Origin of the sequence: Bradyrhizobium sp. 1, from assembly GCF_023073315.1 — a bacterium.
GTDB lineage: Bacteria > Pseudomonadota > Alphaproteobacteria > Rhizobiales > Xanthobacteraceae > Bradyrhizobium.
Map to the genome: position 1 here is coordinate 16,146 of NZ_JADPJH010000011.1, position 56,830 is coordinate 72,975.

The 56,830-nt window shown below is 64.4% G+C and carries 52 protein-coding genes (1 of these 52 running past the window's edge); 24 read left to right on the forward strand and 28 right to left on the reverse strand.

What is annotated here, in order from left to right:
• Positions 1-58: 58 nt before the first annotated feature.
• The 3 genes from IVB29_RS05470 to IVB29_RS05480 are packed head-to-tail and all read right to left on the reverse strand — an operon-like array spanning position 59 to position 2,208.
• Positions 59-433 (reverse strand): DUF6285 domain-containing protein, encoded by a 375-nt coding sequence (locus IVB29_RS05470; protein WP_247502379.1) that lies wholly within the window; start codon positions 431-433, stop codon positions 59-61.
• A 3-nt stretch (positions 434-436) separates the two neighbouring features.
• A complete protein-coding gene (locus tag IVB29_RS05475; RefSeq protein ID WP_247502380.1) occupies positions 437-1,423 on the reverse strand; it encodes a phosphotransferase family protein in 987 nt (328 codons plus the stop codon).
• Positions 1,420-2,208 (reverse strand): enoyl-CoA hydratase/isomerase, encoded by a 789-nt coding sequence (locus tag IVB29_RS05480; RefSeq protein ID WP_247502381.1) that lies wholly within the window; start codon positions 2,206-2,208, stop codon positions 1,420-1,422. Before IVB29_RS05480 ends, IVB29_RS05475 begins: the two co-directional genes overlap by 4 nt.
• A gap of 179 nt (positions 2,209-2,387) precedes the next feature.
• Between IVB29_RS05480 and IVB29_RS05485 the strand changes: the two genes are divergently transcribed.
• Positions 2,388-3,167 carry an SDR family oxidoreductase gene (locus tag IVB29_RS05485; RefSeq protein WP_247502382.1) on the forward strand — a complete coding sequence of 260 codons (780 nt, stop codon included), beginning with the start codon at positions 2,388-2,390 and terminating at the stop codon, positions 3,165-3,167.
• Positions 3,168-3,276: 109 nt separating this feature from the next.
• Positions 3,277-3,657, forward strand: coding sequence for a VOC family protein (locus IVB29_RS05490; protein ID WP_247502383.1), 381 nt, complete (start codon positions 3,277-3,279; stop codon positions 3,655-3,657).
• Between the two features lie 80 nt (positions 3,658-3,737).
• Here IVB29_RS05490 and IVB29_RS05495 read toward each other — a convergent pair whose 3' ends face one another.
• Positions 3,738-4,403 (reverse strand): HAMP domain-containing sensor histidine kinase, encoded by a 666-nt coding sequence (locus IVB29_RS05495; RefSeq protein ID WP_247502384.1) that lies wholly within the window; start codon positions 4,401-4,403, stop codon positions 3,738-3,740.
• A gap of 40 nt (positions 4,404-4,443) precedes the next feature.
• Complete coding sequence (locus IVB29_RS05500; RefSeq protein ID WP_247502385.1) at positions 4,444-4,974, reverse strand: PAS domain-containing protein; 531 nt, start codon at positions 4,972-4,974, stop codon at positions 4,444-4,446.
• Here IVB29_RS05500 and IVB29_RS05505 point away from each other — a divergent pair.
• From IVB29_RS05505 to IVB29_RS05515, 3 genes are all read left to right on the forward strand, one after another.
• On the forward strand, positions 4,973-5,227 hold the full coding sequence (locus IVB29_RS05505; protein WP_247502386.1) for a hypothetical protein: 255 nt from the start codon (positions 4,973-4,975) through the stop codon (positions 5,225-5,227). The two genes, IVB29_RS05500 and IVB29_RS05505, sit on opposite strands and share 2 nt — an antisense overlap.
• The gene (locus IVB29_RS05510) at positions 5,224-6,498 is read left to right on the forward strand and encodes an acyl-CoA dehydrogenase family protein (RefSeq protein ID WP_247502387.1); all 1,275 of its coding nucleotides are present in this window, start codon (positions 5,224-5,226) and stop codon (positions 6,496-6,498) included. Before IVB29_RS05505 ends, IVB29_RS05510 begins: the two co-directional genes overlap by 4 nt.
• Positions 6,499-6,630: 132 nt before the next feature.
• Positions 6,631-7,248, forward strand: coding sequence for a flavin reductase family protein (locus tag IVB29_RS05515; protein WP_247502388.1), 618 nt, complete (start codon positions 6,631-6,633; stop codon positions 7,246-7,248).
• A gap of 167 nt (positions 7,249-7,415) precedes the next feature.
• On the opposite strand, the gene yghU is transcribed toward IVB29_RS05515, so the two are convergent.
• Both yghU and IVB29_RS05525 read right to left on the reverse strand, forming a co-directional pair.
• Positions 7,416-8,294: a glutathione-dependent disulfide-bond oxidoreductase gene (gene yghU, locus IVB29_RS05520; protein WP_247502389.1), complete on the reverse strand. Its 879-nt coding sequence runs from the start codon at positions 8,292-8,294 to the stop codon at positions 7,416-7,418.
• 101 nt (positions 8,295-8,395) lie between these two features.
• The gene (locus tag IVB29_RS05525) at positions 8,396-10,063 is read right to left on the reverse strand and encodes an NAD(P)/FAD-dependent oxidoreductase (RefSeq protein WP_247502390.1); all 1,668 of its coding nucleotides are present in this window, start codon (positions 10,061-10,063) and stop codon (positions 8,396-8,398) included.
• Positions 10,064-10,286: 223 nt separating this feature from the next.
• Between IVB29_RS05525 and IVB29_RS05530 the strand changes: the two genes are divergently transcribed.
• Positions 10,287-11,420: a nitronate monooxygenase gene (locus tag IVB29_RS05530; RefSeq protein WP_247502391.1), complete on the forward strand. Its 1,134-nt coding sequence runs from the start codon at positions 10,287-10,289 to the stop codon at positions 11,418-11,420.
• 123 nt (positions 11,421-11,543) lie between these two features.
• Complete coding sequence (locus IVB29_RS05535; protein WP_247502392.1) at positions 11,544-13,061, forward strand: acetyl-CoA acetyltransferase; 1,518 nt, start codon at positions 11,544-11,546, stop codon at positions 13,059-13,061.
• A gap of 143 nt (positions 13,062-13,204) precedes the next feature.
• Here the strand turns inward: IVB29_RS05535 and IVB29_RS05540 are convergent, their stop codons facing one another.
• The 7 genes from IVB29_RS05540 to ltnD all read right to left on the reverse strand — a co-directional run bounded on the left by IVB29_RS05540 (position 13,205) and on the right by ltnD (position 24,576).
• On the reverse strand, positions 13,205-14,407 hold the full coding sequence (locus tag IVB29_RS05540) for an efflux RND transporter periplasmic adaptor subunit (protein ID WP_247502393.1): 1,203 nt from the start codon (positions 14,405-14,407) through the stop codon (positions 13,205-13,207).
• Positions 14,394-17,573 carry an efflux RND transporter permease subunit gene (locus IVB29_RS05545; RefSeq protein ID WP_247502394.1) on the reverse strand — a complete coding sequence of 1,060 codons (3,180 nt, stop codon included), beginning with the start codon at positions 17,571-17,573 and terminating at the stop codon, positions 14,394-14,396. Before IVB29_RS05545 ends, IVB29_RS05540 begins: the two co-directional genes overlap by 14 nt.
• Before the next feature lie 235 nt (positions 17,574-17,808).
• Positions 17,809-19,503, reverse strand: a complete 1,695-nt coding sequence (locus IVB29_RS05550) for a methyl-accepting chemotaxis protein (protein WP_247502395.1) — start codon at positions 19,501-19,503, stop codon at positions 17,809-17,811.
• A gap of 229 nt (positions 19,504-19,732) precedes the next feature.
• Positions 19,733-21,424, reverse strand: a complete 1,692-nt coding sequence (locus IVB29_RS05555; RefSeq protein WP_247502396.1) for a methyl-accepting chemotaxis protein — start codon at positions 21,422-21,424, stop codon at positions 19,733-19,735.
• Positions 21,425-21,589: 165 nt separating this feature from the next.
• The gene (gene otnK / locus IVB29_RS05560) at positions 21,590-22,864 is read right to left on the reverse strand and encodes a 3-oxo-tetronate kinase (RefSeq protein ID WP_247502397.1); all 1,275 of its coding nucleotides are present in this window, start codon (positions 22,862-22,864) and stop codon (positions 21,590-21,592) included.
• Positions 22,861-23,643, reverse strand: coding sequence for a 2-oxo-tetronate isomerase (otnI, locus tag IVB29_RS05565; RefSeq protein WP_247502398.1), 783 nt, complete (start codon positions 23,641-23,643; stop codon positions 22,861-22,863). Before otnI ends, otnK begins: the two co-directional genes overlap by 4 nt.
• Positions 23,644-23,658: 15 nt before the next feature.
• Positions 23,659-24,576: an L-threonate dehydrogenase gene (gene ltnD / locus IVB29_RS05570; RefSeq protein WP_247502399.1), complete on the reverse strand. Its 918-nt coding sequence runs from the start codon at positions 24,574-24,576 to the stop codon at positions 23,659-23,661.
• Positions 24,577-24,693: 117 nt separating this feature from the next.
• On the opposite strand from ltnD, the gene IVB29_RS05575 reads away from it, so the two are divergent.
• A complete protein-coding gene (locus IVB29_RS05575; protein WP_247502400.1) occupies positions 24,694-25,380 on the forward strand; it encodes an aldolase in 687 nt (228 codons plus the stop codon).
• A 109-nt stretch (positions 25,381-25,489) separates the two neighbouring features.
• Here the strand turns inward: IVB29_RS05575 and IVB29_RS05580 are convergent, their stop codons facing one another.
• The 6 genes from IVB29_RS05580 to IVB29_RS05605 all read right to left on the reverse strand — a co-directional run bounded on the left by IVB29_RS05580 (position 25,490) and on the right by IVB29_RS05605 (position 31,069).
• Positions 25,490-26,194, reverse strand: a complete 705-nt coding sequence (locus IVB29_RS05580; RefSeq protein ID WP_247502401.1) for an ABC transporter ATP-binding protein — start codon at positions 26,192-26,194, stop codon at positions 25,490-25,492.
• On the reverse strand, positions 26,178-26,909 hold the full coding sequence (locus IVB29_RS05585) for an ABC transporter ATP-binding protein (RefSeq protein ID WP_247502402.1): 732 nt from the start codon (positions 26,907-26,909) through the stop codon (positions 26,178-26,180). Before IVB29_RS05585 ends, IVB29_RS05580 begins: the two co-directional genes overlap by 17 nt.
• On the reverse strand, positions 26,906-27,889 hold the full coding sequence (locus IVB29_RS05590; protein ID WP_247502403.1) for a branched-chain amino acid ABC transporter permease: 984 nt from the start codon (positions 27,887-27,889) through the stop codon (positions 26,906-26,908). Before IVB29_RS05590 ends, IVB29_RS05585 begins: the two co-directional genes overlap by 4 nt.
• On the reverse strand, positions 27,889-28,767 hold the full coding sequence (locus IVB29_RS05595; RefSeq protein WP_256466875.1) for a branched-chain amino acid ABC transporter permease: 879 nt from the start codon (positions 28,765-28,767) through the stop codon (positions 27,889-27,891). The genes IVB29_RS05590 and IVB29_RS05595 overlap by 1 nt, the downstream gene beginning before the upstream one ends.
• A 148-nt stretch (positions 28,768-28,915) precedes the next feature.
• A complete protein-coding gene (locus IVB29_RS05600; RefSeq protein WP_247502404.1) occupies positions 28,916-30,160 on the reverse strand; it encodes an ABC transporter substrate-binding protein in 1,245 nt (414 codons plus the stop codon).
• A 93-nt stretch (positions 30,161-30,253) separates the two neighbouring features.
• Positions 30,254-31,069: a putative hydro-lyase gene (locus tag IVB29_RS05605; protein WP_247502405.1), complete on the reverse strand. Its 816-nt coding sequence runs from the start codon at positions 31,067-31,069 to the stop codon at positions 30,254-30,256.
• A gap of 120 nt (positions 31,070-31,189) precedes the next feature.
• Between IVB29_RS05605 and IVB29_RS05610 the strand changes: the two genes are divergently transcribed.
• The 4 genes from IVB29_RS05610 to IVB29_RS05625 are packed head-to-tail and all read left to right on the forward strand — an operon-like array spanning position 31,190 to position 35,399.
• Positions 31,190-32,107 carry a LysR family transcriptional regulator gene (locus IVB29_RS05610; protein ID WP_247502406.1) on the forward strand — a complete coding sequence of 306 codons (918 nt, stop codon included), beginning with the start codon at positions 31,190-31,192 and terminating at the stop codon, positions 32,105-32,107.
• 32 nt (positions 32,108-32,139) lie between these two features.
• Entirely contained in the window at positions 32,140-33,390 is a 1,251-nt protein-coding gene (locus IVB29_RS05615; RefSeq protein ID WP_247502407.1) for a Zn-dependent hydrolase, read from the forward strand.
• 12 nt (positions 33,391-33,402) lie between these two features.
• Positions 33,403-34,314 (forward strand): NAD(P)-dependent oxidoreductase, encoded by a 912-nt coding sequence (locus IVB29_RS05620; protein WP_247502408.1) that lies wholly within the window; start codon positions 33,403-33,405, stop codon positions 34,312-34,314.
• A gap of 11 nt (positions 34,315-34,325) precedes the next feature.
• Entirely contained in the window at positions 34,326-35,399 is a 1,074-nt protein-coding gene (locus IVB29_RS05625; protein ID WP_247502409.1) for a malate/lactate/ureidoglycolate dehydrogenase, read from the forward strand.
• Between the two features lie 64 nt (positions 35,400-35,463).
• On the opposite strand, the gene IVB29_RS05630 is transcribed toward IVB29_RS05625, so the two are convergent.
• Complete coding sequence (locus IVB29_RS05630) at positions 35,464-36,537, reverse strand: tartrate dehydrogenase (protein ID WP_247502410.1); 1,074 nt, start codon at positions 36,535-36,537, stop codon at positions 35,464-35,466.
• A 158-nt stretch (positions 36,538-36,695) separates the two neighbouring features.
• Here IVB29_RS05630 and IVB29_RS05635 point away from each other — a divergent pair, with 158 nt between their 5' ends.
• Positions 36,696-37,472, forward strand: coding sequence for an SDR family oxidoreductase (locus IVB29_RS05635; protein WP_247502411.1), 777 nt, complete (start codon positions 36,696-36,698; stop codon positions 37,470-37,472).
• A 116-nt stretch (positions 37,473-37,588) separates the two neighbouring features.
• A complete protein-coding gene (locus IVB29_RS05640) occupies positions 37,589-39,007 on the forward strand; it encodes an amidase family protein (protein WP_247502412.1) in 1,419 nt (472 codons plus the stop codon).
• A 151-nt stretch (positions 39,008-39,158) separates the two neighbouring features.
• Here the strand turns inward: IVB29_RS05640 and IVB29_RS05645 are convergent, their stop codons facing one another.
• Both IVB29_RS05645 and IVB29_RS05650 read right to left on the reverse strand, forming a co-directional pair.
• Entirely contained in the window at positions 39,159-40,256 is a 1,098-nt protein-coding gene (locus IVB29_RS05645) for an amino acid ABC transporter permease (RefSeq protein WP_247502413.1), read from the reverse strand.
• Between the two features lie 2 nt (positions 40,257-40,258).
• A complete protein-coding gene (locus IVB29_RS05650) occupies positions 40,259-41,443 on the reverse strand; it encodes an ABC transporter permease subunit (protein WP_247502414.1) in 1,185 nt (394 codons plus the stop codon).
• Positions 41,444-41,531: 88 nt separating this feature from the next.
• Here IVB29_RS05650 and IVB29_RS05655 point away from each other — a divergent pair, with 88 nt between their 5' ends.
• The 4 genes from IVB29_RS05655 to IVB29_RS05670 all read left to right on the forward strand — a co-directional run bounded on the left by IVB29_RS05655 (position 41,532) and on the right by IVB29_RS05670 (position 45,580).
• A complete protein-coding gene (locus IVB29_RS05655) occupies positions 41,532-42,404 on the forward strand; it encodes a MurR/RpiR family transcriptional regulator (protein ID WP_247502415.1) in 873 nt (290 codons plus the stop codon).
• 3 nt (positions 42,405-42,407) lie between these two features.
• A complete protein-coding gene (locus tag IVB29_RS05660) occupies positions 42,408-43,757 on the forward strand; it encodes an aspartate aminotransferase family protein (protein ID WP_247502416.1) in 1,350 nt (449 codons plus the stop codon).
• 12 nt (positions 43,758-43,769) lie between these two features.
• Positions 43,770-44,783: an amino acid ABC transporter substrate-binding protein gene (locus IVB29_RS05665; RefSeq protein ID WP_247502417.1), complete on the forward strand. Its 1,014-nt coding sequence runs from the start codon at positions 43,770-43,772 to the stop codon at positions 44,781-44,783.
• Between the two features lie 149 nt (positions 44,784-44,932).
• Positions 44,933-45,580: an aspartate/glutamate racemase family protein gene (locus IVB29_RS05670; RefSeq protein WP_247502418.1), complete on the forward strand. Its 648-nt coding sequence runs from the start codon at positions 44,933-44,935 to the stop codon at positions 45,578-45,580.
• Here the strand turns inward: IVB29_RS05670 and IVB29_RS05675 are convergent.
• Entirely contained in the window at positions 45,577-46,224 is a 648-nt protein-coding gene (locus tag IVB29_RS05675) for a TetR/AcrR family transcriptional regulator (protein ID WP_247502419.1), read from the reverse strand. The two genes, IVB29_RS05670 and IVB29_RS05675, sit on opposite strands and share 4 nt — an antisense overlap.
• A gap of 134 nt (positions 46,225-46,358) precedes the next feature.
• Between IVB29_RS05675 and IVB29_RS05680 the strand changes: the two genes are divergently transcribed.
• The 5 genes from IVB29_RS05680 to IVB29_RS05700 are packed head-to-tail and all read left to right on the forward strand — an operon-like array spanning position 46,359 to position 51,120.
• Positions 46,359-46,568, forward strand: coding sequence for a ferredoxin (locus IVB29_RS05680; protein WP_015687579.1), 210 nt, complete (start codon positions 46,359-46,361; stop codon positions 46,566-46,568).
• A 52-nt stretch (positions 46,569-46,620) separates the two neighbouring features.
• Entirely contained in the window at positions 46,621-47,841 is a 1,221-nt protein-coding gene (locus IVB29_RS05685) for a cytochrome P450 (protein ID WP_247502420.1), read from the forward strand.
• Between the two features lie 28 nt (positions 47,842-47,869).
• A complete protein-coding gene (locus IVB29_RS05690) occupies positions 47,870-49,192 on the forward strand; it encodes an MFS transporter (protein WP_247502421.1) in 1,323 nt (440 codons plus the stop codon).
• A gap of 18 nt (positions 49,193-49,210) precedes the next feature.
• The gene (locus IVB29_RS05695) at positions 49,211-49,870 is read left to right on the forward strand and encodes a sulfite oxidase-like oxidoreductase (protein WP_247502422.1); all 660 of its coding nucleotides are present in this window, start codon (positions 49,211-49,213) and stop codon (positions 49,868-49,870) included.
• 26 nt (positions 49,871-49,896) lie between these two features.
• On the forward strand, positions 49,897-51,120 hold the full coding sequence (locus IVB29_RS05700) for a bifunctional alpha/beta hydrolase/OsmC family protein (RefSeq protein WP_247502423.1): 1,224 nt from the start codon (positions 49,897-49,899) through the stop codon (positions 51,118-51,120).
• A 10-nt stretch (positions 51,121-51,130) separates the two neighbouring features.
• Here the strand turns inward: IVB29_RS05700 and IVB29_RS05705 are convergent, their stop codons facing one another.
• Positions 51,131-52,579 (reverse strand): PLP-dependent aminotransferase family protein, encoded by a 1,449-nt coding sequence (locus IVB29_RS05705; RefSeq protein WP_247502424.1) that lies wholly within the window; start codon positions 52,577-52,579, stop codon positions 51,131-51,133.
• Positions 52,580-52,661: 82 nt separating this feature from the next.
• Between IVB29_RS05705 and IVB29_RS05710 the strand changes: the two genes are divergently transcribed.
• Positions 52,662-53,576: a DMT family transporter gene (locus IVB29_RS05710; RefSeq protein ID WP_247502425.1), complete on the forward strand. Its 915-nt coding sequence runs from the start codon at positions 52,662-52,664 to the stop codon at positions 53,574-53,576.
• On the opposite strand, the gene IVB29_RS05715 is transcribed toward IVB29_RS05710, so the two are convergent.
• The 3 genes from IVB29_RS05715 to paaK all read right to left on the reverse strand — a co-directional run.
• Positions 53,555-54,613: a YeeE/YedE family protein gene (locus IVB29_RS05715; RefSeq protein ID WP_247502426.1), complete on the reverse strand. Its 1,059-nt coding sequence runs from the start codon at positions 54,611-54,613 to the stop codon at positions 53,555-53,557. The genes IVB29_RS05710 and IVB29_RS05715 overlap by 22 nt on opposite strands.
• Positions 54,614-54,656: 43 nt before the next feature.
• On the reverse strand, positions 54,657-55,661 hold the full coding sequence (locus IVB29_RS05720; RefSeq protein WP_247502427.1) for a zinc-binding alcohol dehydrogenase family protein: 1,005 nt from the start codon (positions 55,659-55,661) through the stop codon (positions 54,657-54,659).
• Between the two features lie 65 nt (positions 55,662-55,726).
• Positions 55,727-56,830: the 3' portion of a phenylacetate--CoA ligase PaaK gene (gene paaK, locus IVB29_RS05725; protein WP_247502428.1), read on the reverse strand. 228 nt of this gene lie beyond the right edge of the window; only the last 1,104 of its 1,332 coding nucleotides appear in the window; the start codon falls outside the window, past its right edge; its stop codon occupies positions 55,727-55,729.

The window sequence follows — 56,830 nt, forward strand, 5'->3', positions numbered from 1 at the left end:
GGTGGAAAGACTCCGGATTGCTTCGCTGTGCTCGCAATGACGGCTGATGGAGTGACGCCTAGTCTCGCCCCAGCTCGCGCTTGTAGGATGCGTAGTTCGGCTGATCGACCGCGAGCTTGTCCATCGTCGTTTGCCAGAGGTGCTCGGCGAGGCCGGAGGTTGCGAGGTCGACCTCGCCCCTGGTGATGCGATCGGCGAGTACGCGGTTGAGGTCGGCGACTGAACCGTCCACGCCAAGCAGTGCCCGCAGCCGCTCGACCTCACTCGCGTCACTCCCCTCTTCCCGCGTCAGCTGCCGCGTCACGAGATCGAGGATGTTGATGGCCACGCGCAGCTTGAAGGCCTGGTGGCCCTCAATCAGCGGCGCGATGTCGCTCCGGAGGAAGTCGGCGACTGACTTGGTCAGTTCGACCGGTGTCGGTTCATCCTGCATGTCTCAACTCCCGCGCGGCGCCAGCAGCCGCAACAGATCAATCTCGGTCTCGCTAGCGCGGCGGCCGATCATGGCGCGCTCCATCGAATGATCGGGCCCTTCGCGAAAGCGCTGCATCATGCCGCCGCACATGATGCCCCAGCGCAACGTACCCATCACTTCCCAGAATTTGACGCGTGACGGATCGCATTTGCGGCCTGCGGCCTCATAGCCCGCGAACAATTCCTCGCGCGAGCCAAAGCCGCCGACCGGCTTGTCGATCTCGCCAAAACGCCAGGAGTTGACGCAGACCCAACCGAGATCCTCCATGGGATCGCCGAGGTGGGCAAGCTCCCAGTCGAGAACCGCGCGCACGCCGTCGGCGCCGATGATGAGATTGCCGTTGCGGAAGTCGCCATGCACCAGCGTCGTCTCGGACGACGGACCGGGATCGTGGTCACGCAACCAGCGCAGCGCCAGCTCGAACACCGGCTTAGGCCAGTTTAGGCTGCGATAGTCGCGCTCGAACTCAGAGATCTCCTCGGTCGCGCTTCGGCGGCGCAGCTCCGGCAATTTGTCCTGCGGCAATTTGTGCAGCCCCGCCAGCACGCCGCCGATTTGTCTCGCGAGATGCGGCCGCGCCGCCGCATATTCGTCATCGCGAAGAATCTTGCGGGCGATGGTCTCGCCCTCGACCCGCTGCATGATGAACCCAATGCCGAGATTTTCATCCGGCGTCAGCACATGCATCACGCGCGGCGACGGCACGCCCGCCTCATAAGCGAGCTGCATCAGCTGCGCTTCGGCTGCGAGACCCGCCGCGCGCGTAGGAGCCGCACCGTAGCCCTTCGGCGAGCGGCGCAGGATCGCGCCGATCGGCCCGTCGGGATGCGTGATGTCAAAACGCCAGGTCTCCTGACTGGCGCCGCCCGACAGCTTTGCCGCGCCGGTGACGCCGGTCGCACCGTGACACCAGCGCTGGGCGCTGCGAAAAAGCTCCGCCTCGATCATTTGCCTTTGAACTGCGCGGGCCGCTTCTCCAGGAACGCGCCGACGCCCTCGCGAAAATCCTGAGTATCGCCGGCACGGAGCTGGCACTGGAATTCGAGATTGAGCTGGTCCTCGAAGGAATTTTCCGGGCTGTCCCAATAGAGCTTGCGGATCAGCGACAGCGCGACCGTCGGGCCGCTGGCGAGATCGCGCGCGAGCTTCATTGCCTCCTCCATCAGCACGCCGTCGTCATAGACGCGATTGATGAGGCCCCATTCCAGCGCCTTCTCAGCCGGCAGGCGTTCGCCCATCAGCGACAATTCGATCGAGCGTGCCCGGCCGATCAGGCGCGGCAACAGCCAGGTCGAGCCGCAATCCGGCACGAGGCCGATGCGGCGGAAGGCTTGAAGGAAGTAGGAGGACCGTGCGCACAGGACCATATCGCCGAGCAGCGCGAAGCTCATGCCGGCGCCCGCCGCCGGCCCGTTGACCGCGGTCACGATCGGGCAATGCAGATTTCGGATGCGGCGCAGGAACGGGTGAAAGCCGGTCTCCAGCGTCAGGCCGGCCTTGGTCTTCTTCGCCTGATTGTTGCGGCCCTGGAGATTAGCGCCGGTGCAGAACGCCCGCCCCGCGCCGGTCAGCACGACGCAGCGCACCTCGTCCTTCTTCTCCTCGATTGTATCGAGCGCCTCGGCGAGGCCGCCCAGCATGTCCACGGAGACCGCGTTCATCACCTCCTGATGGTCGAGCCGGAGGATCGCGACCGAGCCATCGAAATCGAGCGTGACGTGTTTGAACTGCATGGTTTCCTCGTCGGTTGCAGCCAGCGAAGTTTCGCAGGCCGGAATTAGTTTTGCCGGGCCGCATATTTGATTTTTGTCGCGGCGTTGTCCATGGTGCTCCGAACATACCTTGTCGTCCTATCGCACAATCTTGCGCGCACAGGCTGGCGCGCGGCGGTGCCAAAAACAGGAAACGCGCCATGAACCTTTTCGACCTCACCGGCCGCGTGGCCGTGATCACCGGCGGCAATGGCGGTATCGGGCTCGGCATCGCGCAGGCACTCGCCGGTCAGGGCTGCAACGTCTCGATCTGGGGCCGCAATGCTGACAAGAACAAGGCTGCTGCCGCGAGCATGGCGGGGCTCTCCGGCAAGGTCGACAGCCGCGTCTGCGATGTCACCGATCCGGCCTCGGTCAACGCCGCGATGAAGGCGACGCTCGATATTTTCGGCCGGGTCGACGGCTGCTTCGCCAATGCCGGCATCGGCGGCGGCGGCCGGCGCTCCTTCATCGAGCGCACGGAAGAGGAATGGCGCAAGATGTTTGCGACCAATCTCGACGGCGTGTTCCACGCCTTCCAGGCCGCCGCAAGACACATGACGGAGCGCGCCGAGGCCGGCGATCCCTTCGGCCGGCTGGTCGCGACATCGAGCCTCGCCTCGATCTTCGGCACCGCACGCAACGAGCATTACGCCGCTACGAAAGCGGCCATCAACGCACTGGTGCGCGCGCTCGGCGTCGAGCTGGCGCGCCACGGCGTCACCGCGAATGCGATCCTGCCCGGCTGGATCAAGAGCGACATGACCGCCGGAATCATGGCCAACGAAAAGTTCGTCGCCAACGTCATGCCGCGTATTCCGGTGCGACGGTTCGGCGAGGCCGGCGATTTCGGCGGCATTGCCGTGTATCTGATGAGCAAGGCGTCGTCGTATCACACCGCGGACACGTTCGTGATCGACGGCGGCTATACCGCGTTTTAAGTCTCGTAGCCCGGATGGAGCGCAGCGTAGTCCGGGATTTTCAGAAGCAAGCAAGACCCGGATTTCGCTGCGCTCCATCCAGGCTACAAACTCTGAGGGGAATGGGCAAATGTTCTCGCACATCATGATCGGCACCAACGACCTCGACAAGGCCAAGGGGTTCTACGACAGCCTGCTGAGCACGCTCGAAGTGCGCCCGGCCAAGGTCGATGGCCATCGCATCTTCTACTTCACCAAGACCGGCGTGTTCTCGGTGTCGAAGCCGATCAACGGCGAGCCGGCGACATGCGCCAATGGTGGCACCATCGGCTTTGCCGCCAACTCGCCGGAGCAGGTCGACAAGTGGCACGCGGCCGGCCTCGCCAGTGGCGGCAAGACTTGCGAGGAACCGCCCGGCATCCGCCAGGGCCCGGGCGGCAAGCTCTACCTTGCCTATTTGCGCGATCTCGACGGCAACAAGATCTGCGCAATGCACCGGGTGGTGGACTAGCCCCGCAGTCAAACATCCGATGTCGTCCGGGCCTCGTGCGCAATTGTGCAACGGGGGCGGGCGACGGCGGGGAGTGTTCGCTAAGTCTCGCCCGTTTCGGGCGCAACTCGCGGCACGATCATCTGGATGCGTGTCCCCGCGCCGGGTTTGCTTTCGAGCTTGATACGACCGCCCAGCCGGCCCGAGACGATGTTGTGGACGATGTGCAGGCCGAGGCCGACATTGCCTTCATGGCGGCGCGTGGTGAAGAACGGATTGAAGGCCTGCCGGCGCAGGTCGGCGCTCATACCGCAGCCATTATCGGAAACGGCAATCTCGATATCCCCCTCGCCGCATGCGCGAATCGCGAGGTCGATCCTTCCGCTCTTGCCATCCGGAAACGCGTGCACGATCGCGTTCATGAGTAGGTTGGTCAGCACCTGCCCAAATGGACCAGGATAACTGGTCATGGTCCGGCCGGACGGGCATTCAACATTCAACGTCAGGCCGCTTTTCCGTAGATCCGACTCAAGACTTGCGGCGAGTTGCTGGGCGAGCTCACCCGGATCGAAGGTTCGGCGCTCGAGATAACTTTGATCGACCGCGACCTGCTTGAACGACTGGATCAATTCCGCCGCCCGGGCGAGATTGCCGGTCAAATGCGCGGATGCGGTCTTAACGACTGCAAGAAACTCGTTCAGGCTCGATCGCTTCAAGCTGCCCCGCGCGACTTCGGTCGCAAACTTTGCCGCCTTGCTCTCCAACACGGAGGCGATAGTCAGGCTGGTACCGACGGGGCTGTTGATCTCATGCGAAAACGCCCGCCACCAACCGTCCGAGTGCAGCCAGCTTCTCAGCCTCTACCAGCGAGTCCTGCGCTTCCTTCAGGCGCTGCAATGCCGCTTCCGCGGCGTCGCGGGCACTGCGAAGCTGCCGTTCGTGGCGCTTGCGCTCGGTGATCTCTTCTGCGGCGACGTTGACGCCAACGATGTTGCCGTTCGGTCCGCGCTGCGGATGCCAGTGGGTGATCCAGCAGCGCTCGTCGTTGTGGCCGGGGCGCTGGCCGTAGACCTCGATCCCGGTGACAGGCTCGCCGGTTTCCATAATGGAGCGAACGATGCCCTCGACGGCGGACGCGAGCCCAGGCACGCATTCCCGCACTGTGTGCCCGAGGTGCCCTTCGACCGAGATGCCACAGATCTCGGTGAGGCGCTGGTTGATCTGCAGATAGCGACAGTCCGGAGAGAGATAGGCAAGGCCAATCGGCGCCGTGTCGTAGATCAACTGCAGCGCCGGCTGCTTTGGAAACTGCACTTCGCGTACAACGGAAGAACTCATGTCCTCTCTCCCTCTGCGCGAAGGTCAGGTTAGCCGGTTGCGGCGCGAGGCAACAGCCCAAATAACCCTGAAAACAGGCTCAATCAGTCCCGGGGCCGGTACGTGGCGGGACGGTCAAACAGCGTTTGAAACGCTCTCGCCATATTCCATCACATGGCATGGGTTGGATGAAAAATACGCGCTCGCGCTTTGGCATCGCCGCGTTTATTCTCGCCGCAACGCGCTGATCCGAAAATGGGAGGAACAACAATGAAACACGCCTACATACCCCGCACCACCAACTACACCCTCAACCCCGGCGACGAGCTCAACGACCTCCGCATGTCGGACCAGGTCCGACCGCTCTACGATCACGTCAGGAAATTCATCCGCGACACCGTCGAGCCGATGTCGATCGAGTTCGCCAAGGCCGGCGAAGGCAAGCAAGACCGCTGGAGCTTTACGCCGAAGCAGCTCGAAGTGCTCGAGGTCGCCAAGAACAAGGCCAAGAAGGAAGGCCTCTGGAATTTCTTCCTGCCCGATGACGAGACCGGCCAGGGCCTGAAGAATCTCGACTACGCCTATATCGCCTCCGAGCTCGGCAAGAGCCCGCTGGCGTCCGAGAGCATGAACTGCTCCGCGCCCGACACCGGCAACATGGAGGTGCTGGAGCGCGTCGGCACCAAGGAGCAGAAGGAGAAGTGGCTGAAGCCGCTGATGAACGGCGAGATCCGCTCGGCCTATGTCATGACCGAGCCGAACGTCGCCTCCTCCGACGCCAAGAACATCTCGACCAGCGCAAAACTCGTCGGCGACGAATGGGTCATCAACGGCGAGAAGTACTACATCTCCGGCGTCGGCGATCCCCGCTGCAAGATCCTCATCGTCATGGTGAAGACCAATCCCGATGCGGCGCCGAGCAAGCAGCAGTCGCAGATCCTGGTGCCGCGCGACACGCCCGGCGTCGAGGTGCTCGGCCCGATGTACGTGTTCGGCCAGGACCACGCGCCGCGCGGCCACATGCACATGCGCTTCAACAATGTGCGCGTGCCGAAGGAGAACATGCTGCTGGGTGAAGGCCGTGGCTTCGAGATCTCGCAGCTCCGTCTCGGCCCGGGCCGCATCCATCACTGCATGCGCACCATCGGCAAGGCCGAGAAGGCGCTCGATTTGATGGTGCAGCGTGGTCTCACCCGCGAAGCCTTCGGCAAGAAGATCGCCCATCTCGGCGGCAACATGCAGATCATCGCGCAAGCGCGCTGCGAGATCGAGGCGATGCGGCTGATGGTGCTGAAGGCCGCCAAGGCCATGGACGTGCTCGGCAACAAGGAGGCCCGCGTCTGGGTCTCGATGGTCAAGGCCATGGTGCCCGAGCGTGCCTGCAAGATCATCGACCAGTCGATCCAGATGCACGGCGCCACCGGCATCTCGCACTGGACCCCGCTCGCGGAGATGTATCAGGACGTCCGCCACCTGCGCTTTGCGGATGGTCCGGACGAGGTGCACTGGATGGTGGTGGGCCGGCACGAGCTGAGCATGGCGTGATCTACGAGATGCCGTAGGGTGGGCAAAGGCGCGCTCTTCGCGCGCCGTGCCCACCATCGCAGTATCGCAAGAAGATGGTGGGCACGCTTCGCTTTGCCCACCCTACGAAGTTGCACCTCCCAAGGAGCCCCCATGGACTACGCCGCCAGCGACCTGACGCCACGCGAGCGCTACAAGGTGTTGACGTCCTTCATCCTGCCGCGGCCGATCGCGTGGGTGACGTCGGTCGGACCGACCGGCGTGGTCAACGCCGCGCCGTTCAGCTTCTTCAACGCCTTCTGCGAGGATCCGCCGCTGTGCATGTTCGCGGCGAACCGCAAGCCGAACGGCCAGGACAAGGACACCTTCCTCAACATCCAGCGCACCGGCGAGTTCGTGGTCAACATTGCCGACGAGCCGCTGGCGAAAGCGATGCATGAGTCGAGCGGCGACTTTCCGCCTGAGATCGGCGAGCCCGATTACCTCGGCTTGAAACTCGCGCCCTCGAGCAAGATCGCCGTGCCCAGGCTCGCCGACGCGCCCTGGGCGATGGAGTGCAAGCTCTGGAAGATGATCGACGTCAACGACGATCGCCGGCTGATCATGGGCGAAGGCATCCACTTCCACATCCGCGACGAGTTGTGGGACCACAAGGCGATGCGGGTGCACATGGACCGCTATCACCCGATCGGCCGCATGTTCGCCGACCGCTACTGCCGCACGGACGACCGCGTGGTGTTTCCGGCGGCGGAAGGCGCGAAGGGGAAGTAGGGCGCGCCGGGACGAAGGTCCGCTCCCTCGCCCCGTTCTTACGGGGAGAGGGTTGGGGTGAGGGGCTCTCTCCACGCGTGAGATGGTCGAAAGTCCTGTACCCCCTCACCCGGATCGCAAGAGCGATCCGACCTCTCCGCGCAAGCGGGGCGAGGTGAAGAAAGACACTACGTCGCGGGCGCGATCTTGTCCTGCGTCTTCGTCTCGAAATCACTCGCGTCGTGGCGCTCGTGGAGCTGACTGGCCGGATCGCCGGAGACGCGGTTGACCATGCGGCCGCGCTTCACGGCTGGGCGCTTCGCGATCTGGTCGGTCCAGCGCTGCACGTTCTTGTAATCCTGCACCGACAAAAATTCGCCGGCGCCGTAGACCAGTCCCTTGGCGAGTGCCCCGTACCAGGGCCACACCGCCATGTCGGCGATGGTGTACTCCTTGCCCGCGAGGTACTCGTTGTCGGCAAGGCGCCGGTCGAGCACGTCGAGCTGGCGCTTGACCTCCATCGCGAAGCGGTCGATGGCGTATTCGATCTTGAACGGCGCATAGGCGTAGAAATGGCCAAAGCCGCCGCCGAGATAGGGCGCGCTGCCCATCTGCCAGAACAGCCAGGACATGGCATCGGTCCGCGCCTTGATCTCCTGCGGCAGGAAGGCCCCGCCGAACTTCTCGGCGAGGTAGAACAGGATCGAGGCGGATTCGAACACGCGGATCGGCTCAGGGCCGGAGCGATCCATCAGCGCCGGAATCTTGGAGTTCGGATTGATGTCGACAAAACCGCTGCCGAACTGGTCGCCATTGCCTATTCTGATCAGCCAGGCGTCGTATTCGGCGCCCTTGTGGCCGAGCGCGAGAAGCTCTTCCAGCATCACCGTGACCTTGACCCCGTTCGGCGTCGCCAGCGAATAGAGCTGCAAAGGGTGCTTGCCGACCGGCAGCTCCTTGTCGTGGGTGGCGCCGGCAATGGGACGGTTGATGCTGGCGAACTGGCCGCCGTTCTCCTTGTTCCAGGTCCAGACTTTGGGCGGTACGTAGGCGGGGGCGTCGGTCATGCGGTTGCTCCGGCGAAAAGATGCGCGTGCATTAATTAGCCCGCAAATGGCGAATGACAAGGCCTGCCCGGTCTGCGCCCGGCGCGGGCCTCAGGCCGGCGTCATGCGACCTCGCCTGCCTCAAGCCTGCGCGACCGCGCTTCGGCCTCCATCACAAACCCCTCATAGGCCTTGGCCGCGACCTCGTCGCAGATCCGGCGGTAGACGCCGACGCCGCCGATATAGGGCATGAAGATCCGCGGCTTGCCCGGGATATTGGCGCCCATGTACCAGGAATTGGCCTGCGGATAGAGCGTGCCGTGGGCGACCTCGTTGACATGCGCGACCCATTTGTCCTCGGCCTCCCTGCCCGCCTCCATGGTGACGAGACCCTGCTCGCGCATGTGGACGAGGCAGTCTGCGATCCAATCGACATGCTGCTCGATCGACACGATCATGTTCGAGAGCACCGACGGACTGCCAGGGCCGGTGATGATGAAGAGGTTCGGAAAGCCGGCGCTCATCAGGCCGAGATAGGTCTTGGGGCCCTCGGCCCATTTCTGGTTCAGCGTCTCGCCGCCGCGGCCGGTTATGTCGATCTTCGCAACTGATCCTGTCATGGCGTCGAAGCCCGTGGCCATCACCAGCGCGTCGACCTCGTGGTCCACGCCTGCGACACGGACGGCGCTCGCGGTGATCTCCTCAATTGGATTGGTCTTGATATCCACCAGCGAAACATTCGGCCGGTTGAAGGTCGCAAAATAGTCCGTGTCGATGCAGATGCGCTTGGTGCCGATCGGATGGCTGTCGGGCTGGAGCAGCTTTGCGGTCTCCGGGTTCTTCACGATCTCGGCGATTTTGTTCCGCACGAAGTTCGCCGCGGTGTCGTTCGCGGAACGATTGAGACCGAGATTGTTGTAGACATACAGGAAGGTCAGCCCGCCACGCTCCCAGCGCGCCCCGTACTTTCCGTTTCTGATCTCCTCGCTGTCGTCGAGCGCGCCGCGATCGGGTTGCTCCGCGAAAATGCCGTTGCGCGCGACCTCGCGGGCGAATTGGCGGATCTCCGGATATTTCTTGCGGAACGTCTCGCGCTCCTCGTCGGTCAGCGCGGCGTTGCGGGCGGGAATGGAAAAATTCGCCGTGCGCTGAAACACCGTGAGATGTTTTGCTCGCTCGGCGATGATGGGCGCCGACTGGATGCCCGACGATCCCGTACCGATCAGGCCGACGCGCAAGCCGGTGAAATCGACATCCTCGTGCGGCCAATTGCCGGTGTGATAGACTGGGCCTTTGAAGTTTTCGAGACCCTTGATGTCGGGCTTGCGCGCATTCGAGAGACAGCCTGTCGCGAGCACGACGAACCGTGCTTGCACCGTCGTGCCGTCGGAGACGGTCACCGACCAGCGCTTCGCGAGCTCATCGAACACGGCCCGCTCGACGCGCGTGTTGAACTGGATGTCGCGACGCAGATCGAAACGGTCGGCGACGTGGTTGGCGTATTTCAAAATCTCTGCTTGCGGCGCGTAGCGCTCGCTCCAGTCCCATTCCTGCTGAAGCTCTTCCGAGAAGGAGTAGGAATACTGCATGCTTTCGACATCGCAGCGCGCGCCGGGATAGCGATTCCAGTACCAGGTGCCGCCGACGCCGCCACCCCGCTCGTAGGCACGCGCCGAGAAGCCGAGCCCGCGCAGACGATGCAGCATGTACAGGCCGGCGAAGCCTGCGCCGACGACGACCACGTCGCAGGTTTCGGAGGCTTGAGCCGGACTCGCTTGCGCTGGCGACATCGGTTGACGCTCCCTGATTGTTTTATGTTGTTGTGAGCCAGCATTCTCTCACGCCCGCCAAAGCGCAAGAGGGTAATCTGCGGCCCCTGCACGGCTTATTTTGCGCGACGGAATGGCTCATCGCGCAGTGTGGCGCCTGCACGCAAGATGCGCGCGGGAATCCGGCATGGCATCGCCAATGACGATGGGCTAGCGTCGTCGCGACGGCCGCCGGGAGAGAGCCATGAAATCGCCGATCTGCGACATGCTGGGCATCGAGTTCCCGCTACTCGCCTTCAGCCATTGCCGCGACGTCGTAGTCGCCGTCAGCCGCGCCGGCGGCTTTGGTGTGCTCGGCGCGACCGCGCATACACCTGACACGCTCGAGCGCGAGCTGAAATGGATCGACGAGCACGTCGACGGCAAACCTTACGGCATCGACGTGCTGATCCCCGAAAACATGTCGACCGCAGGTGAGAAGGACGTCACCTGGAAGAACCTTGAGGCGCGCGTGCCGCCGGAGCACCGCACGTACACGCGCGATCTCCTGAGGAAGTACGATATCGAGCTGACCACCACTGAAGTGGCCGACAACCAGCCGCAGCCGTTCGATGCCAAGACGGCGCTGGAGTTGCTCGAGGTCTCCTTCAATCATCCGATCCGCCTGATCGCCAATGCGCTCGGCGTGCCGCCGAAGGCCATGATCGAGATGGGTAAGAAACACGGCGTGCCGGTGGCGGCGCTTGTCGGCGCCAAGGAGCACGCACTGCGCCAGGTTGCGGCCGGTGTGGACATTCTCGTGGTGCAGGGTACCGAAGCCGGCGGCCATTGCGGCGAAGTCTCGACCATGGTGCTGGTGCCGGAGGTGATCAAGGCGATCAAGCCGATCCGCGACGTGCCGGTGCTCGCGGCCGGCGGCATCATGACCGGACGGCAGATGGCGGCGTGCATGGCGATGGGCGCAGCCGGCGCCTGGACCGGCTCGGTGTGGCTTGCCACCGTCGAGGCCGAAACCTCGGAGATCTTTCGCGAGAAGATGATCGCGGCGTCTTCGCGCGATGCGATCCGTTCCAAGGGCCGCACCGGAAAGCCGGCACGCCAACTGCGTTCGGTCTGGACCGATGCCTGGGACCGCGCGCCGGAGAGCCCCGGCGCGCTGCCGATGCCGCTGCAAAGCATCATCAGCCGCGATGCCTTCAACTCGATCGACCGTGCGGCGGCAAGCGGCAACGCCAAGGCGCGCGATTTCGTCAGCTATTTTGTCGGCCAGGGCGTCGGCCTGATCGACAGCGTGAAGTCGGCGGGTGCGGTGGTGCAGGAATTCAAGGAAGATTTTGCCGAAGCCGTCGATCATATGAATGCGCTGGTGGCGGAGTGATACCCACGTCGTCATTGCGAGCGCAGCGAAGCAATCCAGACTGCCTCCGCGGATACATTTCTGGATTGCTTCGTCGCTTCGCTCCTCGCAATGACGAAACAACTGAGATCGTGAATTGAGGCCATGACCGACAAGACCAACATCCCCGAAGACCGCATCCCCGTCATCGTCGGCATCGGCGAGATCGTCGACCGCCCGAAGGAGATCACCGAGGGCCTCGAGCCGCTCGATCTGCTGGAACAGTCGTTGCGGCGCGCAGAACAAGACGCCGGCGCAAAGCTGCTCGGCGAGGTGCAGTCGCTCGACGTCGTCAATTTCCTGAGCTGGCGTTATCGCGATCCGGAAAAGCTCTTGGCGCAACGCCTCGGCATCTCACCCGCGCATTGCTATTACGGGCCGGTCGGCGGCGAGAGCCCGATCCGCTTCATCCACGAAGCTGCCAAGCGCATCGCGCGCGGCGAATGCAGCGTCGCGGCGGTCTGCGGCGCTGAGGCTCAGTCGACTGCGACCAAGGCCGAGCGTGCCAGCGCCAAGCTGCCATGGACGCCATTTGCCCATGATGTCGAGGAACCCAAGCGGGGCGCGGCGTTCCAGAAGCCGCTGGCCGTGACACTCGGCGTGTTCCGCCCCGTCACGGTCTATCCGTTCTACGAGGCCGCCTCCTCCGCACATTGGGGTCAGACGCCACGCGACGCCATGGCGGAATCGGGCACGCTGTGGTCGCGCTATTCGGAGGCCGCTGCACAAAATCCCAACGCCTGGCTCAAGCGGCGCTATGCGCCTGACGAGATCACGACGCCGACCGCGGACAACCGCCTCATTGCATGGCCCTACAACAAGCTCATGGTCGCCAACCCCAGCGTCAACATGGGCGGCGCGCTGCTGCTCACCAGCCTCGCCAAGGCGCGCGCACTCGGCATCGCAGAGGACAGACTGGTGTATCCGCTCGGCGGCGCCTCGGCGGAGGAGCCGCGCGACTATCTCTTGCGCGACCAGTTTTACGAAAGCCATCCGCAGAATGCCGTATTGAAGGCGACGATGGACCTCGCCGGCGGCGACGGCAAAAAGTTCGACGCGATCGAGCTCTACAGCTGCTTCCCCTGCGTACCCAAGATGGCGCGGCGAACGCTGGGCCTTTCCGGCGACGTGCAGCCGACCGTGACCGGTGGCCTCACCTTCTTCGGCGCACCGCTCAACACCTACATGACGCATGCGGCCTGCGCGATGGTGCGCCGCGTGCGCGATGGCGCCAAGCTCGGCCTGCTCTATGGCCAGGGCGGTTTTGTTACCAAGCATCACGCACTGGTGGTGTCGAAGACGCCGCCGCGCGAGGCGCTGGCGCAGGAGACGAGCGTGCAGGCGGAGGCCGACCGCAACAAGCGCGCGGTGCCGGAGTTCGTGACGGATGTCTCAGGCAAGGGCAAGGTCGAGAGCTTTACCGTGCTCTACGGCCGTGGCGGCGACGTCGAGCACGGCGTGGTGATGCTGCAGACCGAGGACGACCGACGCACGCTGGCGCGGATTCCGGCAAGCGATGGTGCGACGCTGGCGCATCTGCTGAATATGGACCGCACGCCGGTCGGTTCGTTCGGCGAGATCACGATGGCCGCCGATGGCGTGCCGGAGTGGCGGGTGGCCTAGCTCCCGTGTCCCGGACGTGGTGCGGCATGCAATGCCGCTCCGCAGAGCCGGGACCCAGAAAGCAACATGGTGCTCTGAGAGATGGGCCCCGGCTCAGCAGCGCACCACTTCGTGCTGCGCTGCGTCCGGGGCACGAGAGTGGTCTAGCTCTTCGGCGCCTGCTTCTCTGACGCCGTGGCCGGCTTGCCCTTGGCACCGGGGCCGGTCACCCGAACCGCATCGCCATCGGACAGGCCGTCCGGTGGTGCCGTGATGACGCGGTCATCGGCTGCGATCCCCGAGGCGAGCTCGATCTCGCGGCCGAGATCGCGGGCGATCGTCACCGGCTTGAACAGCACCTTATCGTCCGCACCGACGGTCGCGACGCGCAGGCCGCTGCCGTTGAAGATCAAGGCGCTGGCGGGGATGCTGAGCGGCGCGGAATCGCGCTGGAGGTTCAGCTTCACGCTGGCATAGCCGCCGGGCATCAGCTCACCGCTGGAATTGTCGAGGCCAAGCTGCATGCGCGTGGTGCCCGAGGCGACATCGACAGCCTGCGAGGAAGCCTCGACCGTCGCCTGGAAAGTCCGGTTCGGATACTCCGGCAGCGCGATGGTGGCCTTGGCGCCGAGCTTGATCGCCGGCACGTAGTTCTGGGGCACGTTGATATAGACGCGCAGCTTGGTGATGTCGGACACCACGAACATCGCCGGGCCCGAGCCGCCGCCGGAATTGATCAGCGCGCCGACGTCGGTGTCGCGCGCGGTGACGACACCATCGAATGGAACGGTGATCTTCTTGTAGCCGGCCAGCGCCTCAAGGCGCTCGACATTGGCCTGCCCGGAGTGAACGGCCGCGTTCTTGTTGGAGAGGTCGGCGGTGCGCTCGTCGATCTCCTGCGCGGAGACGAAGTTGGACGCGACCAGCGTCTTGCGCCGGTTCAGCGTCGCTTCCGAGAGCCTGGCGCTGGCCTGCTGGCTGGCGAGATCAGCCCGGGCCTGCAACAGCTGCTGGTCGAGGTCGGGCGCCTCGATCTCGGCGATCACTTGCCCAGCCTTGACGCGGGCGCCCATGTCGACGCTCCAGCTCTTCAGATAGCCCGAGACCCGGGCGAAGATCGGCGCGCGGTAATAGGCCTCGAGCCGGCCCGGCAGATCGATGGTGGAATTGAGGGACTTGGCGTTGGGCAGGGTCACCGCGACGCTGGGAACGGCCTGGTCGTCGGTCCATTCCTTCAGCTTGGAGCCTTGGTCCTCACGGGCGCGGATGCCGGTGCCGACCACGAGGCCTGCCGCAATCAGCGCCGCCACGCCGAAAATGCCCAGTTTCCGGTGCGACACCGGGGAGCGGGATTCAGTGGGCGACATGCGGAGTCTCCAGGGAGGCGGCGGCTTTGGCGCCTTGTTTCTTGTGTACCATACTGAACACCACGGGAACAAACATCAGCGTGGCGAAGGTTGCAAAGATCAGGCCGCCGATGACGGCGCGGCCGAGCGGCGCGTTCTGCTCGCCGCCTTCGCCCAGCCCCAGCGCCATCGGCGCCATGCCGATGATCATGGCGAGCGCGGTCATCAGCACCGGGCGGAACCGGACGAAGCCGGCTTCCAGCGCAGCCGCAATGGGATCGCCGAGCTCCTCGTAGCGCTCGCGGGCAAAGGTGATCACGAGCACGCTGTTGGCGGTAGCGACGCCCATGCACATGATGGCGCCGGTGAGCGCCGGCACCGACAGCGTGGTCTGCGTCGTGAACAGCATCCAGACGATGCCGGCGAGCGCGGCCGGAAGTGCCGTGATGATCACGAACGGATCGGACCACGACTGGAAGTTCACGACGATCAGCAGATAGATCAGCACGACCGCCCCGAGCAGGCCGAACAGCAGTCCTGTGAAGGCACTGTTCATGGTCTGCACCTGGCCGAGCAGCACCACGGAGGAGCCCTTCGGCACCTCCTTGGCGGTATCGGCGATCACTTGGCGGATGTCATTGGCGACCGCGCCGAGGTCGCGGCCCGAGGTCGTGGCAAAGATCTGCACCATCGACTGGATGTCGTATTGCGACACCACCGCGCTCGAGACCGAGCGCTTGATGTCGGCGATGCCGCCGAGGATCGGCGACTGCGCGTTCCCGGCGGCCGTGATCGGCAGCGTCTGCAACGCGCTGAGCGAGTCGATCTGGTATTGCGGCGTCTGCATCACGATCGAATAGGAGACGCCGTTGTCGGGGTTGAGAAAGTAGGTCGGCGCGACCTGCGAGGAGCCGGCGAGATTGACCACGAGGCTGTTGGTGACGTCGCGCTCGGTCAGGCCGACATATTGTGCGCGGGTGCGGTCGACATCGATGTTGAAGGTCGGATTGTTTGGCGATTGCTGGATGCGCGCGTCGGCAACGCCGGGAATCTTGCGGACCCTGGCCAGCAGATTGTTGGCGTAGGCGAAATTGGCGCTGATATTGGCGCCGCGGATCTGAAGGTCGATCGGCGCCGGCGCACCAAAGTTCAGGATCTGGCTGACGATGTCGGCCGGCAGGAAGGAGAAGCTGACGCCCGGGAATAGCCGCGGCAGCTGCTCGCGCAGCACGCGCACATGCTCTTCGGTCGGCTTGTGGCCTTCCTTCAGCTTGATCTGGATGTCGCCGTCCTGCGGGCCGATCACGCCGGTGTTGTTGTAGGTCATGTTGATGCCGGAGATCGGCATGCCGATGTTGTCGGTCAGCGTGTCGATCTCGCCCGGGACCAGCTTGCGGATCGCCTTCTGCACGTCCGCGAGCTGGTTGGCGGTCTCCTCGACGCGGGTGCCGACCTGGGTGCGGACGTGCATCAGGATGTTGCCGGCGTCGACCGCTGGAAAGAAGTTGCGCCCGAGGAACGGCACCAGCGCAAAGGACGCGCCGACCACGCAGAGGAAGCCGATCACGAACACCGGACGGTGCGCCAGCGCGAGCCCGAGGAAATTATGGTAGCCGCCACGGATGCGCTCGAAGCGAGCTTCGAAACCGCGCTGGAACCAGACCAGCGGATTGCGCGACTTCGGCGGCTCGCCGTCGTGATGGACGTGCGGCTGCAGCAGGTAATTCGCCATGGTCGGCACCAGCGTGCGCGACAGGATGAACGACCAGATCATCGCGAACATCACCGCTTCGGCCATCGGCACGAACAGGAAGCGCGCGACGCCGGTGAGGAAGAACATCGGCACGAACACGATGCAGATACAGAGCAGCGAGACGAAAGCCGGCGTCACGATCTGGTTGGCGCCGTCGAGGATCGATTGCTCGACCGGCTTGCCCTGCTCCAGATGATAATTGATGTTCTCGATGGTCACGGTAGCGTCGTCGACGAGGATGCCGACCGCGAGCGCGAGGCCGCCGAGCGTCATGATGTTCAACGTCTCGCCGATCGCCGATAGCATGATGATGGCGCCAAGCACGGAGAGCGGGATCGAGACCGCGATGATCACGGTCGAGCGCCAGCTGCCGAGGAACAGCAGGATCATGACGCTGGTCAGCAGCGCCGCGATCACGCCCTCGACGGCAACGCCTTGAATCGCGCCGCGGACGAACACCGACTGGTCGCCGATGAAGCCGATCTTGAGCGCGTCCGGCAGCTGGTCCTTGACGTCGATCACCTTCTGCTTGATGCCGGCGATGATATCGAGCGTCGAGGTCGCGCCCGCCTTCAGCACCATCATCAGCACCGAGCGGTTGCCGTCGACGTGGACGATGTTGGTCTGCGGCGGATTGCCGTCACGAACGGTCGCGACGTCGCGCACATAGACCATGGCGCCGTTGACGGTCCTGATCGGCAAATTGCCGAGCTCGTCGATCTTGAGCGGCGAGTTGTTGAGCTGGATGTTGTACTCGAAGATGCCGATCTTCTGTGTGCCGACCGGTGTGATCAGGTTCTGCGCGGCCAGCGCATTGGCGACGTCCTGGCCGGACAGGCCGCGGGCCTGGAGCGCGGTCGGATCGAGGTCGATCTGGATCTGGCGCTGCTTGCCACCGAATGGGTAGGGAATCGCCGCACCCGGCACGGTGACCAGCGGCGTGCGGAGCTGGTTGATGCCTATGTCGGCGAGGTTCTGCTCGGTCAGGCCGTCGCCCGACAGCGCCACCTGGATGATCGGCACGGTCGAGGCCGAGTAGTTCAGGATCAAGGGCGGCGTCGCGCCCGGCGGCATCTGCTTGATCAGCGTCTGCGAGATCGCGGTGACCTGCGCGTTGGCGGTGCGAATGTCGACGTTCGGCTGAAAGAAGATCTTGATGATGCCAAAGCCGTTATAGGAGTTGGCGGTGATGTGCTCGATGTCGTTGACCGTCGTCGTCAGCGCGCGCTGGAACGGCGTGGTGATGCGGCCCGACATCTGGTCCGGCGGCAGGCCGGTATACTGCCAGACTACGCCGATCACGGGGATGCGGATATCAGGGAAGATGTCGGTCGGCGTCCGCAGCGCCGCCAGCGGTCCGATGATCAGCAGCAGCAGCGCGAGCACGACAAACGTATAGGGTCGGCTCAGGGCAATACGAACCAGAGCAATCATTCGCCGAATAAATCCAGGTCAAGCAGGGATACGGAATCCGCCCCCACGGGGATCCTCTTCCCCTTTACCCGAGCACCGCCGGAAACGCTAATCTCCGGCGGCTTTACGGCATTCAATTCCCTGCTACCGCGCTGCGGAATAGGCATCGCAGCTATGCGGTCGAGGTCCTCGTCGAGACGTCGCTGCGGCCTTGGCCGCGGCGACGTCGAGGGTAGGCCGACGCCAATTCGGCCATTCAGGCCGCGCGGACCGACCCGAGGAACTTGCTCACTTCGAGCTTCAGCCGGCTGGAATCGCGCGACAGCATCTGTGCCGCCGACAGCACCTGGGAGGCGGCCGAGCCGGTTTCGGCCGCACCGTGCTGGACCTCGCCGACATTGGACGACACCTGCTGGGTGCCTTGGGCCGCCTGCTGCACGTTGCGGGCGATCTCCTGGGTCGCCGCGCCCTGCTCCTCCACCGCCGCCGCGATCGCCGAAGAGATCTCCGACAGCCGCGCAATGGTGCCGCTGATCTGGCCGATGGCACCAACGGACTCCTGTGTCGCCGCCTGGATGCCGCCGATCTGCTGGCCGATTTCGCCCGTAGCCTTGGCCGTCTGCTCGGCAAGCGCCTTCACCTCGGAGGCAACCACCGCAAAGCCGCGGCCGGCCTCGCCGGCGCGTGCCGCCTCGATCGTCGCATTGAGCGCCAGCAGATTGGTCTGCCCCGCGATGGCGTTGATAAGCTCGACGACGTCGCCGATCCGCGATGCGGCCCGCGACAATTCGCTGACGCGCTCGGTGGTGGATTGGGCCTGGCTGACGGCTTCGCCCGCGATGCGGGCGGATTCCTGAACCTGCCGGCTGATCTCACGCACCGAGGACGACATCTCTTCGGCCGCCGATGCCACGGAATGGACGTTGGTGGAGGCTTCTTCCGAGGCGGACGCGACCACGGTCGCCAACTCCTGGGCCCGTCCGGCGGTCGAAGTCAGTGTCGAAGCCGAAGCCTCGAGTTCGGTTGCGGCCGACGACACGGTCTCGACGATCTCGCCGATGGCACCTTCGAAGCCGTCCGCAAGCTTGGTCATGTCGGCCTTGCGCTGTCCCTCGGCTCGCCGCTGCACGGCCTGCACCTCGTCGCGGCTGAAGCGGATGATGGTCTGCACCGTCTGGAGGTTGCGCAGCGCCTCGCCGATCTCGTCGTCACGCTCGATGACGATCCGATTGTCCAGCTTGTCCTGGACCAGATTGACGAGAGTGCTGTTGAGCTGCTGCATTGGTTCGCGAATCGCCCGCATGGTCGTAAAGCCGACGAAGCAGCCGATGGCGGCACCGGCGATGGCCAGCAGCGACAGGATCAGACTCGTCGACCCGCTGGTGAAGAGCGCCGCGCTGATGCCGAGCGCGAGCATGAATATCACCTGCACTGCCATCATAGTGGTCAGGCGGGCCTTCAGAGTCTTCGTGAAGACTGCGAAACGATCGAGCCACGAACGGCGGCGGATGATGCCGGCGTCGATGCGGTAGCCATGCGGCTTCTTCTCGCGGATCGCGGCATAGACCTCCTCGGCGAGCTTGCGCTGGTCGGCCGGCAGCCTGGTGCGGATCGAGGTAAAGCCCGTGATCTGGCCGTTCTCGCGAATCGGCGACGCCGTCGCCAGCACCCAATAATAGTCGCCGTTCTTCCGGCGGTTCTTCACCGCTCCGAGCCAGGGCTTGCCGGCCTTCAGCGTGTCCCAAAGATTATCAAACGCCTCGGGTGGCATGTCCGGATGACGGACGATGTTGTGCGGCTGCCCCATCAGCTCCGCCGAGGTGAAGCCCGCGGCGGCGAGGAAGTCCTCGTTGAAGTAAGCCAGTTTGCCCTTGGGATCGGTCTTGGAGACGATCAGCGTTTCGTCGCTGACGGGATATTCGATTTCGGTGACGGGTAAATTCTTGCGCACTTGGGCCCCCAAAATGGATTGGTTGATGAGATAATTCCAGTCAGGGCTGCTACCGGCGGTCCTGGTTCCATTCTGCTAAGCCGAATTTAACTATCGATGAAATCGCGTGCCCGTAACATTACGGCCAGCACACACGATGCTACCAGCAGGCGACATCATGCTACCGCCGCAGCAAAAAAACGGCGCCGATGGCGCCGCTCTTGCGTAGTCGAGTACTGCTCTGGCGACTTTACGCTGCGCGGACGTTGGTCAGGAACTTGCTGACCTCGGTCTTCAGGCGTGTACTGTCGTTGGACAGCATCTGCGCCGCCGACAGCACCTGCGAGGAGGCCGTGCCGGTCTCGGTCGCACCGCGCTGCACGTCGGTGATGTTGGAGGAGACCTGCTGGGTGCCCTGGGCAGCTTGCTGGACGTTGCGGGCAATCTCCTGGGTCGCAGCCCCCTGCTCTTCCACCGCGGCCGCGATGGCCGAAGAGATTTCCGACAGACGCTCGATGGTCGAGGAGATCTCCTTGATCGCGCCGACCGAATCGTTGGTCGCCGCCTGGATGCCGGAGATCTGCTGGCCGATCTCGCCGGTCGCCTTGGCGGTCTGCTCGGCGAGCGCCTTCACCTCGGACGCAACGACCGCGAAGCCGCGGCCGGCTTCACCGGCGCGCGCCGCCTCGATGGTGGCGTTCAGCGCCAGCAGGTTGGTCTGGCCGGCGATGGTATTGATCAGCTCGACGACGTCGCCGATGCGGGACGCCGCCTTGGAGAGCTCGCTGACGCGCTCGGTGGTGGAACGCGCCTGGCCGACGGCATCGCCTGCCATCCGCGCCGATTCCTGCACCTGACGGCTGATCTCGCTCACCGACGAGGCCATCTCCTCGGTCGCCGAGGCCACCGACTGCACGTTGGTCGAGGCTTCCTCCGAAGCACCGGCAACCGTGGTCGCCAGCCTCTGGGAGCGATCGGCGGTGGAGGTCAGCGTCGAGGCGGAGGCTTCGAGCTGGGTCGAGGCCGACGACACGGTCTGGACGATCTCGCCGATCATCGTCTCGAATTCGCGGGTGATGTTGTCGACGCGGCGGCCGCGCTCGATCTTGGCCTCGGCATCGGCGGCCGCAGCCTCGTCGGCGGCCTTCTTGGCGATCAGCGCGTCCTTGAAGATCTGGAGCACGTCGGCCATGGCGCCGATTTCGGTCTTCTCGCCGCGGTGCGGGACTTCGGCGGACAGGTCACCCTTGCCGAGCGCCTGCATCGGCTCGATGATCGAGTTGATGCCGGCGGAGACGTCCTGGACCAGGTAGAAGCCGACGCCGAGCCCGATGACGACGGCGGCGCCGAGGATGATCGAGACCAGCATGAAGGCGTAATAGTAGCTGTCGGCGGCATCCTTGGCGGCCTGATCGCCGCCCTGGGTATTGAGCTCAATGTCCCTGGTCAGGACCTCATCCGACGCAAGGCCGATCTTGTTGACGGTTTTGGTGTTCAGCTCCTGCGCCTCGTGCGGGACCTTGCCGGCCTCCTTGCGCGAAAGCGCCATCACCTCCTCGGTGCCCTTCTTGTAGTCGTCCCAGAGCTTGGCCCAGTCGTTGTACAGCTTCCGCTCCTCGGAAGAGGTGAGCATCGGCTCGTACGCCTTGCGGGACTTGGTGAGCGCCTCGATGACGGTGCCGGCCGTCTTTTCGTTGGCGAGCTTCTCCTCGAGAGTCTCCGACAGCATGTGCTGGCGTACCACGTTGCGGTAGGTGATGACGCTGGCCCGGATCTCGCCCAGCACCCGCACGCTGGGCATCCAGCTCGTCGTGATCTCCGTGGTATTGGCATTCATCGACCGCATTTTCATGACGGCGAGCAGACCCATGCCGGCCATCGCGACCAGCAAGAACGCCACGACACTGATGATCTTGGCACGGATGGAAACGGTGGCGAGCATAATGGGTCTCTTTGCGTTGGCGCGGTGGCGCGTCCGGAAATCGTGATCAACCGACAGCAGCGGTGCCGATATCCAACAACAAAGCCACTGAGCAGTTGTTAACTACGACTCCGTACGAGTACGGAACGCTAAAGAAGTGAAGGAGGGACTAAAAACGCCCTGCGCTCAGCGCATGAGCCCAAGCGCATCGGCGAAAAACTCTGGCCCGCCGAAATTTCCGGACTTCAGCGCGAGCAGCATGTCGTCTTGAGCGCCGACCGCGCGCAGCACCGGAACACCTGCGGCGATTTCCACTCCTACGAGAAAACCGGGAATCTTCAACCGATCAACGACCGCGCCCGACGTCTCGCCGCCGGCGACGACCAATCGCCGAACGCCTGATTTAACAAGGCCTTCGGAGATGTCGGCCATGGCCTGCTCGATGGCATGTCCGGCCGCATCACGGCCGTGACGTGCCTGGAGCGCGGCGACCTGATCCGGCGTCGAGCTCGATGCGATCAGCACAGGACCTTCGGCCAATCGCGGCCTTGCCCAGTCCAGCGCGCGCTGGGCTTCGTCCGCTCCCGTAAGAATACGGTCCGGGTCGAGATGAAGCACCGGCATCACCCGTTCAGCATTCGCGATCTGCTTGAGCGTCGCCTGCGAGCAGCTTCCGGCCAGGCAGGCCGCCGGTCCATCGACCGCAGCGCCGGCTTCGCTGCTCGCCGCGGCCGATTTGACCTTGCCCGTCCACACCAGCGCCCGCGCCAGCCCAAGGCCGATGCCGGAGGCGCCGACCGAGAACCGATGTTCGGCAGCCACGAGACCGATGGTCTCCAGATCGCGGTCGAAGACGGCATCGATGATCGCAGCACCGATACCCTTGGCCGCGAGCTCGGCCAGCCGCGCCCGCACGGCATCCGCGCCGCGGGTGACGGCGGCGAGGTCAACGAGGCCGATTTGCGTCTTGCTCTGGCGCGCCAGCACGCGCACCAGATTGGAATCACGCATCGGATTGAGCGGATGATCCTTCAGGGGGCTCTCGTTCAGCGGCACCGCGCCGACAAACAGATTACCCTGGTAGACAGTGCGGCCGGTCTCCGGGAAGGCCGGTGTCACCAGCACATTTGCCTCGCCGCAATCGGCGCGCAGCGCGTCCATCACCGGACCGATATTGCCGGCATCGGTGGAATCGAAGGTCGAGCAGATCTTGAACAGCACATGGCTCGCGCCGCGGCCGCGCAGCCATTTATCCGCCGCGCGCGAGCGCGATACGGCAAGGCCCGCCTCGATCGAGCGGCTCTTCAAGGACACCACGACGGCATCGACCTCGGGCAACGCGAGATCATCGGCAGGTATGCCGATGGTCTGCACGGTGCGCAGGCCGGCGCGCGTCAGCGTGTTGGCGAGATCGGAGGCGCCGGTGTAGTCGTCGGCGATGCAGCCCAATGCGAGCGTCACGGCTTCACTCCCGCATAGGGCTTGAACCAGGCCAGGCCCTCGGTGGTCTTGCCGCGCGGATTGTATTCGCAGCCGACGAAGCCGGGATAGCCGAGCCGGTCGAGTTCAGTGAACAGGAACGGATAGTTCAGCTCCTCGCCGTCGGGCTCGTTGCGCGATGGAATGCTGGCGATCTGGATGTGGCCGACGATCGGCATCATCTCGCGCAGCCGCATGGTGACATCGCCATGGATGATCTGGCAGTGATAGATGTCGAACTGAAGTTTCAGGTTCGGAAGCCTCAACTCCTGGATCAGATCGCGCGCGAAGCCGAAATCGTTGAGGAAGTAGCCCGGCACGTTGCGCGCATTGATCGGCTCCAGCACGATGTCGATGCCGTGCGGCGCGAAGAACTCCGCTGCCCACGCCACCGATTTGTAGAACGCCTCGATCGCAACACGCTCGCCGCGATTGGCGATGCCGGCCATCAGATGCAGCCGCTTGACGCCGGTGGCCTTGGCGTAAGGCAGCGCGGTCTCGAGGCTCGCCTTGAGATCGGCGAACCGCGCGGGAAGCGCAGCAAAACCCTTCTCGCCGGCATTCCAATCGCCCGGCGGCAGGTTGAACAGCGCCTGGGTCAGGCCGTTGCGCTTGAGCCGCTCGCCGACGGCCTCGGCCGGATGCTCGTAGGGAAAGAGAAACTCGACCGCGGTGAAGCCGGCTGCCGCAGCGGCATCGAAACGATCGAGGAACGGCACCTCGGTGAACATCATCGAGAGGTTGGCGGCGAAACGGGGCATCGGAGATCCTCTTGTTTACTTGTCGCCGGGAAGTTTTACGCCGGTGACCTGCGCATACATGCGCGCGACCGACGCATCGTCATCGCGGCCCATGCCGGCGGCCGACGTCATCAGGAACATCTGGAGGGCGGCCGCAGAGACCGGCACCGGGAATCGGGCGCTGCGGGCCATGTCCTGGATGATGCCGAGGTCCTTGACGAAGATCTCGACCGCGCTGCGCGGCGTGTAGTCGCCGTCGAGCACGTGCGGCATGCGGTTCTCGAACATCCAGGAATTGCCGGCGGAGGCCGTGATCACCTCGTAGACCTTGCGGATGTCGAGGCCCTGCTTGGCCGCGAATGCGATCGCTTCGGAGGCGGCGGCGATATGCACGCCAGCGAGCAACTGGTTGATCATCTTGAAGGCGGCACCCTGCCCTGCGGCATCGCCAAGCTCGTAGAGCTTTGCGGCCATGGCATCGAGGGCCGGACGCGCTTTTGCGAAAGCGGCGGAGCTGCCGGAGGCGAGAATCGTCAACTCGCCTTGCGCGGCGCGCTGCGCGCCGCCGGAGATCGGCGCATCGAGATAATGCCGCCCGGTCGCCTCCAACTGCTTTGCGAGACGACGCGCGACGTCCGGGTCCATGGTCGCCGAGGATATGAAGACGCTGTCCTTCGGCATGGTCCCAGCCGCACCGTCCTTGCCGAACAGGATCGTCTCGGTTTGCGCCGCATTGACGACGACACTGACGACGATGTCCGCGTCCTTGGCGGCCTCGGCCGGGGTCGTCGCACCCGCGCCGCCATCCTTCACGAAGCGCGCGACTGCATCGGCTGAAACGTCGCAACCGGCGACGGCATGGCCGGCGCGCTTCAGCGAGGTCGCCATGCCGTATCCCATCGAGCCGAGCCCGATGACGGCGATACGCTGATTTTGTGAACTGGAGGCGGACATGCAACTGACCCTTCAACTTATTCTTGCGAACGTTTCCCGGACGGCCTGCCTTGGCGGCGGCTCGGAGCACCGAATAACACGGCTTGGCCGCGCTGCCAAAGCGTGAGACAAGCGGACATGACGGCCATGAAAACTGAAACGAGCAATGAGACAAGGCTGCGTGAGGATATCTGCCGCTTCGGACGGTCCCTGTTCGAGCGCGGACTGACGCCGGGCTCCTCCGGCAATATCAGCGTCAGGCTGGATGGCGGCGGCTGGCTGGTGACGCCGACCAACGCCTCGCTCGGCTTCCTTGATCCCGCAAAGCTGTCGCGGCTGGACCAGCAAGGCCGGCTGGTTTCCGGCGATGCCCCAACCAAGGAAGTTCCGTTACACACCGCGCTCTACGACACGCGCGGCAGTGCACGCGCGATCGTGCATCTGCACTCCACCCATTCGGTGGCGCTCTCGATGCTGCCGGAGATCGATCCGCGCGCCGTGCTGCCGCCGATGACGGCGTATTATCTGATGAAATGCGGCGCCACCGCGCTCGTGCCCTATTATCGCCCCGGCGATCCCGCGGTGGCGGATGCGATCAAAGGACTGGCGGGGAAATACTCCTCCGTGCTGCTCGCCAATCACGGCCCGGTGGTCGCCGGCGACACGCTGGAGGCGGCGGTATTCGCGACGGAGGAGCTGGAGGAGACAGCGAAGCTGTACCTGCTGCTGCGCGGGATGAACCCGCGGTATCTGTCGCCGGAGCAGGTGGAGGATCTGGTGAAGGTGTTTGGGCTGACGTTGCCGGAGCATGGGCACGAACATTGAGCCCGGCTCTAACCTCGTCATTGCGAGCGCAGCGAAGCAATCCAGAGTCTTTCCGCGGAGAAAGTCTGGATTGCTTCGTCGCAAGAGCTCCTCGCAATGACGGAGAAAACTACAGCCCCAGATACGCCTTGCGCACGTCCGGATTGCCCCTGATCTCCGCGGCCGGGCCCTGCATCAACACGCGGCCCGTTTGCAGGATGTAGGCGCGATCGGCGATCTCCAGGCATTCGGCCATGCGCTGCTCGACGATCAGGACGGTCATGCCGGAGTCACGGATGAGCTCCACCGCCTGAAAAATCTCGTCGACGAGTTTCGGCATGATGCCCTGCGAGGGCTCGTCGAGCATCAACAGCCGCGGACGCGTCATCAGCGCGCGGCCGATGGCGAGCATCTGCTGCTCGCCGCCCGAGAGCGTCTCGGCGCGCTGGTCGAGACGCTCGGACAGGCGCGGAAACAGCTTGAAGACGAGATCGAGCGGCTGTTCGCGATTCGCGTCAGCACGGTAGAGGTAGCTGCCGAGGCGAAGATTGTCGCGCACCGACAGGCGCGGGAACAGGCGGCGGTTCTCCGGCACATAAGCGATGCCGGTTGCTGTGATGTGATGCTGCGCCATGCCGTCGAGGCGCTTGCCGTCGAACGTCACCGTGCCCGAGCGCGGGCGCTCGGCACCGGCGATGGATTTCAGCAGCGTCGACTTGCCCGCGCCATTGGCGCCGGCGACGCAGACGATCTCGCCCTTCTGGACCTCGATCGAGATCGCGGAGATCGCGACCAGGCCCTGATAGGCGGTCGTAACTTCATGCACCGACAGCATGACGATCTCCCAGATATGCCTTGATCACCTTGGGATCGCGGACGACCTCAGTGGGCTTGCCCTCGACCAGCACCTTGCCGAGGTCGAGCACGATGGCGCGGTCGACCAGCGGCATCACGATCTCCATGACATGCTCGACCATCAAGACGGTGATGCCGGTATCGCGTACCTTGCGCACCAGCGCGACGCCGGTCTGCGCCTCGGTCGGCGTAAGACCAGTGAGGACTTCGTCGAGCAGCAGCAGTTTGGGTTCGGTCGCAAGTGCACGCGCGACTTCGAGGCGGCGCTTTTCGGCCGGCACGAGGTCGCTCGCGAGCACGTCGGCGCGCGCGGCCAGACCAGTGAACTCCAGCACTTCATGCGCCTTGCGGCGGGCCTCTCGCATGACCGTGTTGCGCACGAGGGCGCCGACGATGACATTGTCGATGACAGTCATGGTCTCGAAACTCTTGACCACCTGGAAGGTACGGCCGACGCCACGCTGGCAGCGCACGGCTGCCGGCAAATTGGTGACGTCCTTGCCGTCGAACCAGATCGAGCCCTGGGTCGGCGGCAGCACGCCGGCGATGAGATTGAACAGCGTCGACTTGCCGGCGCCGTTCGGACCGATCAGGCCGACGATCTCGCCGCGCCCGACCGAGATCGAGACGTCGCTGTTGGCGACGAGACCGCCGAAGCGCTGCCAGACGCCGCGGGTTTCAAGGAGCGCGGTCATCGCGTGGCTCCTTTCGCCTTTGAGCGGGAGAACAGGCTCACCAGCCCCTGCGGCAAAGCCAGCGAGATCGCCACGATCAGCCCGCCGTAGACGATCAGGTCGACGCCGCGGCCGGAGCCGCCGATATAGGAGCGCGTCAGCTCGGTCATCGGGATCAGGATGGCCGCGCCAAGCACCGGACCCCAGAGGGTGCCGATGCCGCCGAGCACGGCCGGCAGCGCCATCAGCAGCGAGAACTGGAAGCCCATCACGCTCTCGGGATCGATATAAGCGAGGAATTGCGCATAGAAGGCGCCGCCGATGGCGACGAGAAAAGCGGAGACGGCGGCCGCGCCCATCTTGGAGTTGAACACGACGACGCCGAGGCTCTCGGCCGCTTCCGGATTATCCTTCACCGCGCGCCACCAGAAGCCCCATTTGGAATCTTCCAGCCACCAGGTGACGAACCAGGCGAGGCAGCACAGCGCCAGCGCAAAATAGAAATACGGCAGCTTGCTGCGCATGAACTGGAATTTCAACCAGCTGTCGCCGCGCACAGGAATGGTGATTCCCATCGCAGCTCCTGCCCATTCCCAGTTCTGGAACAGCAGCAACCCGATCTCGGCGATGACGATGGTCGCGATCACGAAGTAATGGCCGCGCAGGCGGAAGAAGGGATATCCGAGCCCCATCGCGATAACAGCCGCGATCGCACCGCCGGCGAGCATACCGAACCAGGGCAACACGCCGAACTTCGTGAACAAAAGCTCGGTGGTGTAGGCGCCGATGCCGAAATAGAGCGCGTGACCCAGCGAGATCTGCCCGCAATAGCCGGACAGAATGTTCCAGCTCTGCGACAGCGCCGCGTACATTAAGGTCAGGACCATGATGTTCTGGATGTAGACGTTCTTGACGAACAGTGGTGCAAGCGCGGCAAGCGCGGCCAGCATCGCGGCAATGACGAGATCGCGGCGACGCCGCGCGGCAAAATTCTTGTCCATCACATCGACCCGAACAGGCCACGCGGCCGGATGAAGACCACGAGCAAGTACACCGCATAGATGCCGACCGACTTCAGCGAGGGCGGCAGCATCAGGGCGGTCATCGCTTCAACCAGGCCGACAATGATGCCGCCGGCGAAGGCGCCGAACACACTGCCGAAGCCGCCGAGCGCCACCGTGACATAGGCAATCAGCGCAAAGGACGCACCAACGTCGGGATAGATGTAGAAAAACACCGCCATGATCGCGCCGGCGAGACCGACAAGCGCGGCGCCAAGGCCCCAACCGAACGCGAACACGCGGTTCTTGTCGATGCCGACGAGTGCGACCGCACCGGGATCTTCACGGGTGGCTTCCAGCGCGCGGCCGAAATCGGTGCGGTGGATGAAGAAGTAGAGGCCGGCAAAGGCGAGAATCGAGACCAGCGCTCCGACCAGTTGCGGCTCCGGCAAGAAGATGCCTGCAACCGAGATGGTTTTGCCGCCGAGCCAGGAATGCGGAATGCTGCGATAGTCCGGCGTGAAGAACAGTTGGGCCAGTCCCCGCATCACGATGGCCAGGCCAAAGGTCGAGAAGATCTGCACCATGCCGGCGTTGGCCTTGGCCCTCATGGCGAAGCGTACGATCAAGAGATAAACCAGCGCTCCGAACACGAACAGCGCCGCGGCGACCAGCGGGGCTGAAAGCAACGGGTCGATGGCGAAGAACGTGAACAGGAAGAAGGACGCGTACATCCCAATCATCAAGAACTCGCCATGGGCGAAGTTCGTGACGTCCATCAGGCCGAAGATCAGCGCAAGGCCGACGGCGATCAGTCCGTAGAGCAGCCCCATCAGCAGGCCGCTCGCGAGACTTTGGACAATTGTTTCGACTGTCAGCAACTTGTCCCCCAGAAAAAGCCCTCACCCCGAGGGGCGTGATCGAGCGCGCATCGCAAAGGACGGGCCCGCCCTCGTCTTGCGCGACGCGGGCTCCGTCTCTTCCGCAAGATCGGGAATCGGGAGCGATCTGCTCCCGACCCTATCCTTACTTCATCGGCCAGACCGGTTCGGCCACCGCCGCCTGCGACGGGAAGACGGTGACGAACTTGCCGCCGACATATTGCAGCAGCACCGGATCCGCATCGTTGTTCTGGCCCATGTCGTCGAACTTGACACGCTTCCAGGGCATGATGGTCTGCTCGCCCGGGATTTCGGTTGCAGCCAGCGCGTCGCGGACCTTCTCGCCGTCGGTCGACTTGGCGCGGTTGATGGCGTCCGCAATCACGATCATCGCCATGAACTGGCGCGAGGTGTTATCGTTGAGGTCCTTGCCCGACTTCGCCTTGAACAGATCGTTGATCTTGCCGACCATCGGCCGCTTGGCGGCGAGATCGAGCGAGAAGCTGCCGCGGGTGATCGCGCCTTCGAGCTTGTCGCCGACGGCATCGTAAAGCGCCTTTTCGGAGAAGCCCGCCGCCTGGGCCACGATCGCGTTCGGCTTATAGCCGAGCTCGGCCATGGTCTTGACCAGCAGGATGCCGTCGGTGGTGTAGCTCGAGGGCATCAGCACGTCGGCATTGGCGGCCTTGAGCTGCTGGACTTCAGCCGACAGAGACGGCGAGTTGGCGCGGTACTTGATGTCGGCGACGATCTTATAGCCGCGCTCGGTTGCAAGCTTGGTCTGGGCGTTGGCGGAGTCGGTGCCGAAGATCGTGTCTTCGTGGAACAGCGCCAGCGTCTCGGCCTTCGCGCCCTTCTTCTTCATCGCATCGAGGAAGTCGAACATCCCGGCCGAAAACATCTCGTCATGCGGCGATGCGCGGAAATAGTACTTCAGTCCGCGGCGATGCAGGCTCGGCGAGGAATTGTCAGCCGACAGGAACGGAACCTGGTAGCGTTCGCAGATCTGGCTGACCGTGACCGCGACCGCGCTCTGATAGGAGCCGAGCACCGCGCAGACCTTCTCCTGGGTGATCAGTCGCTCTGCCTCGGCGCGTCCCTTTTGCGGGTCGCCCTGGTGGTCGGCGTACACCATGCGGATCTTGGCGCCGCCGAGACCCGGCAAGCCCAGGCCCTTGGCGAGCGGAAGGTCGAAGTCCTGATCGTTGTTGATGATGTCGATCGCGGTCTCGAAGGCGCGCTGCGCATCGACACCCACCTGGGCGCCGGCGCCCGACAAGGGATAGGTCGCGCCGATCACGACTTCAGAAGTTTGTGCGCGGGCGGCTAGCGGCATCAGCGCGGCAGTGGCGGCGGCTCCGAGCAGAATGTCGCGGCGAGAGATCGTCATTTGGCAAAGTCCCCTGTTATCCGAATTTTGCGCGTATCGAATGAAACGATTGGCAAACAGCGTAAAGCCCGAAGAAGCAGCAAACGCTGCCTACTAAATCACGGCCATGGTCCTGTTCTTCAGATCCGTCACCAGCATCAGGCCGGGCGAATGCGTGATTGCGAACGGTACCTTGGCGGCGTTGATCACCGATTGCGGCGTGACGCCGCAGGCCCAGAACACCGGAATCTCGTCATCGGCGACAGGTACGGGATCACCGTAGTCGGGCTTGGCGATGTCCTTGATACCGATCAGATGCGGATGACCGAGATGCACGGGCGCGCCGTGCACGGCCGGATAGCGCGAGGTGATCTGCACGGCGCGGATCGCATCGGCCGGCTTGAACGGGCGCATCGACACCACCATGGGACCGGCGAAAGGACCGGCCTCTCCGCAAGCGATGTTGGTGCGGTACATCGGCACGCGCACATTCTGCTCGATGTGGCGGATCGGCATGCCTTCGTCGAGCAGCGCCTCTTCGAACGAGAAGGAGCAGCCGAGCACGAAGGTCACGAGATCATCGCGCCAATGCTTGGTGACGTCGGTCGGCTCGTCGATGACTTCGCCGTCGCGCCAGACGCGGTAGCGCGGTACGTCGGTCCGGATGTCGAGATCGGCACCGAGCGCGGGGATGTGCGGGCTGCCGACGTCGGACATGCCGATGATCGGGCACGGCTTCGGGTTGAGCTGGCAGAAGCGGTGAAAGGCGCTGGCGTATTCGGCCGGCAGGATCGCCAGATTGCCCTGGACGAAGCCGGGGGCGACACCCGCGGTGGAACCGACCTGGCCGCCACGATAGGCGAGCCGCGCCTGGCGGCTCGGGAGAGTGTCGGGTGTTTCAGTTTGCTGCGCTGCCACCAAAACAGTCATGTGATCGACCTGCCTATAAACTCGACAAAGACAAGCCAACACCAAGCGTGCTATAAAGTCTAATCTTCCTTTCTAATCGATATCGATAAAAATAATTTATCGAACGGGAAAATCCTTCCAATGCTGGACTTCAGGTCAATCGAGACGTTCCTCTGGGTTGTGAAGCTCGGCAGCTTTCGCGGCGCCGCAGCACGGCTCAATACGACCCAGCCGGCGATCTCCCAGCGCATCGCGGGGCTCGAGCGTGAGATGGGCGTGAAGCTCTTGAACCGAGATCATCGCGTGGCTTCGCCGACGCCGAGCGGCCGGCAAATGATGGTCTATGCGGAGAAGCTGATCGGTCTGCGCGCTCAGATGATGGCCGAGGTCGGTGACCGCTCGGCCATGCGCGGCGTGATGCGTCTCGGCGTCGCCGAGACCATCGTACACACCTGGCTGCCGCGGCTGGTGAAGAGCATGAACGAGGTCTATCCGAACCTGTCGCTGGAGATCGAGGTTGACATCACGCCGAACCTCACTGCGCGCCTGCTCGCGCAGGAGATCGAGCTCGCCTTCGTCGTCGGACCGCTGTCGACCTCGGGCGTGCACAACCGCGTGCTTGCCGATTATCCGATCGGTTTCCTCGCGAGCCCCTCGCTCGGCCTCGGCAACGGTCGAGTGACGCGCGCCGAGCTGGCGCGGTTTCCGATCATCACCTTCCCGCGCAAGACGCGCCCCTACGAGGTCGTGCGCGAGGTGTTCGACCGGCCGGAGCTGCCGCCGATCCGGCTGCATGCCTCCGCGTCGCTTGCGACCGTGATCCACATGGCGGTCGAAGGGCTCGGCATCGCCGTGATCCCCGACGCCATCGTCGAGAACGAGCTTTCCGACGGGCGGCTGCAATTGCTCGACACCGATCTCGCAATCGCGCCGCTGACGTTCACGGCGAGCTGGCTCGCCTCACCCGACGTCGTGGCGGTGGAGCGCGTCGCCGAGCTTGCATGTCAGATTGCGCAGAGCAGCCTCGCGGTTGACGCGCCCGCGCTGGCGGGTCATTGAAACAGGCGCCGGATAATCGAGAGACCGACCGCATGAGCCGAGCCGCCACCAATCTGCAAATCGATTCCGCCCGCCTCTGGGGCTCCATTCACGAGACCGCGCAATTCGGCGGGACGGCGAAGGGCGGCGTGCGGCGGCTGACGCTGAGCAGCGAAGACAAGCAGGTGCGCGACTGGTTCCGCAAGGCGTGCGAGGACGCCGGCCTCGACGTGCACACCGATGCGCTCGGCTCGCAATTCGGCCTGCGCAAGGGCCGCGACATGTCGAAGCCGCCCGTCGGCATCGGCTCGCATCTCGACACCCAGCCGACCGGCGGCAAGTATGACGGCATTCTGGGCACGCTCGGCGCACTCGAAGTGATCCGCACGCTCAACGACGCCGGCATCGAGACCGAGGCGCCGATCTGCGTTGTCAACTGGACCAACGAGGAAGGCTCGCGCTTCGCACCCGCGATGATGGCGTCCGCCGCCTATGTCGGCGACTTCACCACCGACGACATCCTCTCGCGCAAGGATATTGAGGGCACGACCGTCGGCCAGGCGCTCGACAGCATCGGCTATCGCGGCGACAAGCCGGTCGGATTCCAGAAGCTCGGCTGCTTCGTCGAGCTGCACATCGAGCAGGGCCCGATTCTCGAAGCCGAAGGCAAGACCATCGGTGTGGTCGATTCCGGCCAGGGCGTGCTCTGGTACGACGGCAAGATTTCCGGTTTCGAAAGCCACGCGGGATCGACACCGATGCCGCTGCGACGCGATGCACTGGCGACGCTCTCCGAGATCGTGCTGGCGATGGAGGCCATTGCGGGGAAGCATGGGCCGAAGGCAGTCGGCACCATCGGCGAGGCCGTGATCGCCAATCCCTCGCGCAACGTCATTCCCGGCGAGATCGCTTTCACCATGGACTGCCGCAGCGCCGATGGCGCCATCATGGATGCGCTCGATCGCGATCTTCGTGCGGCCATTGCCGAGATCGCTGCGCGCCGCAAGGTCGAGGTCAAGATCGATCTGGTCTGGCGCAAGCCGCCGACGCATTTCGATCCCAAGTTGATCGCGGCAGTCGAGAACGCCGCGAAGACGCTCGGCTATTCCTCTCGCCGCATCACCTCCGGCGCCGGCCATGACGCCTGCAACCTCAACACCGTGATGCCGGCGGCGATGGTGTTCGTGCCCTGCAAGGACGGCATCAGCCACAACGAACTGGAAGATGCCACCCAACCCGACTGCGCCGCGGGCACCAACGTGCTGATGCACACGGTGCTGGCGATCGCCGGCGTCGCATCCTGACCGGAGAAAATCATGCGCGGAGTTTTCGTCGACGCCAATGAAGCTCTCGCCGTGATCATGGAGCGGCTGGGGAAGCCCGATGATCCCAAGGTGCGGATCCACAGGGATCCCGACATCAAGCCCGAGCAATATCCTGAGATTCTTGATGGTGCCGAGATCGCGATCGTCGACCACACCGCATTGCCGACCGAGGTCGCGAAGAAATGCACGGGGCTGAAGCACGTCGTGTTCCTCGGCACCGGCGCGCGCAGCTACATGAATCCGGAGGAGCTTGCCGAGCTCGGCATCTCCGTGCACCTGATCAAGGGCTATGGCGACACGGCGGTCGCGGAATCCGCGATCGCGCTGATGTGGGCCTCGGCCCGCGTCATCGCGATGATGGACCGCGAGATGCGCGCCGGGAGCTGGCTGCGTGAAGACGGCATGCAGCTCACCGGCAAGACGCTCGGCCTGATCGGCTTCGGCGGCATCGCAGCTGAAGTCGCGCGCATCGCCACGGGCAGCGGCATGAAGGTGATCGCCTGGAACCGCTCGCCGAAGAGTTGTCCGGGCGTCGAATTCGTCGATCTCGACACGGTGCTGGCGAAGAGCGACGTCGTGTCGCTGCATCTGCTGCTCAACGATGAGACGCGCGGCATGATCACGCGCGAGAAGATTTCTGCGATGAAGCCCGGTGTCATCCTCATCAACACCGCTCGCGCCGCAATTGTCGACGAGGCCGCGATGATCGATGCGCTGAAGTCGGGCCATATCCGCCACGCCGGCCTCGACGTCTTCAACATCGAACCCCTGCCCGGCGATCATCCGCTGACCAAGATTCCGAACGTGACGCTGTCGGCGCATTCAGCCTTCCGCACGCCGGAAGCGAGCGAAAACCTGATTGAGGCGGCATGGATCCATTGCCGCCGGATCGTGAAAGGATAAGAGCAACAACAATGGCTGACTATCGCACCATCAAGGCAGAGCCGCTCACCAACGCCATCCGCGCCATCGTCAAGGCCGGCGGATCCACGGATCGCGAGGCCGAGCTCGTATCCACCAATCTCGTCGAGGCCAACCTCAAGGGCCACGACTCCCACGGGGTCGGCATGATCCCGCGCTATGTCTCGAGCGTCACCACGGGCGGCCTCGCCGTGAACCAGCACGTCAAGATCGTGCTCGACACCGGGCCGCTTCTCACTCTCGACGGCCTCACCGGCTACGGCCAGGTGATTGGCCATGAAGCGATGGAGCTGGCGGCAGAGCGCGCCAAGCAAAACGGCGTGTGCCTCGTCGGCCTTTCGAACTCGCACCATATCGGCCGCATCGGCCATTGGGCCGAGCAGTGCATCGACCACGGCCTTGTCTCGATCCACTTCGTCAACGTGATCTCGCGCCCGATCGTGGCGCCCTGGGGCGGCAGCGATGGGCGCCACGGCACCAACCCGTTCTGCGTCGGCATCCCGCGCAGGGGCAAGGACCCCATCGTGCTCGACTTCGCCACCAGCAGGATCGCGCAGGGCAAGACCCGCGTCGCCCACAACAAGGGCGTCGCGCTCGAGCCCGGCACCATCATCGACAACGAGGGTAAGCCGACCACCAACCCGCGCTACACCGTGATCCCGCCGCACGGCGCCATCCTGCCGTTCGGCGAGCACAAGGGTTCGGGGCTCGCGCTGGTCTGCGAAATCCTCGGCGGCGCGCTCTCCGGCGGTCAGGTGGTCAAGGGCCCGTCCGACGGCAAGTACAACGTCCTCAACGGCATGCTCTCGATCATCATCGACCCGGGCAAGCTCGGCACCGGCGAGAACCTCGCGCGCGAAGTCGAGAGCTTCGTCGCCTGGCACACCGGCTCACCGCCTGCCCCGGGCGTCGACAAGGTGAAGATCGCCGGCGAGCCCGAGCGCGAGACGAAGAAGAAGCGCCTCGCCGAAGGCATTCCGGTCGATCCGACCACCTGGCAGGAGATTCTGGAGGCCGGGAAGAAGTTCGGGGTGGATCAGGCCGCGATCGAGAAGATCGTGAGCTGATTACGACGCGAGGCGTTGCTGCTTACCCTTCTCCCCTTGTGGGAGAGGGAAAGCAGCAGCTCTCTTAATCGACCATATCCGCGACGGCCTTGCCGCACGCCGTGGTGTCGGCGTTGCCACCGAGGTCCTTGGTGCGAAGCGTACGCTCTGCCAGCGTGCGCTCGATCGCCTCGACGATCGATTTGCCGGCAACCTTCTCGCCGAGATGCTCGAGCATCATCGCGCCCGACCAGATCGCACCGATCGGGTTCGCGATCCCCTGCCCCGCAATGTCGGGCGCCGAGCCGTGCACCGGCTCGAACACCGACGGGAAATTACCCTCGGGGTTGATATTGCCAGACGGCGCGATGCCGATGGTGCCCGTGCAGGCCGGGCCGAGATCGGAGAGGATGTCGCCGAACAGGTTGGAGCCGACCACCACGTCGAACCAGTCGGGATGCAGCACGAAGTTCGCGGTGAGGATGTCGATGTGGTACTTGTCCCACTTCACACCCGGGAACTTCTTGGCCATCGCCTCCACGCGCTCATCCCAATAGGGCATGGTGATGGAGATGCCGTTCGACTTGGTCGCAGAGGTCAAGTGCTTCTTCGGCCGCGACTGCGCGAGCTCGAAGGCGAATTTCAGGATGCGGTCGACGCCAACCCGCGTCATCACCGTCTGTTGCGTCACGAACTCGCGGTCGGTGTCCGGGAACATGCGGCCGCCGACGGAGGAATATTCGCCTTCGGTGTTCTCGCGCACCACCCAGAAATCGATGTCGCCGGGCTTGCGGCCCGCAAGCGGTGACGGCACGCCGGGCATCAGCCGCACCGGGCGCAGGTTCACATACTGGTCGAACTCGCGGCGGAATTTGATCAGCGAGCCCCACAGCGAGACGTGATCCGGAATTTTTGCCGGCCAGCCGACCGCGCCAAAGTAGATCGCATCGTGCTTGCCGATCTTTTCCTTCCAGTCATCCGGCATCATCTGGCCGTTCTTCTCGTAATACTCCCAGGACGAGAAGTCGAAATGATCGAAATGCAGGGACACGCCGTGCTTCTTGGCTGCTGCCTCCAGAACACGCAGGCCCTCGGGCATCACTTCCTTGCCGATGCCGTCGCCGGGAATGACTGCGATCCGGTATTGTTTCTTGCTCATGGAGAACGTCCCTTTTTGGTCCGGCAGCCGCCGCCTTTTTTGACCGCACTGCAATGGACCAAACTCGGCGGCAGTGCAACGCTGCACTGCAATGTTGACCATGGCGCGGCCGAGCGCCTACTGATTTCATCCTGTTTCCCACCGAGCGAGTACCCCTCATGGATCTGCATCTGCGTGGCAAGCGCGTCCTGATCACGGGCGCGTCCAAGGGCATTGGCGCAGCCGCCGCCGAGGCGTTTGCCGAAGAAGGCGCGCACCTCCTGCTCGCGGCCCGCAACGGCGAGCAGCTCAAGGCGCTGGCGGACCGGTTGCGCTCTGCGCACCAGATCGATGCCGCGACGAGCATCGTGGATTTGCGCAAGGCTGACGACATCGCGCGGCTCGCCAAGGAAGCCGCAGATATCGACGTGCTCGTCAACAATGCCGGCGACATCCCCGGCGGCTCGATCGACAAGATCGACGAGGCGACATGGCGGCACGCCTGGGAATTGAAAGTGTTCGGCTACATCAACCTGACGCGGCAGATCTACGCGCAAATGAAGGCGAAGGGCGGCGGCGTCATCGTCAATGACATCGGCGCTGCCGGCGAAAAGTTCGACGCCAACTATATCTGCGGTAGCACCGGCAATGCCGCGCTGATGGCCTTCACCCGCGCGCTCGGCGGCAAGAGCCTCGCCGACAACATCCGCGTCGTCGGCATCAATCCCGGCCCTGTCGGCACTGACCGGCACGTCACGCTGCTCAAGACGCGCGCAAAGCACCAGTTCGGCGACGAGAGCCGCTACAAGGAATTCCAGAAGGGCCTGCCGCTCGGCCGCCCCGCGCATGCGCGCGAGATCGGCGATCTCATGGCGTTCCTGGCGTCCGATCGCGCCGGCTATACGTCGGGTGTGATCTATACGGTGGATGGCGGCATCAGCGCCGGTTGGGGTTAACTCTATCCGCGTCATTGCGAGCGCAGCGAAGCAATCCAGGAATGCATCCGATGTGGCAGTCTGGATTGCTTCGCTACGCTCGCAATGACGACAATCTAAACTCAGGAGTAAATTAGTTGTCTCAAGACCTGATCCGCGAAACCGCCTGCACCGTCGTCGACAAGCTGCGGTCCGGCGATGTCTCGCCGCTCGAACTGCTGGATGTGGTCGAGAAGCGCATCAGTGAAGTCGACGGCAAGGTCAACGCGCTGCCGACGCTGTGCTTCGATCGCGCGCGCGACAGCGCGAAAACGCTGATGCGGAAACCGGCCGGCGCGCGCGGCCTGCTCGCGGGCCTGCCGCTGCCGATCAAGGATCTCACCGACGTTGCCGGCGTCCTGAACACGCAGGGCTCGCCGATCTTCAAGGACAACATCCCCGCAAAATCCGACCTCATGGTCGAGAACCTCGAGGCCAACGGCGCATTGGTCTACGCCAAATCCAACACGCCGGAGTTCGGCGCAGGCGCCAACACCTTCAACGAGGTGTTCGGCGCCACGCTCAATCCCTGGGATACGACCAAGTCCGCGGCCGGCTCCTCCGGCGGCGCGGCGGTGGCGCTGGCCACCGGCATGGCCTGGCTCGCTCAGGGGTCCGACATGGGCGGCTCCTTGCGCAGCCCCGCGGCGTTCTGCGGCGTCGTCGGCATGCGCCCGAGCATCGGCCGCGTCGCGCACACACCCAAATCAGGCATCGATCGCAACCTCGGCGTGGTCGGCCCGATGGCGCGCAACGTCGAGGACCTCGCGCTGCTGCTCGACGCCATGAGCGGCGACTATGCCGATGATCCACTGTCGCTGCCGGCGCCTCTGACCTCGTTCCTGTCGGCGGCACAGTCGGGCAGGAAGCCGAAGCGCATCGCCTATTCGCCCGATCTCGGCATCACGCCTGTCGATCCCGAGGTCAAGGCAATCACCCTCAAGGCGGCAGAGCGCTTTGCGGAAGCCGGCGTCATCGTCGAGGAAGCGCATCCGGACTGGCGCGAGGCGCATGAGTGCTTCCATGTGCTGCGTGCGTTCGATTTCGCGATCACCAAGGCCAACCTGCTGCGCACCAAGCGCGACCTGCTCAAGCCCGAGGTGATCTGGAACATCGAGGAAGGGCTCAAGCTCACGGTAGAGCAGCTCGCGCGCGCCGAGGCGCAGCGCGTCGGCATGACCGCGCGCGCCATCGAGTTCTTCAAGACCTACGACCTGCTGCTGACGCCGACCACGATCGTACCGCCCTTCCCGATCGGCGACCGCTATGTCGCGGAATGCGCAGGCAAGAAGTTCGAGAACTATGTCGAATGGCTCGGCATCGTCTACGCCATCACGCTCGCCTGCTGCCCGTCGCTGTCGCTGCCCTGTGGCTTCACGGCATCAGGCCTGCCGGTCGGTGTGCAGGTCGTTGGCGCTCCGCGCGCCGATGCGCAGGTGATCGCTGGCGCAAAGGTGCTGGAGGATATTCTGGGCTTGCGCGGCACCACGCCGATCGATCCGCGAGTGAAGAAGTAGCCTCACTCTCGTGCCCCGGACGCGGCGCAGCGCCTCTTCGGCGGTGCGCTGCAGAGCCGGGGCCCACCTCTCCGCAACTTCCCGTGCATCCCTGGGTCCCGGCTCGGCGGCGCAGCGCTCGCGCGCTGCCCCTTGTCCGGGACACGAGACATCACCTCGCGCTCGTCGCCTCCAGGCTACGGCTGTAACGCGACATCGCGAAGCAGAAGACAAAATAGATCGCGGCAACGAAGATGTAGACCTCGACCGAAAACTGCTGCCAGGCCGGATCGATGATCGCGGTCTTGGCCGTCGTCAGCAGGTCGAAGATGCCGATGATCAGGACGAGGCTGGTGTCCTTGAAGAAGGCGATGAAGGTGTTGACCAGCGGCGGGATGACGTGGCGGATCGCCTGCGGCAGGACGATCAGCCGGTGCTTGCGCCAGTAGGACAGCCCCAGTGCATCCGCCGCTTCATACTGCCCGCTCGGCACGGCCTGGAGGCCGCCGCGGATGATTTCGGCCAGATAAGCGCCCGCGAACAGGATGATCGCTATCTGCGCGCGCAGCAGCTTGTCGATATTGAATCCACTGGGCATGAACAACGGAAACATCACGCTCGCCATGAACAAGAGGCTCACCAGCGGCACGCCGCGGATCAGCTCGACATAGAGCACGCTCAGCGAGCGGACCGCCGGCAATTTCGAACGCCGGCCGAGTGCGACGAGGATGCCGAGCGGGAAGCCGCATGCCAATCCGAACGTTGCCAGGATCAGCGTCACCGGCAAGCCGCCCCAGCGATCCTGCGAGACAAAACCAAGCCCGAACACGCCGCCCCACATCAGCGCGCTGATCAGCGCCAGCGTACCGATCCAGAGATAGACCAGTTCGCGCCGCCAGAAGGCACGGCGGCTCGAGAGATAGAACAGTGCGATGAACAGCATGACCGACAGTGCCGGCCGCCACTGCTCGTCGAAGGGATAGGTGCCGAACAGGATGAAACGATATTTTTCCGGGATGATCGCCCAGCACGCGCCGACGCCACGCACGGCGCGGCAAGCGCTGGAATCATTTGCCGGCGTCAGCCAGACTGCGTTGGCGATGCCCCACTGAGCGAAGCTGAAGATGCCCTTGGCCAGGATCGCCAGCAGCACGACCGAGAGAATGCTGTTGGGGATCGACGAGAACAGATTGGTTCGGAGCCAGCGCAGCACCGGGTTGCCGATCTGCGGACGGCGGGCAGCGCGTGGTATGTCCGTGATCGCCGTCATGCTCAGCGCTCCACCAGCGCGATGCGCGAGTTATACCAGTTCATGAAGAAGCTGATGCCGAGGCTGATGGTTAAAAACACCGCCATGATCAGCGCGATTGCCTCGATCGCCTGCCCGGTCTGGTTCAGCGTGGTGTTGGCAATCGAGACCACGTCCTGGTAGCCGATCGCGACCGCGAGCGAGGAGTTCTTGGTCAGATTGAGATACTGGCTCGTCATCGGCGGCACGATCACGCGTAGCGCCTGCGGCAGGATGATCTGCCGCAGCATGAAGCTGCGGCGCAGGCCGAGCGCGTTGGCGGCGTCCCACTGGCCGCGCGGCACCGACTGGATGCCACTGCGCACGATCTCGGCGATGAAGGCCGAAGTGTAGGTGACAAGCGCGATCAGCAACGCAAAATATTCCGGCGCAAGCGTGAGACCACCGACGAAATTGAAGCCGCGCAGAGCCGGCCATTCGATGGTCCAGGACACACCCAGCGCCACGGACACCGCCGCCGGCAGCGCGAGGACGAGGCCTACCGCAAAGGGCCAGGCCGGCCGCGGCTTGCCGTCGCGCATCTGCTGCACGATCAACCATCGCCGGATCAGATAGAACGCCGCACAGCCCAGAACGGCCGTGCCGAGCACCCAAAGCTGCGTCGGCCCGAGCGGAATCGCCGGCAGGATCAGACCGCGATTGGAAAGGAAGACTCCATCGACCGGCCTGAACGCCGCGCGCGCGGCCGGCAGCGCCTGCATCAGCACGTACCAGAACAGCAGTTGAAGCAGCAGCGGGATGTCGCGGAGCGCTTCGACATAGACGGCAGCAAGCCGCGACAGCAACCAGTTCGCCGACAGCCGCGAGATGCCGATCAGCGTCCCCAAAATGGTCGCGAGCACGATGCCGATCACGGCGACGCGCAAGGTGTTGGCGACGCCGACAATGAAGGCCCAGAGGTAGCTGTCTCTCGGATTGTAGGCGAGCAGGCTGTCTGAAATGGGCATGCCCGCTTCGCGGCCAAGGAAGGCGAAGCCTGTCGTGATGCGGCGGGCCGAGAGATTGGTGACGGTGTTGGACCAGAGGAAGGCGACGACCCCGAGGACGACCCCGACGACAAGGACCTGCCAGAACAGGCCCGTCAATTCGTTGCGCCCGAGCGCAAAGAAGCGGCGGCGCGGCGGCGGTCTGGGGTGATCGGCGGTCACGGCACAAAAATCCTTGTTGAAATGCAGCGATTTCCGGCGACGCACGTCAAGTGTTGCACCAAACACTAATTCGTGCAACAAATGTTTCATGGCCGAGCCCGCGAAATCCTCGCCCCTGAGCGAACTGCGCATTGCATTGCCATCGCTGCCGATGCGCTTGCAGGAGGTCGGACGCTTCGTCGCCGCCAATGACTATGACGCCACCACCCGTTCGATGCGCGATCTCGCCGCCGAAGCCGGCGCCGATCCCGCTGCGTTCACGCGGCTTGCCAAGGCGATCGGCTATTCCGGCTGGGATGCGCTGCGTGCGGCGCTGACGGAATCGCGACGGCCATCGCAGATCTCGCCCTTCTCCGGCCGCGCCAAGAGCCGCCGCCACGGCCCGAACGCGGATGTCGCGCTCGTCAGCGACAAGCTCGAGGCCGAGGCTATGGGCCTTCCGCGCATCGCGGCGCCCCCGATCGTGGAAGCCGCCCGCGCGCTCCACGACGCAAAGCGGATCTGGATCACCGGCTATCGCAGCTGCCGCAGCGTTGCCGAGCTGCTGAACTACGAGCTGCGGCTGTTCCGCCCCGAGCAGGTGCAACTCGTCGGCACATCCGGCCCTGATGATCTCGACCTCGGCGCCTTCAGGCCCGGCGAAGCCGTCATTGTCATCGGCTTCCTGCCCTACACACACGCGAGCGTCCGCGTCGCGCAAGCCGCGCATCGCGCCGGCGCAACGCTGATCGCGATCGCGGACAGCCTCTCGGCGCCGATGGCCGAGGGCGCCGACCATGTGCTGCTGTTCGAAGCAGCCTCCTCTCCCGGTTTCTTCCCAAGCCTCACGGGCGCGATCGCGATCGCCCAGTCGCTTGCTGCGGTGACATTTTCGCTCGGCGGCCCGGCCGCGAAGAAGCGTCTGGAGCATACCGAGGCGCGGCTCACTGCTGCCTCTACCTACGTCTCAGAGAAAGGTTGACCCATGGCCGCTCGCACCAGCCGCGTGCTGCATCGTTCGCTGCGCGAAACGCCGCCCAAGGCGATCGGCGGCGAGGGCGTCTATCTCTTCGCCGAGGACGGACGCCGCGTGATCGACGCCTCCGGTGGCGCGGCCGTCTCCTGCCTCGGCCATCAGCATCCCCGCGTAATCGCGGCGATGGCGAAGCAGGCCTCGACGCTGGCTTATGCGCATACCGCCTTCTTCTCGTCCGAGCCGGCCGAGGCGCTGGCCGAGAGGCTGGTCGGGCACGAGCCTGGCGGTCTCGCCTACGCCTATTTCGTCAGCGGCGGATCGGAGGCGATCGAAGCCAGCATCAAGCTCGCGCGGCAATATTTCATCGAGCGCGGCGAACCACAGCGGCAGCATTTCATCGCACGGCGGCAGAGCTATCACGGCAACACGCTCGGCGCGCTCGCTGCCGGCGGCAATGCCTGGCGCCGCGCGCCCTATGCACCACTGCTTTCCGCCGCGTTCAGCCATCTCACGCCGGCCTTCGCCTATCATGAGAAGCACGACGGTGAATCCGATGCGCAGTTCCTAACGCGGCTCGCAGCCGAGCTCGAAGCCGAGTTCCAGCGGCTTGGTCCCGACACCGTCGCGGCGTTCCTCGCCGAGCCCGTCGTCGGCGCCACCGCCGGCGCGGTTACGGCGCCTGACGGTTACTTCAAGGCGATGCGCGAGATCTGCGACAGGCACGGCGCGCTGCTCATCCTCGACGAGGTCATGTGCGGCATGGGCCGTACCGGCACCACGCACGCCTGGGAGCAGGAGGGTGTCGCGCCCGACATCCAGGCGATCGCAAAGGGTCTCGGCGGCGGCTACCAGCCGATTGGCGCGATGCTCGCGAGCGGCAAGATTATCGACACCATCCGCTCAGGCTCCGGCGCGTTCCAGCACGGCCATACTTATCTCGCGCACCCCCTCGCCTGCGCGGCTGCGCTCGCGGTGCAGGACGTAATCCGCGAGGACCAGTTGCTCGATCGCGTCAAGGAGCGCGGCAAGCAGCTCGAGCAGCGGCTGACCGAGCGCTTCGGCAATCACCGCCATATCGGCGATATCAGAGGACGCGGGCTGTTCTGGGCGATCGAGCTCGTCGCGGACCGCGCTAGCCGCACCTCGTTCGATCCGGCGCTCAAGCTGAACCAGAAGATCAAGGCGGAGGCGTTCGCCAACGGGCTTGGCTGCTATCCCGGCGGCGGCACCGCGGACGGCGTCCGCGGCGACCACGTGTTGCTGGCGCCGCCCTATATCGCTTCGGCGGACGAGATCGACCTGATCGTCGACAAGCTCGGCACCGCCGTCGACGATGTGTTGCGTAGTGTCAATCACTGAGGGGAGAGTAGCATGATGAGGATAGTAGTTATCGCGGCGAGCGCACTTGCGGCATCGACGGTTGCAGCTTCGGCTGCGACGCTCGACACGGTGAAGAGCCGCGGCACGCTGGTGTGCGGCGTCAGCGCCGGCTTTGCCGGCTTCTCGGCGCCGGATTCGCAGGGCAATTACAAGGGTCTCGACGTGGATTATTGCCGCGCGCTCGCAGCCGGCGTGCTCGGCGATGCCAGCAAGGTCCGTTACGTCTCGCTGACCGCGCAGAACCGCTTCACCGCGCTGCAGTCGGGCGAGATCGACGTGCTCTACCGCAACTCGACGCAGACTTATCTGCGCGGCGTCACGCTGGGGCTGCGCCAGGGTCCCATCAACTTCTACGACGGCCAAGGCTTTGTCGTGAAGAAGGATCTCGGGGTCAAGGAGATCAAGGACCTCAAGGGCGCAACCGTCTGCGTCGCGCAGGGCACCACGCATGAGGTCACGCTCGGCGATTACGGCCGCGCCAACGGCATCGACTGGAAGCCGCTGGTGTTCGATCGCGTCGACACCATGTACCAGACCTTCTTTGGCGGCCGCTGCGATGCCATGACCCAGGACGCCTCCGCGCTCGCCGGTGCGGTGACGACCGCAGCACCGAATCCGGCCGACTACGTCGTGCTGCCGCAGACCATCAGCAAGGAGCCGCTCGGGCCTTTCACCCGCAACGGCGACGAGGTCTGGAGCGACATCATCACCTGGCTGCATTACGGCCTGATCGAGGCCGAGGAGCTCGGCGTCACGCAAGCCAACGTCGATGAGATGGCGAAGTCGCAGACCCCCGCGATCCAGCGGTTGCTGGGTGCTTCCGGCGATCTCGGCTCTCGCCTTGGGCTCGACAACAAATGGCTGGTCACGGCGATCAAGGCCACCGGCAATTACGGCGAAATCTACGAGCGCAATGTCGGCAAGGCGAGCCCGCTCAAGCTCGAGCGCGGCCTCAACGGCCTCTGGAGCAAGGGCGGCTTGATGTACGCCGTGCCGTTCAAGTAAACGTCTCTCGTGTCCCGGACGCGCTGCAGCGTGCAACGCTGCGGCGCTGAGCCGGGACCCAGCCGCTACAATGGGCCCCGGCTCAGCAGCGCAATACTTCGCATTGCGCTGCGTCCGGGGCACGAGACCTTGCCAGGTAATCCCTTTCAATGACGCCTCCTCGCATCGCCCTCATCCACGCCCTCAAGCATTCCATCGCCCCGATCGAGGCGGCGTTCGCGCAGGCGTGGCCGGAGGCCCGGCTGATGAATCTGCTCGATGACAGCCTGTCGGCCGATCTGGCGCGCGACGGTGCGCTCAACGACACCATGACCGAGCGCTTCCTCGCGCTCGGCGATTATGCGGCAGCAACGGGAGCGGACGCGATCCTGTTCACCTGCTCGGCCTTCGGGCCCTGCATCGAGGCGGTCGCGCGCGCGCATGCGCCGATGCGGGTGCTCAAGCCGAACGAAGCCATGATCGAGCGAGCGGTGACCATGGGCAAAAAGATCGGGCTGCTCTCGACCTTCCCGCCGACGCTGGCCTCGATGCCGCCGGAATTTCCGGCCTCCGTTCAGGTCGTGCCGAAACTGGCCGAGGGCGCGCTGGCTGCACTGGACCGCGGCGACCGCGCCACACACGACCGGCTGATTGTCGAAGCGTCAAAGGATCTGCGCGATTGCGACGTCATCGCGCTCGCGCAATTCAGCATCGCGGCAACCGCGCCTCTGGTCGCGGAGGCGACTGGTCGCCCCGTCGTCACGACGCCGGACAGCGCGATCGAGAAGCTGATGAGGCTGCTGAAGACCAAAACTTAAGCGCCGGCCTTCTTCTGGCGCCGCGCGTCCTTGATCGCAACCGCGAGCGCGGCCTTCGTTTCGTTGACGAAATCCTCGACCAATTCCTCGCGCGTGGCATGTGCGGCCTCGCCGGTGAACAGGCCCTGCTCGGCCAGCATCACCACGCCATGCAACGCCGCCCAGATCTTCAGCGCCTGCCGCTCGCGCAAGAGGCCGACCGCCGGCGCCTCCAGGGCTTCGATCACGAGCCCAAATGTCTCGCGCGTGGCTTCATGCAACTCGCTGCCCTTGGCCGCGCATGAGACGGTGCGGGACGCGAACATCAGGCGATAGATGCCATTGCGGCGCAGGCCGAAATCGAGCGTCGCCTGCGCCAGCCGCGACAGCTTTGATTGCTTCGACGGCTTCGCCATCGCCTCGCGCAGAAGTGCACTGAGCTGCCGGAACGCCTCCGCCGTCACCGCCGTTAGCAGCGCATCACGATCGGCGAAATGCCGATACGGCGCCGGCTGAGAAACTCCGAGCTGCTTTGCGAGTGCCTTGATGCTGATCGCTTCGGCCCCGCCCTGCTCGGCTTCGCGCAACGCGGCCTTGATCAGGGCGTCGCGGAGATCGCCATGGTGGTAGGCATTGTGCGGCTTGCGGGCAAGTTGTGAACGCATGTTGCGCCAAGCCTATAAGTTTGCGCTTGACAGGGGAAGCCCGCCGCGAATGTAATAGGATATAACTTAGATAAAAACCAAATGAGGAACGCGGGACGCCCTTCGGGCTCCGCGCTTACGCCAGGGAAGCCGCCATGACAGAGCGACTGAGGGTTCACGTCGATCCCGACAAATGCCAGGGCCACGCCCGCTGCAAGGCGCTGGCGCCCGAGCTGTTCGAGCTCGACGAATACGGCAACGCCCATGAAGCCGGCGACGGCATTGTCCCGCCGGGGCTCGAAGACAAGGCCTGGCTTGCCAAATCCAATTGCCCGGAAATCGCAATCGATGTGATCGAGGAGTAGCGCGGGACCTGCCTGCCCGTCTTTCGCGAACACCAGCCCCAAGGGATCCGAGATGTCCGACGTCAGCCAGCCCGCCGCCCATCCACCCGTGACCGACTGGGTCAACGATTTCGACCACACTGATCCGCAATGGACGGAGGATCCGTTCTCGATCTGGGAGGAACTACGCTCCGCGAGCCCGGTCGTGCACACAAAACGCTTCCTCGGCTGCTACATGCCGACGACCTATGAAGCCGTGCGCGAGATCGCGAACGACACCGAACATTTCTCTTCGCGCCGGATCATCGTCCGCGACGTCCGGCCCGAGGTCGCCAGGAACGCCGCCCCGCCGATCACCTCCGATCCGCCCGTGCACAAACCGGCCAAGCAATTGCTGCTGCCACCGTTCACGCCGGACGCAATGAAGAAGCTGGAACCACGGATGCGCGCGATCTGCAACGAGCTGATCGACGGGTTCATCGTCGACGGCAAGGTCGACGCCGCAGCGCGCTACGCCAAATACATCCCGGTTCAGGCCATCGCGCACATGCTCGGCATCCCCGAGAGCGACAGCGATCTCTTCATCAACTGGATCCACATGATCCTCGAGCTCGGCATCAAGGACGAGAGCAAGCTGCTCCAGGCCGTGCAGGAGATGAGCGCCTATTTCACGACGCATATCGAGGAGCGCAGAACGAGGCCGACCGACGACCTCATCTCCTATCTGATGAATGCCAGGGACAAGGAAGGCCAGCCGCTGGAAGAGTCGCACGTGCTGGGCTCACTGCGGCTGCTGCTGATCGCCGGCATCGACACCACCTGGAGCGCGATCGGCTCCTCGCTCTGGCATCTCGCCAGGACCCCGGCCGACCGCGAGCGACTGGTCGCCGAGCCCGCGCTGATCCCGAACGCCGTCGAGGAGCTGCTGCGCGCCTATTCACCGGTGACGATGGCGCGAGAGGTGGTCAAGGAGACCACGATCTCGGGCTGCCCGGTCAAGCCGGGCAACATGGTTCTGCTGTCCTTCCCGGCCGCCAACCGCGATCCAAAAATGTTTCCGGATGCTGACAAGGTCGTGATCGACCGCCGTGAGAACCGGCACGCCGCCTTCGGCCTCGGCATCCACCGCTGCGTCGGTTCCAACCTGGCGCGGATGGAGATGCAGGTTGCGCTGGAGGAATGGCTGAAGCGGATTCCGGACTTCGCCCTCGACCCGGCAGGCACCGTGACCTGGTCACAGGGCACGGTCAGAGGACCCCGCCAGTTGCCATTTCTGTTCGAAAAGGCGATGTAGGCCCTCCCAACCAGCGGAGAGGCCGGACGTGACTGAGCAAGCAACCCAACCGGCCTCCGACCACATCGACATCGCCGACGCCAAGCGCCGGATCAAGGCGATCTTCATCGGCTCGATCGGCAATCTCGTCGAATGGTATGATTTCTACGCCTACACCGCGTTCGCGCTGTATTTCGCCCCGGCGTTCTTCCCCGGCAGCGATCCCGTCGTGCAGCAGTTGAACATCGCCGTTGTGTTCGCGGCGACCTTCCTGATGCGTCCCCTGGGCGGCTGGCTGTTCGGCTATATCGCCGATCATTATGGGCGGCGAATCTCGCTGACCCTGTCTGTCGTCTTCATGTGCTTCGGCTCGCTGATCATCGCGCTGACACCGACCTATGCCACGATCGGCTTTGCCGCACCGGTGATCCTGGCTCTCGCCCGCGTCATCGAGGGCCTCAGCCTCGGCGGCGAATACGGCGCCAGCGCCACTTATCTCAGCGAGGTCGCCGATCCCAAGCACCGCGGCTTCTATTCGAGCTTCCAGTATGTGACCCTGATCGGCGGCCAGCTGACCGCCATCATCGTGCTTCTGCTCCTGCAAAAGGTCTTCCTGACACCCGAAGAACTGAAGGCCTGGGGCTGGCGCATCCCGTTTGCGATCGGCGCGGCGCTCGCGATCTTTGCCGCGGTGATGCGGCGCAATCTGCACGAGACCGAGGCTTTCGAGGAAGCCAAGAAAGTGGTGAAGCCGACCGGCTCGATCGCCAATTTGCTGCGCTATCCGCGCGAACTGCTGCTGGTGGTGGGTCTCACCGCCGGCGGCACCGCGGCGTTCTACACTTTCACCACCTACATGCAGACGTTCGTCAAGCTCTCGGTTGGGCTGACCGAGGACCAGACCACGTTCGTCATCTTCGGCACGCTGATCTTCGCGACCATCCTCCAGCCGATCTACGGCGCCATCTCCGACAGGATCGGCCGCAAGCCGCTGCTGATTTTCTTCGGTGTCGCCGGTACGCTCGCGACCGTGCCGCTCTTGATGACGCTGAAGGAGACCAAGTCGCCGTTCATGGCATTCATCCTGATCTGCTGCGCCTGGCTGTTCGTCGCCGGCTATACCTCGATCAACGCGGTGGTGAAGGCCGAGCTGTTCCCGACCAATGTGCGCGCGCTCGGCGTCGGCCTGCCCTATGCCATTACGGTCTCGATCTTCGGCGGCACGGCGCCGGCGATCGCGCTCTATTTCAAGAGCATCGGGCATGAGGAATGGTTCTACTACTATCTCGCCAGCATCATCTGCCTGTCGCTGATCATCTATTCCACCATGCGCGACACCAAGCACGCCTCCGCAATGCATCGCCACGAGTAGCCCGTTTACGAGTAGCCCATGACCGACGAGACGCCGTCCGACAGCAAGCTAACGCGCACCAAGGAGAAATGGGCGCGCGAAGGCCGTTTCCTTACGGGGAAAGTTACACGACCGGAGGATCAGCGCCTGCCGCCGGGCCAGCACCTGACCAAGGACTGGCCCGTACTCGATCTCGGGGTCATGCCGCCGGTATCGCGTGAGCGCTGGCGGCTCGACGTCTATGGCGCGATTGAAAATCCCGTGTTCTGGACCTTCGCCGAGTTCACCGCACAGAAGCAGTCGCAGTTCACCTCCGACATTCATTGCGTGACGACCTGGTCGCGCTACGACAACCTTTGGGAAGGCCTCGCCACGCGCGAGCTGCTCGCGGCCTGCGAGCCGCGCGAGGATGCGCGCTTCGTCGTGCTGCACTCCTCTGACGGCTACACCACCAATTTGGCGCTGGAAGACTTTGCCGCCGAGGACGCGCTGCTCGCCCATAGCTGGTCAGGACAGCCGCTGACGGGGGAGCACGGCGGCCCGGTGCGGCTCGTGGTGCCGCATCTCTATTTCTGGAAGAGCGCAAAGTGGCTCCAGGCCATCGAATTCGTGACTGACGACGCGCCGGGTTTCTGGGAAGTCCGCGGCTACCATAACCGCGGCGATCCCTGGGCCGAGCAGCGTTATTCGAACGATTAGATTCAAACACGAAACGGGGGGAGCCCATGCCGACGGAACGCTTCCAATTCACGGGAGAAGGCGGTCATCAGCTCGCGGCGGCGCTGGAGCTGCCGGACGGCGAGCCTGCGGGCTTTGCCCTGTTTGCGCACTGCTTCACCTGCGGCAAGGACACGCTTGCGGCCAAGCGCATCTCGGTCGCGCTCGCCGCCAAATGCATCGCGGTGCTGCGTTTCGACTTCACCGGGCTCGGCTCCAGTGAAGGCGATTTTGCCAATTCGACGTTCTCCTCCAACGTCGCCGATCTCGTGCGCGCGGCCGATCATCTGCGCGCGACACACAAGGCGCCGACGCTGCTGATCGGCCACAGCCTCGGCGGCGCCGCGATCCTTGCGGCAGCAGGACAAATCCCCGAGGCCAAGGCGGTCGCGACCATCGCCGCCCCCTCCGATCCCGCTCACGTCACCGGTCTCTTCAAGGAGCATATCGACACCATCCGCGCGCAGGGCGAAGTCGAAGTCTCGCTCGCGGGGCGGCCGTTCCGGATCAAGCGCGAATTCCTCGATGACATCGCCGAGCATGAGCTGATGAAGGACGTGACCAGCCTGCACAAGGCGCTGCTGGTGATGCAGTCGCCTGTCGACGATACCGTCGGCATCGACAATGCGACGAAGATTTTTGTCGCGGCGAAGCACCCCAAGAGCTTCGTCTCGCTCGACCATGCCGATCATCTGCTGACGAAGCCCACCGATGCGCTCTACGCGGCCGATGTGATCGCGGCCTGGGCGAGCCGCTACGTCGATACGGCAAAGCCTGCAAAAGCGATGGACCTCGCTGAGGTGCCGCGCAAGGTCGTGGTCCAGGAAACCCGCAAGAGCAAGTTCAACCAGATCATGACGGTCGGACCGCATCATCTGGTGGCGGACGAACCGGTCGCCGCCGGCGGCGAGGATGCCGGCCCCGGCCCCTATGACTTCCTGCTCGCGGGCCTGGGCGCCTGCACCTCCATGACGATGCGCCTCTATGCAGACCGCAAGTCGCTCCCGCTCGATCGCGTCACCGTCACGCTGAAACATTCAAAAATCTATGCAAAAGATTGCGAAGAGTGCGAGACCCGCGATGGCATGCTCGACCAAATCGAACGTGATATCGCGATGGACGGCGCGCTTGATGCCGAGCAGCGCAAGAAACTGATGGAGATCGCCGACAAGTGCCCGGTGCACCGGACCTTGACCTCGGAGATCCGCATCGTGACGAAGGCGGTGGACTAGCGCGCTGGCACTAGAAGCATGATGCCATCGTCCGCAGGGCCGCGCTGATCTCGTTCTCGCGCCACGCCGCAAAGCCGAGCAGCAGGCCGTGATCGCGCGGCCGACCAAGCGCGAGGCTGGACAGAGCGCGCGTTTCAACGCCCGCTTCAACGAGCCGTTTGACCGCGGCCTGATCGGCACGACCACGTTTGAGACGAGCCACGAGTTGGATGCCGCCGGAGGGAATTTCGGCCGTGAGCACCTCGCCGAGATGACGCTCCAGTCCCTCCACGAGATGATCGCGGCGCGCATGATAGAGCCGGCGCACCCGGCGCAGATGCGCGAGGAAATGCCCATCGGCAATGAACTCGGCGAGCGCTTCCTGGACATGGCTGGACGCGATCAGCCCGATATGCCGCTGCGCGATCTCCAGCGTGCTGACCAGCGCCGGCGGCACGACGAGATAGCCGAGCCGGATATCCGAGGTCATCGCCTTCGAGAATGTGCCGACATAGAACACGCGGCCATGGGCGTCGAGACCTTGCAGGGAAGGCACCGGCCGGCTGTCATAGTGGAATTCACCGTCGTAATCGTCCTCCACGATCCAGGTCTTGCCGGGCCTGCTTGACCCGAGAAACTCGGTGCGGCGGGCGAGTGACATCAGCCGTCCGGTCGGATGCTGGTGCGATGGCGTCATGAAGATGAGCTTTGGCGCAGCCATTCCCGGCATCCGCTGCATGCCCTGCTCGTCCAGCTTCATGCCTGTCACGCGCGCACCGGACGCACGAAAGGCGGCGGCGGCGCCGGGATAACCGGGGTCCTCGACCCAGACATCGTCGCCTGGCGTGATGAGCACTGCCGCGATCAAGGTGAGAGCGGCCTGCGCGCTCGGCAGGATCAGGATCTGATCCGTCGTGGCGCGGACGCCCCTGCTGGTGGCCAGATAATGCGCCAGCGCTTCGCGCAAGCGCGTTCGGTTGACTGGTCCGAGTTCGCGCCTGGCTGCGCGCACGGCGCCGCGGCGCAGGCAGCGCGCCCAGATCTCATTCGGAAACTCCCTTGCATCGCCGTGCCCCGGACGCAGGGGTTTTAGCGAGGCCTGATAGGACATCGGCCAGTCGGTCTGCTTGAGCTTCGACGCCCAGGGCGAGAGCCGCGGCCTGCTGGAGCGGGCACGGGATGCGACGGCGCCCGCCCCTTCGATGCGCTCACCCCCGTCGACTGTCACCACAGGACGACGGCCGTGCGAAGCCGCGAGATATCCCTCAGCGGCAAGCTGCTCGAACGCGTAAGTGACAGTGTTGCGCGAGACGCCGAGGTCTTTCGCAAGCCGACGGCTCGACGGCAGCGCGCGACCTTTGCCGACACGGCCGGCCACGATCAGACCTCGAAGCTGGCTCGTCAGTTGCGCGACCAGCCCCTCCTCGCTGACCCGCTTCAGGTCGATCAGAGTGGAGATCACGCCATCCGAAACTGGCACTTTATTTTTCTCCTATCTGGCACTTATTCAGGTGCCAGCCGGGATGCTATCGGGCGGGCTGGAATGCTTCAAGGATTTTACGATGAACTCCCTCTCCCCCCGCATGGCCGTCGGCCTGTTCCTGATCGTCGTGCTGGCCTGGGGCGTGAACTGGTCGGTGACGAAGCAGCTCGTCCAGTTCCTCCCGCCGCTATGGACGTCAGCGATCCGGAGCTGGATCGCGCTGGCTGCATTATTCGTGATCCTCGGATTGAGCAAAAATCTGGTGATCCCGAAGCGGCGCGACATTCCTGTTGTCCTCAGCGTGGCGCTGCTGCACATGACGGTGTTCTCGGTCCTGGTTGCGTCGGGCGTACGCTTCCTGCCCGCGAGCAAGGCCATCGTGCTCGGCTACACCACCCCGCTCTGGGTCGCGATCGCCGCGCCCCTGCTCGGGAAGGATACGCTGACCGCGCCAAAGCTCGCCGGTGCCCTGCTCGGGCTGATCGGCCTTGCCGTGATCCTGAATCCGACGTCGATCGACTGGACCAATAGCAACGTCGTGCTCGGCGCCGGCATGGTCATCCTCGCCGCGATCTCCTGGGCGGCAAACATCATCTATATCCGCGCGCATCGCTGGATCGCGTCCCCGCTCCAGCTGCTGATCTGGCAGGTGCTCGTCGCGACGATCGTGCTGACGGGGTCGGCGGTGATCACGGAGGGCCCGCCGCACGCGCAATGGTCTTTGAGACTCGTCCTGCTGTTCCTGTATTCCGGCCTGATCGGGACGGCGCTGGCCTATTGGGCGATGTCGATGGTCAACAAGAGCATCTCGGCGCTGACCACGTCGCTCGGTACCACCGGGACGCCGATCGTCGGCATCGCCAGCGCTGCGATCCTGCTCGGCGAGCCGATCGACATGAGCCTGGCTGTCGCAGCCGGACTGATCGTCGCCGGCATCGGCCTTGCGACCCTGGGCGACCGGCTGCTGCGCCGTCAGGCCACCGCGAGCGGCTGAACCCGCAAGCTTCCGCGCAAGCCCGCCGTCGCGCCGAGAAGGATGCCGGCAACCGCAACGAACGAGCCCAGTGCGAGCGTCGAGACGCCCGTGAGCCCCTGCCCGATCGAACAGCCGAACGCCATCACGCCACCGATCCCCATCAGCGCGGCGCCGGCGCCTGAGCGCAACATGTGGCGCGGCGAGGAATAGCCTTCGAAATGAAATCGGCCGGTCGCGAGCGCGGTGGCCAGGCTACCTGTGAGGACGCCGGCCACCGTCGCGATACCGAAGTTGAGCGTCAGGCCGGTCGAAAGCATGGCGTATTGCAGGGCATCGGCGATCGGCGCGACGAAGGTGAGCGAGGTCACCGGCACGGGATTGAAGTCGTCGGCGCCGAGATAGCCGGTGACGTACCAGCCACCCGCGACGAGAAGACCGACGATGGCGCCTGCCGCGATCTGGCCCGGCGAACGGCGGAAGGCCGGATGTGCGAACGCGAACAGGGTCAACGCGACGACGATGACGGCCGCGGCAACCATGCGCGAAAGCGCTTCAGTGAGACCGAACGTCGCCAGCATCGACGGCAGCGAATTCGCGCTGACAGTCGTTTGCGACGCCTGAACCAGCGCAATACGCGCCGGCGCGATCAACCCCTTGAGCGTCATCTGCGCGGCGATGGCGAGCACGATCACGACGACAAAGGAGCGGAGATTGCCGCGCCCGAGCAGCACCAGCGCGCGCGAGCCGCAGCCGTTCGACAGCACCATGCCGTAGCCGAACAGCAGGCCGCCAAGGAAGAGCACCGGCACCGAGAAGCTGGGTTGCAGGTAGATCGACTTGCCGAGGTCAACCATGCCGTTGCCGGCGAGGAATTGGCTGGCGGCAACCGCGACCGCGATCGCCAGCGCGTAGGACCGCACCAGCCGCCCGTCGCCTTTCGCAAGCCATCCGCGCATGCTGCTCATCAGGCAGAAGCCGCTGAGCAGGCCGACAGACCCGTAGATGAGGCCGATGACAAGGCCGGCGAGAATGACGAGTTGGGTAGAGGATTCCATTTGATGTTCTCAGGCCTCTTGCCATTCTCCGTCATTGCGAGCTTCAAGGCTTCAGGATCACGCGGTCGCGCGACGAGCCGGCGACGGAGACATAGGCCTCCTTCGCCCGCTCCAGCGGATAGATCGCCTTCGCCTTGATCGGGAACGGCTTCAGATGTCCGCTCGCAAAGCCCGGACCGAGCTCGCGCAGCACTGCGCCGGTCGCAGCTGAGGACAGGCCGAGCGTATCGATGCCGACATAGGTGTGCTGTCCACGGTAGAATTCGAGAATGTTGAACTGCACGATACGGTCGATCGCGGCGATCAGGATCTGGCGGCCACGCAAGCCGAGCGACTTGTGCGCCGCCTGGAAATAGGGATCGCCGACCGTGTTGAAGACGATGTCGGCGCCCTTGCCGCCGGTCAATTCGCGCACGCGCGTGGCGACTTCGGTCGTGGAAGCGTCGATCACCTCGATGGACGCATTGCTGTGGCCCTCATAGGCCTCGGCCTTGCGCACCACGCCAATCACGCGCGCGCCCTGCCACGTCGCGATCTGCACCGCGGCCTGGCCGACCTTGCCATTCACGCCGAATACCAGGACGGTCTCGCCGTTCTTCGGCACACCGGCGCGGCGAAAGCCTTCCATCGCGGTGACGAAGGGCACGCCGATGCCGGCGGCCTCCTCCCAGGACACCGTCGTCGGCTTCTCCACGACCGCATCGGGTTCCACGACGAGATGGCTGGCATGAGTGCCATCGCGGCGGATGCCGAGATCGCCGGAGGAGCCGAACACTTCGCGGCCGATCGTCCCGGCCGGCCCGTCGATCACCACGCCGGCGTAGTCGCGGCCGGGCGTTCGGGGAAATACGGCATAGGGCATCAGCCCGGTCGCAGCCTTGACGTCGGATGGATTGACGGCGGCAGCCTTCACCTCAATGAGAAGATCGTTCGGACCGCGCGTGAGAGTGTGATGCTCGACCATCGGCACAACCGCAGCAGCGTTCTCGGCCTTGGCATTGAGGCGCACGCAGCGCGCTTCGACGGTTCTGCTATCAGCTGCTGACATGGAAGAGACCCGCGATTTCTCGCGGGCCTTGTCGCCTTTGGGGGCGGCCAAGTCAATCCGTCAAGTCAGTCCTTGGGCCGCTTGTCGTAGAGCCGCCTGGCCTTGCCGAGCGAGCGCTCCAGCGTAGCGGGGGCGACCACCTGAACCCTTGAGCTGATGCCGATCGTGTTCTTGATATGGGTCGAGATCCGGTCGGCATGGTCGACCAGACCTCTTCCGTCCCAGCTCTCGGGGCGCGCCTCGGCGATGATGGTCAGCTCGTCCATGCGGCCTTCGCGGGTCAGTTCGAGGATGAAGTGTCCGCCGCACCAGTCGGTCGCGAGCAGCACCTCCTCGATCTGGGTCGGGAACAAATTGACACCGCGCAGGATGATCATGTCGTCCGAACGGCCCGTCACCTTCTCCATCCGCCGCATGCCGGGCCGCGCCGTACCCGGCAGCAGCCGCGTCAGATCGCGGGTGCGATAGCGGATCACCGGAAAGCCTTCCTTGGTGAGCGAGGTGAAGACCAGCTCGCCCTTCTCGCCATCTGGCAGCACTGCGCCCGTCTGGGGGTCGATCACTTCGGGATAAAAATGGTCCTCCCAGATGTGCAGTCCGTCCTTGGTCTCGATGCATTCCTGCGCAACACCCGGGCCCATCACCTCAGAGAGCCCGTAGATATCGGTCGCATCCATGTCGAAGGCGTCCTCGATCTCTCCGCGCATCGCATTGGTCCAGGGCTCGGCGCCAAAGATGCCGACTTTGAGCGAGCACTGGCGCGGATCGAGCTTCTGACGCTTGAATTCGTCGAGGATCGCCAGCATGTAGCTCGGCGTCACCGTGATGATGTCGGGCCTGAAGTCGTTGATGAGCTGCACCTGCCGCTCGGTCATGCCGCCCGAGATCGGCACCACGGTGCAGCCGAGCTTTTCGGCGCCGTAGTGAACGCCTAACCCGCCCGTGAACAGGCCATAACCATAGGCATTGTGGATGATCATGCCGGTGCGGCCGCCGGCGGCACGGATCGAGCGCGCCATCACTTCCGACCAGGTGTCGATGTCGCCTTGCGTATAACCGACCACGATCGGCTTGCCGGTCGTCCCCGACGACGCATGCACGCGCACGAGCTTTTCGCGCGGCACGGCGAACATGTTGAAGGGATAATTGTCGCGCAGGTCGGTCTTCAC

Coding starts and splice junctions, on each gene's coding strand:
- IVB29_RS05470 (WP_247502379.1), bottom strand. CDS start 433: ATGCAGGATGAACCGACACCGGTCGAACTGACCAAGTCAGTCGCCGAC.
- IVB29_RS05590 (WP_247502403.1), bottom strand. CDS start 27,889: ATGGACAAGAATTTTGCCGCGCGGCGTCGCCGCGATCTCGTCATTGCC.
- IVB29_RS05530 (WP_247502391.1), top strand. CDS start 10,287: ATGAAATCGCCGATCTGCGACATGCTGGGCATCGAGTTCCCGCTACTC.
- IVB29_RS05645 (WP_247502413.1), bottom strand. CDS start 40,256: ATGACGGCGATCACGGACATACCACGCGCTGCCCGCCGTCCGCAGATC.
- IVB29_RS05575 (WP_247502400.1), top strand. CDS start 24,694: ATGACGGCCATGAAAACTGAAACGAGCAATGAGACAAGGCTGCGTGAG.
- otnI (WP_247502398.1), bottom strand. CDS start 23,643: ATGCCCCGTTTCGCCGCCAACCTCTCGATGATGTTCACCGAGGTGCCG.
- IVB29_RS05610 (WP_247502406.1), top strand. CDS start 31,190: ATGCTGGACTTCAGGTCAATCGAGACGTTCCTCTGGGTTGTGAAGCTC.
- IVB29_RS05585 (WP_247502402.1), bottom strand. CDS start 26,909: ATGACCGCGCTCCTTGAAACCCGCGGCGTCTGGCAGCGCTTCGGCGGT.
- IVB29_RS05600 (WP_247502404.1), bottom strand. CDS start 30,160: ATGACGATCTCTCGCCGCGACATTCTGCTCGGAGCCGCCGCCACTGCC.
- IVB29_RS05485 (WP_247502382.1), top strand. CDS start 2,388: ATGAACCTTTTCGACCTCACCGGCCGCGTGGCCGTGATCACCGGCGGC.
- IVB29_RS05685 (WP_247502420.1), top strand. CDS start 46,621: ATGTCCGACGTCAGCCAGCCCGCCGCCCATCCACCCGTGACCGACTGG.
- IVB29_RS05545 (WP_247502394.1), bottom strand. CDS start 17,573: ATGATTGCTCTGGTTCGTATTGCCCTGAGCCGACCCTATACGTTTGTC.
- IVB29_RS05700 (WP_247502423.1), top strand. CDS start 49,897: ATGCCGACGGAACGCTTCCAATTCACGGGAGAAGGCGGTCATCAGCTC.
- IVB29_RS05525 (WP_247502390.1), bottom strand. CDS start 10,063: ATGTCGCCAGCGCAAGCGAGTCCGGCTCAAGCCTCCGAAACCTGCGAC.
- IVB29_RS05540 (WP_247502393.1), bottom strand. CDS start 14,407: ATGTCGCCCACTGAATCCCGCTCCCCGGTGTCGCACCGGAAACTGGGC.
- IVB29_RS05710 (WP_247502425.1), top strand. CDS start 52,662: ATGAACTCCCTCTCCCCCCGCATGGCCGTCGGCCTGTTCCTGATCGTC.
- IVB29_RS05535 (WP_247502392.1), top strand. CDS start 11,544: ATGACCGACAAGACCAACATCCCCGAAGACCGCATCCCCGTCATCGTC.
- IVB29_RS05635 (WP_247502411.1), top strand. CDS start 36,696: ATGGATCTGCATCTGCGTGGCAAGCGCGTCCTGATCACGGGCGCGTCC.
- IVB29_RS05580 (WP_247502401.1), bottom strand. CDS start 26,194: ATGCTGTCGGTGCATGAAGTTACGACCGCCTATCAGGGCCTGGTCGCG.
- IVB29_RS05620 (WP_247502408.1), top strand. CDS start 33,403: ATGCGCGGAGTTTTCGTCGACGCCAATGAAGCTCTCGCCGTGATCATG.
- IVB29_RS05675 (WP_247502419.1), bottom strand. CDS start 46,224: ATGCGTTCACAACTTGCCCGCAAGCCGCACAATGCCTACCACCATGGC.
- IVB29_RS05480 (WP_247502381.1), bottom strand. CDS start 2,208: ATGCAGTTCAAACACGTCACGCTCGATTTCGATGGCTCGGTCGCGATC.
- IVB29_RS05515 (WP_247502388.1), top strand. CDS start 6,631: ATGGACTACGCCGCCAGCGACCTGACGCCACGCGAGCGCTACAAGGTG.
- IVB29_RS05630 (WP_247502410.1), bottom strand. CDS start 36,537: ATGAGCAAGAAACAATACCGGATCGCAGTCATTCCCGGCGACGGCATC.
- IVB29_RS05720 (WP_247502427.1), bottom strand. CDS start 55,661: ATGTCAGCAGCTGATAGCAGAACCGTCGAAGCGCGCTGCGTGCGCCTC.
- IVB29_RS05555 (WP_247502396.1), bottom strand. CDS start 21,424: ATGCTCGCCACCGTTTCCATCCGTGCCAAGATCATCAGTGTCGTGGCG.
- IVB29_RS05625 (WP_247502409.1), top strand. CDS start 34,326: ATGGCTGACTATCGCACCATCAAGGCAGAGCCGCTCACCAACGCCATC.
- IVB29_RS05695 (WP_247502422.1), top strand. CDS start 49,211: ATGACCGACGAGACGCCGTCCGACAGCAAGCTAACGCGCACCAAGGAG.
- yghU (WP_247502389.1), bottom strand. CDS start 8,294: ATGACCGACGCCCCCGCCTACGTACCGCCCAAAGTCTGGACCTGGAAC.
- IVB29_RS05490 (WP_247502383.1), top strand. CDS start 3,277: ATGTTCTCGCACATCATGATCGGCACCAACGACCTCGACAAGGCCAAG.
- IVB29_RS05605 (WP_247502405.1), bottom strand. CDS start 31,069: ATGACTGTTTTGGTGGCAGCGCAGCAAACTGAAACACCCGACACTCTC.
- IVB29_RS05715 (WP_247502426.1), bottom strand. CDS start 54,613: ATGGAATCCTCTACCCAACTCGTCATTCTCGCCGGCCTTGTCATCGGC.
- IVB29_RS05670 (WP_247502418.1), top strand. CDS start 44,933: ATGACGCCTCCTCGCATCGCCCTCATCCACGCCCTCAAGCATTCCATC.
- IVB29_RS05655 (WP_247502415.1), top strand. CDS start 41,532: ATGGCCGAGCCCGCGAAATCCTCGCCCCTGAGCGAACTGCGCATTGCA.
- IVB29_RS05475 (WP_247502380.1), bottom strand. CDS start 1,423: ATGATCGAGGCGGAGCTTTTTCGCAGCGCCCAGCGCTGGTGTCACGGT.
- IVB29_RS05500 (WP_247502385.1), bottom strand. CDS start 4,974: ATGAGTTCTTCCGTTGTACGCGAAGTGCAGTTTCCAAAGCAGCCGGCG.
- IVB29_RS05680 (WP_015687579.1), top strand. CDS start 46,359: ATGACAGAGCGACTGAGGGTTCACGTCGATCCCGACAAATGCCAGGGC.
- IVB29_RS05510 (WP_247502387.1), top strand. CDS start 5,224: ATGAAACACGCCTACATACCCCGCACCACCAACTACACCCTCAACCCC.
- IVB29_RS05660 (WP_247502416.1), top strand. CDS start 42,408: ATGGCCGCTCGCACCAGCCGCGTGCTGCATCGTTCGCTGCGCGAAACG.
- IVB29_RS05615 (WP_247502407.1), top strand. CDS start 32,140: ATGAGCCGAGCCGCCACCAATCTGCAAATCGATTCCGCCCGCCTCTGG.
- IVB29_RS05665 (WP_247502417.1), top strand. CDS start 43,770: ATGATGAGGATAGTAGTTATCGCGGCGAGCGCACTTGCGGCATCGACG.
- ltnD (WP_247502399.1), bottom strand. CDS start 24,576: ATGTCCGCCTCCAGTTCACAAAATCAGCGTATCGCCGTCATCGGGCTC.
- IVB29_RS05505 (WP_247502386.1), top strand. CDS start 4,973: ATGTCCTCTCTCCCTCTGCGCGAAGGTCAGGTTAGCCGGTTGCGGCGC.